Source organism: Rheinheimera sp. UJ51, from assembly GCF_020819615.1.
In the GTDB taxonomy this organism is placed as follows: domain Bacteria; phylum Pseudomonadota; class Gammaproteobacteria; order Enterobacterales; family Alteromonadaceae; genus Alishewanella; species Alishewanella maricola.
On the sequence record NZ_JAJHOG010000001.1, the window covers coordinates 346,030 to 403,700 of the forward strand.

Here is a 57,671-nt window from a genome sequence, read left to right on the forward strand (position 1 = left end):
TGATCAAATAACCAACCGTGCCGCCCTGATGGTAGTATTCCATCAATGTTGCGCGCTGTTGGTTTAAACGTAACAGTGAGTTACCTTTAGTTGGATCCACATACATACCCGCTAATTCACCAGCACCTGCGCTGTTAAATGCAGCAACTGAGCTTTGGATTTTAGACTGTGGTGCACGACCCAGTGGCTGGATTTGGTCAGTATCAACGTTACGGATCAAATAATCAGTCGCTGTGGTTAAGTGGAAAGAACCCAAACGAGTTACACGTTGTGTAGAAGTACCACCGGCTAACTCAACCACTTCAGCGTCAAATTTTGAAATTTTAGCTGATTCAGTCATTTCAGTTAACATAGCCACCCACAGGTCTTCCATCTGATCTAAGGTTGGAAGTTCAGTTGCTGCAGCGATTTCACGTAATGGTACATCACGGCCAGGATATTCGGCGCTGATGATTGAACTGCTGATGGTACCCAGTGTTTTGTTGGCTGTTTGACGAACCACACCGAATACTTCACCCATAGTACCTAAAGCGCTTTGTAACTCTTGTTGCTTTTGGGCGATAAGGATGTCGTTTTGAGCATATTCTTGCTGTAAACGTTTACCACGAGCTTCTTGATCAGCTAAGGCTTTTTTCGCCGCATTTAATAATGCTTGCTTATCAGCACGCTCAGCTAAGAATGCACGCTCACGCTCTTGGTTAACGCGGCCTTCAACTGTACGTTGCTGTTGAATTTGTTGCAGTAATTGGTCTAACTTTTCGGTATTTGCTACCGCGTTGAAAGCTACTGACGCAGAAAGTGTAACTGCCGCAGCAACAACTAAACTTTTAATTGCCATTTTCATCTATTCTTACTCCGCTGCGAAAAGTGGTACACGATCCATTTCAAGCGTGGCTTCACGACGAGCCATCTTGATGAAATTACCTACTGAAGGTAAATAGGAAGCGTCTAATGAAACCCACTCGCCAGTGCTCTTATTGAACACCCAACCAGCGCTGCCATCTAAAGCGATTGCCATTAAAGATAAACGGCCTAAGTGAACGTAATCAACCGTAATTTCGCTACCGCCAGTGGTTAACGTGCCTTGGAAAGCCGCTAACTCGCTACCGTAACCCATTTCAATTTCATAGGCTTCAAGGATTTGACGGAATTGCTCTGAACGTTGTACGTCTGAGCGAGCCATCAATTCACGTAACCGCTCAATACGCTCTAAACGACGTTCAGTACGCAGTGGAATATCGGCTTTGATGAATTGCTCTAAAGAATCGATCATGCGGAACATGAGCGGAACTGTACCTTGGTTAGTCTTTTCAAGACCGTCAATCTGGCGTTGCACAGAGTTGATTTGACGTTGTTGGTCAGCAACTAAGGTAGCTAAGAAATCGTTGTATACTTTTAAGTTGTCTGTTTGGTCAACAACTACACGGTACTCACCTAACAATTCTTGAGCTTGCTCATAAATTGTGTTGATTTTCTCTTGTGACTGAACAGCAGCACGTTGAATTTGATTATTTGCTTGATGAAGATCTTTTAAGTCTGTTGCTGCAGCTGAACCAGCCAGCGCGAAGCTGCCTGCCAACGCAGAGGCCACAAGACTCATATGAGTTTTTTTATTAAACATAGTTCCCAACCAATGATTGCTGATTAACGTAACCTGATGTTGTAAGGGTCGCCGTTGATAACGACAGCAGACCCTCGTTTTAGAGGGTAAACCAACCGCATCATTACAGGTAAAAAGTAAGATGTCAACTGACAGACGCCCCTGAAACACCTGTATTTATGCGGGTTTTGTATGGTTTAACACCATTTTCTGAGTACCGATAAACTCATTATTAATTTTTTTTAACTCTTATTAATAACTCTGCTTATTTTATATGCGGCACTAATTTGCCTGCCGTATACAAATCTACCATCGCATCTAGAGATAATGGCTTAATTTTACTACCTTGGCCAGCACAGCCAAATGCCTCATAACGTGCAATACAGATATCAGACATCGCCTTCACAGATTCTTGTAAATACTTACGAGGATCAAATTCTGCAGGATGCTTTGCCATATAACGACGAATAGCACCCGTAGAGGCTAAGCGCAAATCAGTATCGATGTTAATTTTACGCACACCGAATTTGATTCCCTGCTGGATCTGTTCAACCGGAACGCCATAGGTTTCAGGAATAGCACCGCCATATTCATTGATAATCTCCAACCAGTCTTGCGGCACTGAAGAAGAGCCATGCATAACAAGGTGGGTATTTGGAATACGTTGGTGGATCGCTTTAATTCGGTCAATCGCCAGAATGTCGTCTGTTGGTGGCCGGCTAAACTTATAGGCACCATGAGAAGTACCACAAGCAATGGCTAAGGCATCAACATGTGTTTCGCGAACAAACTGTGCGGCTTCTTCCGGATCAGTAAGCATTTGATCGTGCGTTAGTTTACCCACTGCACCAATGCCATCCTCTTCACCCGCGTCGCCAGTTTCAAGCGAGCCCAAACAACCTAACTCGCCCTCAACCGATACACCACAAGCATGCGCTATTTCAACAACTTTGCGTGTTATATTCACATTGTAAGCATAGTCAGTTGGGGTTTTACCGTCTTCCGCTAGCGAGCCATCCATCATGACTGATGAAAAACCTAACTGAATTGAGCGTTGGCAAATACCTAATGAGGTACCGTGATCTTGATGCATTACAACCGGCACATGTGGAAACTCTTCCACCGCAGCTAAAATTAAGTGACGCAAGAAAGGTGCGCCAGCATATTTCCGCGCGCCTGCCGATGCTTGCACGATAACCGGACTGTCGGTTTTCTCAGCTGCCAGCATAATAGCGCGCATTTGCTCCAGATTATTCACGTTAAATGCCGGGATGCCGTAACCAAATTCGGCGGCGTGATCCAGCATTTGCCGTAATGATATCAGTGCCATGAGTTCCTCTCTTTTTTTGTTAGGTACAGTAGTAAGATTTTAGTTTAGTTATTTTAAGATTTTTTTGCACGTTCTTCTAAAATGGCGACCGCTGGTAAGGTTTTACCTTCTAAAAACTCCAAAAAGGCACCACCACCGGTTGAGATATAAGAAATATCTGCCGCTACACCATATTTATCAATTGCGGCTAAGGTATCTCCCCCACCTGCAATAGAAAACGCTGAGCTTTCTGCAATAGCGCGAGCTAAAGCTTCAGTACCTGCGCCAAACTGCGCAAATTCGAACACCCCAACAGGACCATTCCAGACTATCGTGCCGGCTTGTTTTAGTATAGCGGTAAGTTCTGCAATGCTGTCTGGTCCGATATCAAAGATCATGTCATCGTTGTTAACTGTAGCAACCGGTTTTAAAACCGCTACTGTATCAGCACTAAAGGCGCTACCCACCACGACATCTGTGGGTACAGGAATGTTGCCACCGCGCGCTTTTGCTTGAGCCATCAAGCGCTGCGCTTCTGGTATTAAATCATTTTCGCATAACGATTTACCGACATTATGGCCATTGGCGGCAATAAAGGTATTGGCAATACCGCCACCGACAATCAGTTGGTCCACAATATTGGATAACGATTCCAGTACCGTGAGTTTAGTTGACACTTTAGAACCACCGACAATAGCCACCAATGGCCGTTTCGGATTTTTCAGTGCTGCGGCTAAGGCATCTAATTCAGCGGTGAGCAAAGGGCCCGCACAGGCAACAGGTGCATACTTAGCCACACCGTGAGTAGACGCCTGTGCGCGGTGCGCAGTACCAAAAGCGTCCATCACAAAAACATCACATAATGCCGCTAACTTTTTTGCCAGCTCGTCATTGTTTTTGCCTTCGCCTTTATTAAAGCGCACGTTTTCAAAAACCACCACTTCACCAGCGTTAACCTCGATCCCCTCAAGATAATCGGCGACTAACCGCACAGGGACAGTGAGTGCTTTTGCTAAATAATCAGCCACGGGTTGCATCGATGAGGCGCTGTCAAAGACGCCTTCTTCAGGTCGGCCTAAATGCGACATCACCATCACTTTTGCACCCTTGCTTAATGCTAACTCTATGGTTGGCATTGCCGCTCTTAAGCGCGCATCTGAGGTAACAACCCCCTCACTAACAGGGACATTTAAATCTTCGCGGATTAAAACTCTTTTACCGCTAAGATCCAGTTCGGACATGCGAATTACTGACATTTTATTCTCCATTGCAAAAAGCTTACCCTGCCATAGCTCTGGCGGTATCCAACATACGATTGGCAAAACCCCACTCGTTATCGCACCAAACTAGACACTTAACTAAACGTTTATGACTAACCCGCGTTTGCGAGCCATCAACAATACAGGAATGTGGATCATGATTAAAATCGACAGAAACTAAAGGCTCTTCAGTATAATCGAGGATACCGCGCAATGCTTGTTGGCTGGCTTCGCGTAACACCCGGTTGATATCATGAATACTGACATCATGATCTAAGGTAACGCTTAAATCCATTGCCGTGACATTTAACGTAGGTACCCGCACCGCAATGGCCTCAAAACGGCCAGCTAAGTGTGGCATAATGCGTTCGATACCCAAGGCTAATTTGGTATCCACCGGTATAATCGATTGACTGGCCGCTCGCGTGCGGCGGAGATCAGGATGATAAGCGTCGATGACTTGTTGATCATTCATCGAGGCATGAATCGTCGTGATGGTACCGCTTTCCACACCAAAATGCTGATCGAGCACCTGAATCACCGGCACGATACAATTGGTGGTACAAGAACCGGCTGAAATAACTTGCATGCTCGGTTCGAGTAAATGCTGATTAATACCGTAAATAATAGTGGCATCAATGTCCGCTGCCGCGGGATGTGAAAATAACACTTGCTTGGCACCCGCATCGAGATGCCACTGTGCGTGCTCTCGGGTAGAAAAAATGCCGGTACACTCCAGTACCACATCCACTGCTAATTCGCGCCAAGGTAATTCCAACGGATCGGCCTGAGCAAATAACGCAATATTATCGCCAGCCACCGTTATCCCCCCCGCAAACGATTGCACAGCATAACCAAATCGACCATGCGAGCTGTCATACTTTAATAAATGTGCGACACCGGCTGCGTCGGCCAATTCATTAATCGCGACAACTTGGAATTGCTGTTGCCAGCCATTTTCATAAATGGCACGTAAGATATTGCGTCCAATACGGCCAAAGCCGTTTATTGCCAGTTTTATTGCCATAAACGTAACTGCAAGAACCTTATCTGCGGGTAATACTGTGCACCTAACGCGCCGTGCAAATATGAAATGAAGCAGGGTGATGATGCAAAACATCACCACCATACCTCATGCATCCTTGCCGGCGTAACGAGGCCTTGTTGGCCCCATTAGCGTTGATATGAACAGCACAGACTCAACATGAGCCGTTATAAAAGCTTAACTTAGCTCAGTAATTGCTGAGCTGCCTCAAGTACTTTTTCGGTAGTAATACCAAAGTGAGCAAATAATTGCTCTGCCGGGGCTGACTCACCAAAAGAGTTCATACCAATGATGGCACCGTTCAAACCCACATACTTATACCATGTATCTGTAATGCCCGCTTCTACCGCAACACGTTTGGTTACGGCTTTTGGCAAAACGGCTTCACGATATGCGGCATCTTGTTGCTCAAACACATCGGTAGAGGGCATGGAAACAACACGTACCGCTTTACCGTCAGCTTGTAATTGTTTTGCTGCTTGCATAGCCAGTTCCACTTCTGAACCTGTGGCAATAAAAATCAGCTCAGGTGCATCAGCGCTATCTAATAGCACATAACCACCGCGTTTAATCGCGTCTAATTGCTCAGCATTACGGGTTTGTTGCACCAAGTTTTGACGCGTAAAAATCAGGCTGCTTGGCCCTTCAGTTCGCTCAATAGCTTGTTGCCAAGCCACCGCTGATTCAACTTGGTCACAAGGACGCCAATTCATTAAATTAGGGGTAACACGTAAACTGGCTAGTTGCTCTACCGGTTGGTGTGTTGGACCATCTTCACCTAAACCAATGGAATCGTGCGTGTAAACAAAAATAACCCGTTGCTTCATTAATGCGGCCATGCGCACAGCATTGCGTGCATATTCCATAAACATTAAGAAGGTCGCACCATAAGGTACAAAGCCGCCATGTAAGGCAATACCATTCATCATGGCTGACATGCCAAACTCACGCACGCCGTAATAAACATAATTACCGCTGGCATCCTTGGCAGTCAGCGGCTTACTGCCCGACCAAATAGTTAGGTTAGAACCGGCTAAATCGGCCGAACCGCCCATAAACTCAGGCAATAAAGGGCCAAAATTATTTAGCGCATTTTGCGATGCTTTACGCGTGGCAATCGTTGCCGGGTTAGCTTGTAGCTTAGCAATATAGGCTTGGCTTTGCTCTGCCCAATTCGCCGGTAATGCTCCACTGCTGCGCCGTAAAAACTCCGCGGCTAAAGCGGGGTGAGCCGCTTGATAGCTAGCAAACAGTTGTTGCCACTTTGCTTCTGCTTGTTGGCCAGTGGTTTTCGCATCCCAATCTGCATAAATATCTGCTGGAATATCAAAAGGCGCATGGGGCCATTGTAAAAAGGCGCGAGCAGCGGCAATTTCGGCATCGCCCAGCGGTGCGCCATGACAATCATGGCTACCACCTTTATTAGGCGAGCCATAACCAATCACCGTTTTACAACAAATCAAGGTGGGTTTATCGGTAACCGCACGCGCTTGCTCAATGGCTGATTTTACTGCTTCAGGATCATGACCATCGACATTCGGCACAACGTGCCAGCCGTAGGCCTCAAAGCGCGCTGGAGTATTATCGGTAAACCAGCCTTCAACGTGGCCATCAATAGAAATACCGTTATCATCCCAAAAGGCTATCAGCTTACCTAAACCTAAAGTACCCGCTAAAGAACAGGCTTCATGCGAAATGCCTTCCATTAAGCAGCCATCGCCTAAGAACACGTAAGTAAAGTGATCAACGATATCAAAACCTGGCTGATTAAATTGTGCGGCTAAGGCTTTTTCTGCTAAAGCCATACCTACGGCGTTGGTAATCCCCTGCCCTAATGGACCCGTAGTGGTTTCTACACCAGGGGCATAACCGTATTCTGGGTGACCCGGGGTTTTAGAGTGTAATTGACGAAATTGTTTTAGATCGTCAATGCTTAACTGATAACCACTAAGATGTAATAAAGAATAAATCAGCATTGAGCCATGGCCGTTTGATAACACAAAGCGATCACGATCAGCCCAATTTGGATTGGTTGGGTTATGCTTCAAGTAATCCCGCCAGAGTACTTCGGCAATATCTGCCATGCCCATGGGTGCACCTGGGTGGCCCGATTTAGCTTGTTGTACCGCATCCATGCTGAGTGCACGGATAGCATTAGCAAGTTGTTTACGAGATGGCATGTTTACTCCTGAAAATTGGGCGCAAGGCAGGTTAAGCGCCTAGCTTGCTGCTTAAATTGCCACTATTTTCACTCAGCTGCCGGCAGATGGCAAATGTTAATCTTGCTAGATGCCTTTATTTCCTTGGCATCTGATCTAAAAACAGCGAGTGGCGTAATTGACGGAAAGAAAGACGTCTGGGCGTCAAATATTACTGGTAATCAGCCGCGGTTTTCACTAAAATTAGCGGCTATTTTTTTGGCGCCCATCACTTTGCAACCTGCACTGGCATAGCTTGCCGGTACAACCTTTTGCAAATAGGCGTAATTTTAGACAGGCGCTTTGGCGCATTCCGCATTAACCAACGTGGTGGAAAACAACTAATGGCACAACATATTTTCACGTCTGAGTCAGTTTCTGAAGGACATCCGGATAAAATTGCCGATCAGATTTCAGACGCAGTGCTGGATGCAATATTACAACAAGACAGTAAAGCACGTGTTGCGTGTGAAACCTTCGTTAAAACCGGTATGGTACTTGTGGGTGGTGAAATCACTACTTCAGCTTGGGTTGATATCGAAGAGCTCGTTCGCAAAACCGTGCGTGAAATCGGTTATACCCACTCAGACATGGGCTTTGATGCTGACTCTTGTGCAGTGTTAAACGCAATTGGTAAACAATCTCCTGACATTAACCAAGGTGTTGACCGTGCCGATCCAAGCGAGCAAGGCGCAGGTGACCAAGGTTTAATGTTTGGCTATGCAAGCAACGAAACCGATGTTTTGATGCCTGCTCCTATTACTTATTCTCACCGTTTAGTACAGCGTCAGGCGCAAGTACGTAAAGACGGTACTTTACCGTGGTTACGTCCCGATGCAAAATCGCAGTTAAGCTTTATTTATGAAGACGGTAAGCCCATCGGTATCGATGCAGTGGTATTGTCAACGCAGCATTGTGACACGATTAGCACCGCTGATTTACGTGAAGCCGTAATGGAAACCATTATTAAACCGGTATTACCGGCTGAATGGCTCACCAGCAAAACCAAATATTTTATTAACCCTACTGGCCGTTTCGTCATTGGCGGCCCAATGGGCGACTGTGGTTTAACCGGTCGTAAAATCATCGTTGACTCTTACGGTGGTATGGCACGTCACGGTGGTGGGGCTTTCTCAGGTAAAGATCCATCAAAAGTTGACCGCTCAGCGGCCTACGCTGCACGTTATGTCGCGAAAAACTTAGTGGCTGCCGGCTTGGCCGAGCGTCTTGAATTACAAGTGTCTTATGCCATCGGCGTAGCTGAGCCAACTTCTATCAGCTTAGAAACCTTCGGCACCAGCAAACTGAGTGAAGATGAGTTAATCAAACTGGTGCGTGAACATTTCGATCTTCGCCCACATGGTTTGATTGAAATGCTGCAACTGGAAAGACCGATTTATCTGCCTACTGCCGCTTATGGTCACTTCGGCCGCAACGAGTTCCCGTGGGAACAAACCGATAAAGCCGAGTTACTGCGTCAGTACGCAAAATAAGCAGTTGTTGTATAAAAACTAAAAAAAGGAGAGCTGAGCTCTCCTTTTTTCTTTTTTTAATGGCCGTTCAGCTGATTTGCCGCTTACCTGACGCCAAGTTTTGTGTATGATTATTGATTAGTTGTACCTTCCAGGGTCTTTCACTGAAACAGTGAGTACACAATAAAAAAATAAAAAAGGATATGTTATGTCTGAACAAACCGCAGCCAATAACAATGGCTGGATGAATCGTGCGCTCAATACGATTGAGGTGGTGGGTAATAAATTGCCCGATCCTGCCGTATTATTTGCATTGTTAATGGTGATTGTTTGGGTAACCTCGTGGTTACTGTCTGGCGTGAGCTTTGATGAACTGGACCCTCGCTCTGGTCAACAAATTGCCATAGTCAACTTGCTTTCGGGTGAAGCGTTAACGAACTTCACCTCCAATATTGTCAATACCTTTGTCACCTTCCCGCCGCTGGGTGTGGTACTGGTTGCGATGCTAGGTTTAGGCGTTGCCGAATATACCGGTTTTATTAATGCTGGCCTACGCTCAATTTTATCCGTTACCCCGAAAATGCTACTGACCCCAGTTCTTGTTGCGGTAGGTGTACTCAGCCACGTTGCAGTTGATGCAGGCTATGTGCTCGTGGTACCGCTTGGCGCAGTGATATTCTATGCTGCAGGTCGTCATCCATTAGCCGGTATTGCTGCCGCCTTCGCGGGTGTATCCGGCGGCTTCTCTGCCACCTTTTTTGTGCCTTCAAGCTTAGATCCATTACTGGCCGGCTTAACGCAAACCTCAGCACAAATTCTTGACCCCAGCGTCACCATCAACCCGCTTAACAACTATATCTTTACCACCGCTTCAACCTTTTTGATTGTTGCCATTGGTTGGGTGCTGACGGATAAAGTGATTGAACCTCGGTTGAAAAGTACTAAAGTTGATGGTGATACGTCACAAATGGTGACAATGGAAGCCTTAACGCCTAATGAGTCTCGTGGTTTACGAGCCGCAGGCTTATCGATGTTAGCGGTTATCGCCTTACTTGCCCTGAGTATCGTGGTGCCAGAGCAAACGCCATGGGCAGCAAAACCAGAAGAGGTATTAGCCGGTGTAAACCCATTGCTTACTGCCGCCGCACCACTGATGAAATCGATTGTGACTATTATATTTGTCTTCTTCTTAGTGCCAGGTATTGTGTATGGCTATGTGTCTGGCTCGGTAAAAAATCACCGTGATGTGGTCAAAGGTATGAGCCATGCCATGAGTGGTATGGGCTATTATATTGTGATGGCGTTTTTCTGCGCCTTGTTTTTATATGCTTTTAACCAGTCTAATCTGGGTGTGTTACTCGCGTTAAAAGGCGCCAATGCGTTAAAAGCCATGGGCTTGCCTTTGGGTATGACGCTGGTTGGTATCGTGTTCTTGTCGGGTTTTGTTAACTTAGTCGTGGGGTCAGCTTCGGCTAAATGGGCTCTGATTGGCGCGATTATGGTGCCCATGCTGATGGAATTGGGTATTTCACCTGACTTAACCCAAGCGGCTTATCGTGTGGGTGATTCCTCAACTAATATTATTACGCCACTGCTACCCTACTTCCCGCTGATCGTGGTGTTTTGCCAGAAATACGTGAAAAATAGCGGTATCGGCACCCTAGTGGCGCTTATGCTGCCCTTCTCGGTCGTGATGCTGGTGCTTTGGACGGCCTTCTTACTGGGCTTCTGGGCGTTAGATATTCCGCTGGGCCTCGGTTCAACTTACGAGTACGTGCCAGTGCGCTAAGTTGTTTAACGCCACTTTGCAAAACCGCTGCTCGCAGCGGTTTTTTATTTTGAACCCGCAGCTCAGGCTGCTAACATTAACGCTTTTAGCATCGGAACCGCCGGCATGCGTATACCTCGTATTTATACTCCTCAAACTTTAAGTGTTAATCAAACACTGCTTCTTGATGATGACGCAGCAAATCACGTGTCTCGCGTGTTACGCATGCAAACGGGCCAAGCCATACAACTCTTTAATGGCGATGGCTTTAATTACGACAGCCACATTGTTGATGTCAGCAAAAAGCAGGTGCAGGTACAGGTTGTGGCACAACAGGCTAACCCGGTTGAGTCACCGCTATCTATTCACTTAGGTCAGGGTATTTCACGCGGCGATCGCATGGACTTTGCCATTCAAAAAGCCGTAGAGTTAGGTGTGACTGAGATTACCCCCCTGTTTACCGAACGTTGTGGCGTAAAACTGGATGGTGAACGTTTGGCTAAACGTAACGAGCAATGGCAAAAAATTGCCATAAGTGCCTGTGAACAAAGTGGTCGCAGTGTTGTGCCAAGGGTACATTCGGCGATTTCTTTAGTGCAATGGCTGGCCCAACAAACAAAAGAATTAAAACTCACCTTGGATCCGCGCGCCAGCGCCACCATTAAAACATTAAGTCCAGCGCAAACAATTCGGCTGGTTATTGGCCCGGAAGGCGGCTTTACGGATGCCGAAGTTATCGCTACGGCCCAAGCTCAGTTTACGGGTATTCAGCTCGGACCGCGCATTTTACGAACAGAAACGGCTGCACTAACCGCCATTAGTGCCTTGCAATTGCAATTTGGCGATCTTGCCTAAGGTTAAATGTTATGACGATAAAACTGGGTATCGTGATGGACCCCATCAGCCAAATCAACATCAATAAAGATTCCAGCTTTGCCATGCTGCTGCAGGCGCAAAATCGTGGTTATGAAATTCATTATATGGAAATGGCCGACTTGTATTTATTACAAGGTCAAGCGCGTGCCCGCACGGTTACGCTGCGGGTACAACAAGATCAACAAAGCTGGTATCAATTTGGTACTGAACAAGATATCGCCTTGAGCGAACTTGACGTGATCCTGATGCGTAAAGATCCCCCGTTTGATACTGAATATATTTATGCTACCTACATGCTAGAGCGAGCAGAAGACTTGGGGACCTTAATCGTCAACAAGCCACAAAGTCTGCGTGATGCCAATGAAAAACTCTATACCAGCTGGTTTAGTCAGTTTACGCCTAAAACCTTAGTTAGCCGTGATCCCGCGCGGTTAAAAGCCTTTTATAAAGCTGAGCAAGATATTATTTTGAAGCCGTTGGATGGTATGGGCGGCGCATCGATCTTCCGCTTACAACCGGGCGATCCGAATATCAGTGTTATCATTGAAACGCTCACTGAACATGGCAGTCGTTACGCTATGGCCCAACGTTTTATTCCAGAAATTACCCAAGGTGATAAACGAATATTGGTGATCGATGGTGAACCTGTGCCATACTGCTTAGCAAGGATCCCTGCTTCAGGGGAAACACGCGGCAATCTGGCTGCGGGTGGTCGAGGTGAAGCTCGAGCCTTGTCTGAAACCGATTGGCAAATCGCTAAAGCCATCGGTCCAACACTAAAAGCCAAAGGGTTAATCTTCGTCGGCCTAGATGTTATCGGCGATAAATTAACTGAAATCAATGTCACCAGTCCAACCTGTATTCGGGAAATCGAAGCCGCTTTCCCGATCAGTATTACCGGCATGTTGTTTGACGCCATTGAACAGCGCCTGGCAGCACGCTTAACGCCGTAATGATATCGCGGAGGTTGTATGCAAGGATTTCAGAACCATTTTCTCATCGCTATGCCTGCCTTGGACGATCCGATGTTCAAACGCAGTGTAACCTATGTTTGTGAGCACAATGATGAAGGCGCTATGGGTATTGTTATCAATCACCCTCTCCCGGTCAGCGTGGCTGATTTATTAAAACAACTCGAAATAACCTTTGATGCCGACAGCCCGGTGGCCAGTAGCCAAGTTTGTGCTGGCGGGCCGGTACAGAGTGATCGTGGCTTTGTATTGCATACCGCTAAACCGGGCTATCATAGCAGTATGCCATTGGAAAACGGCTTAATGGTCACTACCTCAAAAGATATTTTGATGGATTTAACCACCGCCGCTGCGCCAGAGAAGTTTATTTTGGCGCTGGGCTATGCCGGTTGGACCGCCGGCCAGTTAGAGCAAGAAATTGCAGATAATAGCTGGCTAGTAGTGCCTGCCGATAATCATATCATTTTTGATTTGATCCATGCTGAAAAATGGCAATCCGCAACCGCGGCCATTGGCATTAAACCTTGGCAATTAACCAACGAGGCTGGCCACGCTTAATGCAACATCGCACCATTTTATGTTTTGATTATGGCACCAAAAGTATCGGGGTCGCTGTCGGTTCAGAATTAACCGGCAGTGCTACCTTACTTCCTGCTTTAAAAGCGCGTGATGGCATTCCGGAATGGGAGCAGATTGAGCGCTTAATAAAAGACTGGCAACCGCAGTTATTGTTAGTCGGTTTACCGCTTAATATGGACGGTACTGAGCAAGACTTTACCGTGCGAACACGTAAATTCGCCAACCGCCTCCATGGCCGCTTTGGTTTAGCCGTTGTGCTTCATGATGAGCGCTTATCCACCGCAGATGCGCGCAGTAGACTATTTGCAGAAGGCGGTTACCGTAATCTGAGTAAAGACAAAGTAGACAGCTTATCGGCACAAATCATTTTTGAGGGCTGGCATGAACAACAACACTAAGCCTGACTTGCCACAAGGCTATTATCAACACTACAAAGGGCGTTATTACCAAGTTGTTGACTTGGCTATGCATAGCGAAACCGCCGAATGGCTGGTGATCTATCGTGCGCTGTACGGCGATTTTGGCCTGTGGGCTCGCCCCGCCACCATGTTTAGTGAAAACGTTGATATTGCTGGCGAACTGATCCCGCGCTTCAGTTATGTTGGCTCAACCTTACCCAAAGCACTAAGCTCACTGGCAAATACCCCTTAACGATGTACAGCAGCGACGCTAATAATCGTCGCTGTTACCCATACTACAACGCGCGCTAACCTTGTTGCCGATACCACTCACCCAGAATTAAGCTTGCGGCCACACTCACATTAAGCGATTCCACTTTACCGGTGCCGGGTATTTGCAGCGCGATATCGGCGTTTTTCGCGACATGTTGCGATACACCAAACATTTCTTCACCAAACACAATCACCACTTTGGCCGGTAATGGCGTGTTATATAACGAGTTGCCGCCATGGCTAGAGGTGGTAATAAGCGTATAACCCGCCTCTTTACAAAGCTTCAGCGCCAGTGGCAGATTGTCGCAACTTAAACCATCCACAAATTCACCGCCGCCTTCAGCGGTGCGTAGCGCCGCGCCCGATTGTAATAACTCAGGCTGCTTCATAATAATGCCGCCCACGCCAAAATGGGCACAGCTGCGGGTAATGGCGCCTAAATTATGCGGATTACCTACACCATCTAACGCCAGCAAACAATCTTGTTTGCGGCCTTTCTGTTGTAAATAGTCAGCAAGTTTTTGCTGCGTTTTACGTTTTACCAGCAGCACTATGCCACCGTGATGGCCACTGCCGGCTACTTTTTCAAGCTCGGCATCATCAACAATATGGTAGGCTTTTTTCGCTGCGGCTAAATACTTCATTACATCGGCGAACTTCGGGGCAAGTTGCTGCGAAATATACAACCTAATCACGGCTGCTGGCCGCTGAGCAAATAATACCCGACACGCGTTTTCACCGTACACTTTACTTTCATCGCTTTGCACGGTTTTTGGCGGTTTGTTGGTACGCACTTTCGCCGCATCTGGCTGACGTTTTGCTTTATTGCTGGCAAATTTATCGGTTTTGGCCCAAGGCTTTTGCAATGGATCAGTTGGCTTAGTGCCTCTTGGCTTTTGTGCTGACATAACAATTCCTGCATGTGCCTAATGGCATCAGTTTACTAGACAGAATTTTAACAGCTGCAGCACAACAATACTTGTGTTTTATCGAGGAAAATCCAGCTGGGCATACGCTATCAGTTCACTGCAAAGCGTTAAAGCAAAGGCATTAAGCCGCTGTATTAACTTTCTTTGTCGGCTAACGCCTGATCCCAAAATGGAGGCTGACCAAAATAGTCACTAAAAAAAGATATAAAGGCCCGCACCTTAGGCGCTAACTGCCTTGAGCTTGGATACACTGCCCAAATCGCAGTATCAGAAATTAACGGGTAATCAGGCAGCACCCTCACTAATTCACCGCGTAATAAATGTTGATAAGCACTCCAAGTTGAATTGATGGAAATACCCAAGCCGTTGACACAGGCATCACGCAAGGCCTCACCATTATCGGTATTAAAATTGCCTTTAGCTTTAATACTGATCTGACGCTCGGCCGCCTGAAAATGCCAGCGGTCTAATCCCATTAAGGTTAAGCAATTATGGTTGGCTAAATCCTCAGGCTTCTCAAGTGCTGCTGCCTGCGCTAAATACGCAGGTGCAGCACAAAGTACGCGCTGATCGGTGGCCAGTTTACGGGCAATTAAACTGGAGTCCTTTAACTCGGAATTTCGTACTGCGATATCAAAACCCCCTTCTACTAAGTCAACAATGTTATCGGATAACTTTAAATCGATTTTCAGTTGTGGGTAGTTTTGCATAAAAAGCGTTAACCCTGGCAGTAAATGCATACGCCCAAACGAAGCCGGTGCCGCTATACGCAAGGTGCCACTGGGTAACACACTGCCCGCACCTACCGCGGCTTTAGCCGCTTCAACGCTGGCTAACACATCTTCCGCATGCTGTAAAAAAGCTTGCCCTTCTTCGGTTAACGCCACTTTACGTGTGGTTCGGTGCAATAAGCGCACGCCTAAACTTTCTTCAAGCTTACTGATATGGGCACTGGCCACAGCTGGTGATAACCCCAACTCGCTCCCCGCCAAACTAATATTATTAAGCGCCGCAACACGGACAAATAAGGTTAAATGCTCAAGATTCATTATCAATTAAAACTAAAAAGTCATTCATTATTTATAGGCATTATCAACATCATTAGCAAGCAATATACTTACTGTGTTGGCGAAATAGCCGTTAAATCTGGAGAATAACCTATGAAAGCGATGCAATTATATCAATTCGGTGGCCCTGAGGTATTTGAACTGTCAGAGGTGGCCATACCGCAACTGCGCGCCGGCCATGTGTTAGTGAATATTAAAGCGACCAGCGTCAATACCGTGGATACCATGATCCGCCAGATGGGGCCCGAGTTACCTTTATCACCCGCCGCGCCTGCAATTTTAGGCATGGATTTTGCCGGTGTTATTAGTGCGGTGGGTGAAGGTGTCACCGATTATCAGGTTGGCGATGAAGTGTATGGCTGTGCCGGTGGTTTAGCCGATTTACCCGGCGCTTTAGCCGAGTATATGCTGGCAGATGCCAACCTTATTGCGTTAAAACCGAAAAACTTAACTATGGAGCAAGCTGCCGCGCTGCCGTTAGTGGGCATAACTGCTTATGAAGGTTTAATGCGCGCAGGGGTTGGCAAAGATCAAAAAGTATTAGTGCATGGTGGCTCTGGCGGTGTAGGTCATATCGCTGTGCAATTAGCTAAGCATTTTGGCGCTAAAGTGTTTGCTACCGGCGGTGGCGATAAGCAAACGGCATTGATTGCTAAGTTAGGGGCGACTGCCATTAATTATAAAACCGAAACCGTCGCAGATTATGTGGCTCAACATACTCAAGGTGCAGGCTTTGATATTGTGTTTGACTCGGTCGGTGGAACCAATATGTTAAAGTCGTTTGAAGCTGCCGCTTTAAATGGTCACGTTGCCTCAACCGTAGCCATGGTGGAATTGGATCTGTCCTTGGCGCATTTTAAAGGCTTGTCGTTACATGTGGTGTTTATGCTGATCCCGATGCTGCATCATTTTAAACGCGCGCAGCATGCGACTATCTTAAAACAACTGGCCACACTAGCTGAAGCTGGTGAATTGACGCCCGTACTCGATACCGAGACATTCACCTTAAGCCAAGCGGGTGCTGCACACGCTCGCCTCGCTAGCGGTCAGGCGATGGGAAAAATTGTCATCAGCATCTAGCAGTTATGCTTTGTTACGTACGCTAGCCAACAAAACGGGCTAAGCGTACGTGTTCTGCCAACTTAAACAAGGATATTGGGGATGAAAAACATCTTAATCACCGGTGCGACCGACGGCATTGGTTTAGCCACCGCAAAGCAATTGGTATTGCTTGGGCATAACCTGCTAATACATGGTCGCAGCGCTGAAAAATTAGCTCACACCCAAGCATTGCTGCAATCCATAGCACCACAAAGTACTATTTCCAGTTATTGTGCTGATCTCTCGAATGTCGCGGCAACGCAACAATTGGTTGCAGGGATTAAACATCACCACTCGACCTTAGATATCATTATTAATAATGCAGGGGTGTTCAAAACCGCAACGCCGCTAACCTCAGACGGTTTTGATATGCGGTTTGTCGTCAATACCTTTGCCCCCTATTTCATTACTCACCAATTACTACCTTTGCTGGCCGATACTGGCCGGGTGATTAATTTATCCTCTGCAGCACAGGCTTCGATTAATATCAACGCTATGCTTGGCCAGGCTAACCTTGCGGACGCATTTCAAGCTTACGCACAAAGTAAACTGGCCTTAACCATCTGGTCTACCGAATTAGCTAAAAGCCTAAAACCCAGCCAAGTGATGTTGGCCATCAATCCCGGCTCATTATTGGCCAGTAAAATGGTAAAAGAAGGTTTTGGTGTTGCTGGTCATGATCTAAGTATTGGTGCCGACATTTTAACTCGGGCAGCTTTATCTGCAGAGTTTGCCAATGCTTCTGGCCTATACTATGACAATGATAATCAGCAATTTACCGCACCGCATGTCGATGCAAATCAGCCGAAAATAGTGCACCGTTTAATGCATGCTTTGCATGAAATACTTACCACACACTATCACGTTAAGGCGCCCGTTACCGCGGTCAAGCCAGTTTTTTAACGAGGAAACATCATGCTGAAACTTCCATTACTGCTTTGCTCTAGCTTGATTCTCAGTCACTTATGCTGGGGTCTTAATGCCAAAACCACAGTGGCAAATATTGATGTTGTGGCGGTTGAAGACATTAGCTGGGGTTATTTAAATCCCGCCCGAGCAGCCAAAGGCCCTAGTGCCGCAGATTTGTGGGGCGATCGCACGCAGAATACGCCGTCAGGCATTTTATTAAAATTCCCAGCGGGTTTTAGCTCGCCGCCACATATTCATAATATTTCGTATCGCGGTGTCGTGATTAAAGGCCAGTTGCATAACGATGATCCTAGTGCGGCAACGATGTGGCTCCCCGCAGGCGCCTATTGGACACAGCCTGCTGGTGAGGCTCATATTACCGCAGCAAACCAACAGATAAATATGGCTTATATTGAAATCAACAGCGGGCCTTATCTGGTGCAACCGACTACGCTGGCATTTGATAATGGCGAACGCCCCATTAATGTTGATCCCTCTAATCTGGTTTGGTTAGATGCCACTGAGTCTTCTCGACTTTCTGGAACCCCAGCTAAAATGGCTTACCTGTGGGAAGAAAATACAGCTTCAGAAGCTCATGGGAGATTACTAAAATTACCCGCCAATTTCAGTGGTAATATCAAAACGCAGGCTGCCAGCTTTAAAGCTGTGGTAATCGCAGGATCAGTTCAGTTAACTGCACCCACTGCCACAAAAGCTTTATTACCGGGCAGCTACTTTGGCACTGACAGCGCGCAGACCTTTGCCATTAATGGTCACCCAACTGAACAGACGTTGCTATACATTAATGCTGAACAGCCTTACCAAGTGGCGATAAACTAGGTAGCAATCTCGCCTCAAAAAATGGGGCGAGCTGCACTTCAACAACTCAGTTATGGATAATTGCCGAACACCATACTAAGCACCCGTTAACATGATAGCTAGCATGCGGTATTACTTGTTTTTTTAGGCTAACGCAGTATCCTTGGCGCCTTAAATAGCAACGCAAGGCTCTTTTTTATGCTCAGTTATCGTCATAGCTACCATGCGGGTAATCACGCCGATGTGGTAAAACATCTTACCGAGGTAGCCATCTTAGAGTACCTGCTAAAAAAAGATAAACCGCTGTGTTATCACGATACGCATGCCGGTGCGGGCCTGTATAGTTTGCAAAGCGAACACGCGCTAAAAACCGCTGAATACCAAGGCGGTATTGCTAAACTTTGGCAATACCCAGCGCAAAGCTCCTTGTTAAAACGCTATATTGCGCTAATTAACCAACTTAACCCCGATGGCGAACTGGCTTTTTATCCGGGCTCACCCAAAATTGCCGCGTTAATGCTGCGCAGTGACGATCATATTCAAGCCACTGAGCTGCATCCTACCGACTTTCCGGTGCTGAAAAGCCAGTTTGTGCGCCGCCGTTATACGCGTATTGAAAATACCGATGCTTATGCCGGCTTTAAAGCCATGCTGCCGCCCTTGGTCAAGCGCGGTTTAGTGTTAATTGACCCCCCTTATGAGTTAAAAACTGAATATCAAGACTTGGTTACAGGCTTACAAGAAGCCTATAAACGCTTTCCGCAAGCGACCTATGCTATTTGGTACCCGGTGATTGAACGTAGCGCGGTAGAGGCCTTTATAAATAGCCTTGTTGCTACTGGCATTAAAAATCAGTTACGTATTGAGTTTAATTTACATGCCGATAGCCAGGGGCATGGCATGACGGGCAGTGGTATGTTGGTGATTAATCCGCCTTACACCTTAGCCGAGGACATGCAAGCGGCGTTAAACGAAGTGCAACAACAGATCGGTGAAGCGGCCAGCCGCTTTAGAATTACTCAACTGGTTGGAGAATAAGTATGCGCAGTTTTTTAGTGTTATGTGCACTGTTAATCAGCTTCAATAGCTTTGGTTTTGGGCGCACGGGGCATGCGCTGATCTGTAATATGAGCTTACAATTACTGTCGGTACAAACCCAACAGCACGTGGCGAGCTTAGTTGCCGCCTCACCCCATACCGAATTCGCCAGTGCTTGCGCCTGGCAAGATGAAGTGCGCAGTGAAGAGGAATATCGTTGGAGTGCGCCCCATCACTACGTGAATATGCCGCGCCCAGAACAAGAAATTAAGCATGAACACTGCCCTGAACAAGGCTGTATTTTATCGGCCATCGCCGATATGCAGCAGCGTTTAACCGCAGATGCGACTGACTGGCAAGCTTTGTTATTTTTAGCGCATTATCTGGGTGATTTACATCAGCCACTGCATGTCAGTTATGCCGATGATCTTGGCGGCAATCGCACTGCTGTATATTTTTATAACCCAGAAACGCCGGCTAATTTACACGGCATTTGGGATAGCAGCATGCTGCACAAGCTAGGTTATGACGAAGATTACCAGAGACAAGAATGGTTATTTTTGCAAATTAACCCAGAAAACACCGCGCTGTGGCAACAAGGCAGCGTGTTAGATTGGGCAAATGAATCAGCACGGTTAACCTTTGATATTTATCAGCATTATCGGCCAGGCATGTTAATTGACGACAGCTATTTAGCGCAGTATCAAGCGACGTTAGAGCAGCGTTTACAACAAGCTGCAGTGCGATTGGCGCTTTTGCTAGAACAGCTGCTCGGTCAATAAGGTTTTCGCCTTAAAGCAACCAAACGGTTATTTGATCCACCCTTTGCTAATTTGCCGGAACAACTCTGTTCCGGCGCGCTCTAGCCATTCAAAGGCTAACATTTCCTTACTGATCACCACCGCACCGGCTTGTTGCATGCGGCTAAGCGCCAACTGTTTGTTTTCAGGCGTACGCGAGCCGACTGCTTCGCTAACCAAATACACTTGATAGCCGGCAGCAAGTAAGTCCAGCACCGTTTGCAACACACAAACATGGGCTTCAGTGCCAAGCACCACGACTTGTGGCCGTTGCTGTGCGGCAACAGCCGCAACAATCTCGGGTTCACGCATAGCACTAAAATGAATTTTTTCATGCACGGCGCCACTAGGAAGTAACTCGAGCAATGAGGGGATAGTATGACCTAAGCCAGCAGGATACTGTTCTGTCGCCATTACCGGCACGTCACATAAGCTGGCAATTTGTAACACCCAAGCGGCAGCCTGACTCAGCTGCGCCTGATCAGCAATTGCTGGAGCCAATTTGCTTTGGATATCAATCAGCAAAACCTGACTCTGTTGTACCTGCAATAACATAAAGACTCCTTTACTAAACCTTTTAGCTAAAACACCCTTGCCGAATCATCCGTTTTATTGCCCACGCCACAACGCATGGCATAGGGTCTCATGTTTTTCGCGACTTAACAAAATACGGGCTAATACCAAGTCGGCACTGCCGTTCTCGCCCGTCACACCAATTTGGGCTTCGAAGTGCAGTTCCGGTTCAAGCTCTTGGTTGACCGTATCTAGCCAATCCGCTCCTGGCACCACCAAATCGACATAGCCGCGTGCTTCATAATGCTGTTGATAAAACTGATAGTCTTCAGCAGATAGGTTATCGGCTGCTAATTCTTCAAATATATCAAAGGCATGGTCACATAATTCATCTAAAGACCACATTTCCAATTCTTGCATAGATCCCCCACATAATTTGCCGCAGTATACCAAGGCTTTGCGGCGAAAGCTTGCCTGCTGCTACAATAGCGTTTTTGCTATCTTGGTTTAACTATGTACCTGTGCCCACTGTGTCAACAAGCTTTAGTTCTGAATAATAAACAGTATCAGTGTGTCAATCGACATAGTTTTGATCAGGCTAAAGAAGGCTACGTTAACCTGTTGCCAGTACAGCAAAAAAACTCGCAAGATCCGGGTGATAATAAAGAGATGATGCAAGCCCGCCGCGCATTCTTGCAAGCCGATTGGTATCGGCCAATGGCCGAGCAAGTTGGCGCCCTGTTACAACCTCTTCAAGCCGCTAAATTGTTGGATCTAGGGTGCGGCGAAGGCTATTACAGCCATCTGTTACAGCAACAATTAACTCTCGAAGAACAGCATGGTATCGATATTTCAAAAAGCGCCATTCGCTCGGCAGCAAAACAGTATCCACAGGTTCATTTTGCGGTCGCTAGTGCCTATAGCTTGCCTTTTGCCGCCGGCTATTTTGATGCTATAGTGCGTATTTATGCACCCTCTTTAGCTAGTGAGCTGAGCCGTGTGCTCAAAGTGGGTGGTCACTTACTTACCGTTACCCCCGCCCCTGAGCATTTACTGCAACTTAAACAAGCGATTTATAGCGAAGTGAGGTTGCACAGTGATGCCGTTACTGAAATAACACATTTTCAGCATGTTACAAGAGAACGGTTGAGTTTTCAGCTAACGCAGTTAACGGCAACCGATTTAATGCAGTTGATCACAATGGTGCCATTAGGCTGGAAGTTCAGTGCTGCAGTTAAAGCAGAATTACTGGCGCAAGCGCCAGCAATTCAATGTGATTTCTATTTAGATTTATATCAGAAAGTCGCGGCGGCTTAACAGTTAGCCGCTTTTTTTGTACTGTTTTTCTCAGGAAGTTTGCAACCTGCCAGTAAACTGGCTTTGTCTTCTTTTTGCATTGCCGTAAACATGGTAGACCAAAAATGCGTGCTTAATTCCGCAACCACATTCGATTCCGCATTTAATAAAATCACCAAACCCAACTCACGATCTTTAGAATACGCTAACTCGGCACGAAAGCCTTGAACCCAACCACCGTGATACACCAGTTGCTCTTGACCAAACTGATAAACGCGCCAGCCCAGGGCATAATGGGCATCGGTAATATGCTCACGCCACTGACGACGGCGCAGATCGCGAACCGTGCGTACCCGCTTGTTGGTCATATACTGCAGTTGTTCGCTATTTAGCACCTCGGGGTTATAACCTAATTGCGCAATTAACCAATAGCCTAAATCGATAGCACTGGCATTGACCCCTGCGGCCGGTGCAAAACGATAGTAACTTTCGCTAACGGTACGTGGATACCATTTACCTTTAGCTTTCACATGCGGAATGGCGCGATTTTCAGTATCTAAAAACCCCTGATAGCCCACCGATGCCGTTGGCATATGCAGCGGTTCAAAAATATTCTGCCGTAACAAACTGGCATAATCTTGCGAGGTCGATTGCTGCATAATGGGTTCAATTAAACTGAACAAGACATTTTGATAGCCATAACACTGGCCGGGTGTACACAGCGGATCTAACTTTTGAAATTGCGGTAAAATACGTTCAGGCTGAAAATTAGCCTCAATCAGGTTGTCATAAGCATTGGCAATCACCCCAGTGCTTTGCGACAGCAAATGTTCTACTTTTAATTTATTATTAAACGAGCGCGTTTTAAACGAAAAATCAGGCAAATAGCGATTGACCGGATCATCCCATTTAAAGTGACCTTGCGATGCGAGAATACTGGCTAAACCGCCGGCGAAGGTTTTAGAAACAGAAGCAATCCGAAATACGGTAAAGGCATCAACCGGTAGCTTGCTACCCACTTCACGTACACCAAAACCTTTGGCACGAATAATCTTATTTTTATAGACAATAGCATAGGCAGCACCAGGCACTTGCTGTTGCTGTACTTGTTCTTGGAAGAACTGGTCGAATTCTTTTAATTGTTCTGGCGAGGGCTCGGCAAAAGCTGCAAAGCTAGCACCTAAACATAACAAACCGCATAACGCTTTTAGCAAAATAACCTCATCTACTACTGATCTACCGCTATAAGGCAAATCAAGGGTTAGTCTTGGTTAATCATAGCAGCTAAACCCCAGTGTACTCTAGGGTTAGTTCTGCGTTACCTGCTATTTTTGTTTTGTCGGTTAAGGCGCTAACCCTTTATTTTCAAGCCTAAGTACAAGCCGGTGTATTTTATTAACAAATGCACAAATTATAATGCCAATAGCAGCAAACGGCCCCAAATCACCCACAACACCACACAGCCTAAGACAAATAACCGAAAACGTGGACGCAAGGTATTGCTACCAATATGCACCACGGTATGTGCGATACGTAACAGCACAAAGGCCGTGCCCAGCAACAAAAAGGTTAAATCGGCCAAACCAAACTGCAGTATAAATAACACACTAAACAGATACAGCATGGGCATCTGAAATTGATTATCGAAATTACGGCCGGTCGCTATGACTTGTTGATCCGCGCCACGTAAATCCATGGTTTGAAAAGCGGCCATGTTAATTTGTTTGTTACGGGCCGCTTTAAAACGTCGCCGTCCCATCAGAACCATGACCACGCTGGTCAGCACTACTTGCGCAAAAACGGTCAATAATAGCCACTTTTCCATCTTTTATTTCCTTAAATCAACGATATTGTTGCTGGGCAGTATGCCTGTTTTAAGGTAAAACAACCATTAAAGGTCATAAGACTAATGTAAATTTAAACTACGCAAGCCAGTAGACACTGCGGTATCATAAGGGCGCACTGGCAAATGCTGTGGCTATGCTGAGCAAACAGCTTATGAAAACGATGCAGTAAAAGCTTGTTTAGAGTATGAGGTGTTAATGGATAAATTAAATGCGCTGATGCTCGTTCGCGCTTTGGCCGCTGAAAAAGAAGGATTACCCCTGCTAAAACAATTAGTGGGTTGGGTAAACGAGTCACGCTTTAGCTTTGAGCGTAAAAAACGCGCTAAAAAATTATTAGAAACACTGCAACAAAATCTCGCTGAAAGCGAAATGATTGCCAATAACTTGTTCAGTTGGCTGTGCAGTGTGCACATCTATCCGGCATTAGTCAGCCTTGGCGTATTCTCGCGTCGCGGTTTTTTTCGCGAATTATCAAGCCGTCTCTATGAAAAAGTGAACCCAGCACCGCGCGATCTGAGCGAATTAAAAGATGTGCTGGCCGAAGTCTTTAAAAACATTGTTATTGATGATGAAGAGCATGTTGATGGCACTGGCTTGTTTACTGAGTTCAGCAGCTTTTTTCTAAGCGTAGTTAGCAAAGAAAAGCTAACGGCATTTGAAGAGCACATGCATGAAGATGCCTTGTGCGCACTGGAAATGCTCAGTGTCTGGATCGCTGCAGAAGAGATGGAACCGGATCTGATGCGATTGGATAAGCGGCTCAACAACATTGATTCCGCATTTATTGCGCTGCATCGTGAACTGAATATGTTAGTGGGTCATTATCGGCAAAAACAACCGGATGTGGAATTACCGCTCTACGACTGTGCACATTACATCGTGATGGTTGAGCAATGCTATGAGCAAATAGACCGCTTAAGACGCCGTGCGGCAGCAGCAGGCAGCACGGTGGCAGTGTCTCATCTGTTAGAACGCTTAGAGCAAACGCTAAGCCGGATAGAACAATTAGTGATATTGATCACCGGTCAGGATCGCGCCGAGCTGCACCGACATACTTTAGAGTTAACCGAGCAGTTACTGTATACCAGCCGCGAGAAAAAAAGCGTGCGTGCGCTCTGGCGCAGCAGTACTCAGCTGTTATCGAAAAGCATCAGCGTGAACAAAAGCAGTCATGGTGAACATTACATCACCCGCGATAAAAGCCAATTTTTTGGTTTAGTGGCCTCAGCCGCAGGTGCAGGCGTGATTATTGCCGTGATGGCACTGATTAAAATTCATATCCAAGCACTGGGGTTATCCCCTTTCTCTACCGCTGCGCTGGCCAGTTTAAATTATGGCTTAGGTTTTGTGCTCATTCATATGTTAGGCCTGACTGTCGCCACCAAGCAGCCAGCTATGACTGCGGCCAGTTTTGCCGCTGAAGTTGAAAAAGGTGAAAACGGCCGGGCAGCCCATAAAAAACTGGCAACCCTACTGATTGACGTAAATCGATCGCAGTGGGCTGCAGTATGGGGTAACGTCAGTATTGCCGTGATAACCGCTTCAATTATTGCCTTGAGCTTTTGGTATTGGCAAGATCGCCCCATTTTAGATGCTGCGGCGGTGTCTTATCAGTTAGATGCCATCTCGCCTTGGCATGGCTCACTGTTTTTTGCGGCTATTGCGGGGGTTTGGTTATTCTGCTCGGGTATTATTGCCGGTTTTTTTGAAAACCGCGCCAATTACCTTGAATTAAATTTACGGCTATACCAACACCCCTTACTAAAAAGGCTGTTACCGCAGCGCGCGCGTAAAGCTTTTGCCGAATATTGGCATGAAAACTATGGCGCCTTGGCCGGTAATTTCTTTTTTGGTGTGTTATTGGGCATGACCAGCTACTTAGGCTACTTGCTTGATCTACCGCTGGATATTCGGCATGTCGCCTTTGCTTCAGCCAATTTAGGCTACAGCACAGTCGATGGCGATTTGGGGCTCTTCGGCTTTTTGTTTTATCTAGTGATGGTGTTATTAATTGGTTTTGTTAATTTGTGGGTGAGCTTTACTCTCGCCCTAACCGTGGCACTGCGCGCCCGCGGCACGCAAATTGGTAAGTTTTCGTTGTTACTAAAAAGTGTGATCGATCAAATCAAACAAAACCCGTTGAATTTATTCTTTCCGATAGTGCAACCCGCTAAACCAACACAAAACAATAAAAAATCAGATGACAGCGCCGTTAAGCGCACAGAAAAACCCCAAGAAAGGGTTAAAACTGCGGATCGTTAACACCATACCAACGCCCTGCTGCCGGTCAATTTAAGCCGCAGCAGGCAAGAAAATTCAGCTAGTCACAAAGCGCAGCTAGCTGATTTTCTGCGGTAAGTTGCTATACTGCGCCGTCAGCATTTTTAGGGTACCGTAATGGCTCAATTGTATTTTTATTATTCGGCAATGAATGCCGGTAAATCCACTTCTTTACTACAAAGTGCCTATAACTATCAAGAACGCGGCATGACAGTGGCCATTTTTACCGCCGCTTTAGATAATCGCTTTGGTTTAGGTAAAGTCAGTTCGCGCATTGGTTTGGCCATGGATGCGCACATTTTTGATCACCAATTCGACTTTTTCACTACACTGCAACAACAAAAAGCCGCAGGCCGTTTAGATTGTGTATTGATTGATGAAGCGCAGTTTTTATCAAAAACACAAGTACGGCAACTCACCGACGTAGTAGATGAGCTAAATGTGCCAGTATTGGCCTTTGGCTTGCGTACTGATTTCTTGGGGGAAACCTTTGCTGGAAGTCAGGCACTTTTAGCCTGGGCGGATAAATTGATTGAATTAAAAACCATTTGTCATTGTGGCCGCAAAGCGAATTTCGTGGTGCGCTTAGATGAACATGGCCAGGCTGCGACAGCGGGCTCGCAAGTACAAATTGGCGGTAATGAAAGCTATGTTTCGATGTGTCGTCAGCACTTTAAAGCGCTGGTATGGCAAAAACCAGAAACGGCTGAATAGCCTCAGCTACAAAGAACATGCAGCTTAGGCTTTTAGGTCAATACGCTGGTGAATGTTATGCCAGTTTTCAGGAAACTTGCCTTGCAGTACATAGGAGAAAGCAATTAACTCGGCGATAATCAGATACAAGGCCTTAGGGATCTGATCGCCTAATTGTAATTGGCTTAACAGCCGAGATAACTCGGCATCTTCATGTATTAATACACCGTGCTCACGCGCTAGGGCAATAATATCTGCCGCTAACTGGCCATGCCCTTTGGCAATAATAATGGGCGCGCCAGCACCGTCATATTTAAGCGCGGTAGCGCTTTGCTCTGGCTGATCACTCATAGCGACCTCTGCTTGGCTTAACCTTGTTTTTGTTGATGCAAATTGACCAGTAATTCAGCTTCAGCCCTAGGTAACTCGCATTCACGAATGATTTCTTCGAGATCCGCGCCCAGCTCCACCATCTTCATCGCTCGGCTATAAATTTTACTCTCTGGATCGCTTAGCGCAATCACTTGATGCTGTTCGTGTAGCTCAGCTAATTGGTTTTTTAAGCGCTGTTGCGACTCTTGTAAATTGAGTACGCGCTGACCAACACCGATTACACCTGAGCGCAGCTCTTCTAGCTCGGCCTGCGCTGTAGCCGCATGTTGCTGGCTGCTCTCTAGCTGAGCACTCAGTAAAGCCACTTTACGCTCAACTTGCGCCAAACGCTTACGCAGCCATAAGGCCATTAGCAGCACACTGACTATGACTAGGCCTAACAACGGCCAAACTAACCAAACGGGTATGTTCATCAAAGGCTGTTAATCTCGTCCCATTCTTCATCGTTCAGCATTTTATTCAAATCAACCAAAATGAGTAACTCGCCTTCGCGATTAGCCACACCTTGAATAAAACGCGCACTTTCATCGGTACCGACATTCGGGGCACTATCCACCTCAGACTGTTTTAAATAAACCACTTCGGCGACACTGTCGACCAAAATACCAATCACTTGCTTTTCTGCTTCGATAATCACCACACGGGTATTATCGGTGACTTCGGCTGGCGGTAAACCAAATCGAGCCCGCGTATCAATAACGGTAACAACGTTTCCGCGCAAATTAATGATGCCCAGTACATACTCTGGTGAGCCAGGAACCGGTGCGATCTCACTATAACGCAACACCTCTTGCACCTGCATCACATTGATGCCGTAAGTTTCTTCCTGCAAACGGAAGGTTACCCATTGCAACACTTCGTCGACAACCTGTTTTTTATCTGCCGACTGGGAAACTTTATTACTCATCTACAGCTCCTTGTGCTCTAATTCTGCGGGCGTTGATATCGAGGCCTTGGTTAAGCAAAGCGATTAACTCGTCAACTTCAAGTAAGACACACATATGTTCTTTGATCAATCCGGCCATCCACGGGCGTTTGCCTTCGTGTTCACGCCATTTCACTTCTTCAGGCTCTAAGCTAATGGTATCAATCAGGCTTTCACAACACAGCCCCCAATTACTCGACCCTAACATAATGAGATAATTATAGTTTAACTCTTGCGCCAAGGTTTCGTTATATTTTTCTGGCATAACCCAACGTGCTGTGTCGACCACATTGATTTTTTGTTCACGATACAACATCACGCCACGAAACCAATTGGGTTTACCAAACAAACTGGTGATAGTACTAAGCTCGTGAATACCACCAAGCTCAGTCAAAGGTACCGCGACTTTTAAACCGGCCACATTAAAAAATAACGCTTGAAAACGGCCTTGCCGATAGGCTTTCGCCGTTGTATCGGTGGCAGCGGTAACGGTATTTGTCGCTAAACGCTGTGCTATGGGGATTGCTCTATTACTGGTGAGCTCAGCGGGCTGCACGGCCAATTTAGCCGGCGCTAAAACGGGTTCAACCGGCGTTTTTACACTAACCGAAGGGGCGGCTGGTACAGCAACGGGCTTCGCAGTAACGGCTTGCGCCAATAAGGTGTTTAATTCAGTACGTTGTTTTTCCGCAACAGCGCGACCGGCTAACTCTGCGCTCTCATCATCTTCGGTTAATAACGAATCTAAATAGCTTTGAATCACTTTTTGACTGGCAATTAACTGGCTCATGTTAAGCCTCCGGCGCTAATTGCAGTAAATAAGTCAGCAACGTATTGTAGGCAAATACACCACGGGCATTGCTGGCAAACATATGCGGGGGCGTTTGTGCTAACGACGCATCGCGAAACTTCGTATCTATTGGCACCACAGAAGACCACACTTGATCCTGATACGTCTCTTTTAACGCTTTAAAAGCTTCTAGCGAGGCTCGGGTGCGTTTGTCGTACATAGTGGCAATAATAGTATAGGCTAAAGCTTGTTTAGAGCCGCGCATTAACGCCATGGTGGCAATCATTCGCTCTAAACCTTTCAGTGCCAAAAACTCGGTTTGTACCGGTATTAACACGCGCTGACAAGCCGCCAGCGCATTGACCATTAAAACCCCCATCACCGGGGGGCAATCAATCAGTACATAGTCGTAATCGGCGGCAATTAACTGTAAGGCTTTTTTCAGTAGTAAGCCCATCCCCCCTTTATTGCCCATGGCACGATCGAGGGTCGCTAACGACATGGATGCGGGCAGAATATCTAAACCTTCAGCCTGAGTCGGGCACAGCGATTGTAAGATTTCTTCACGGGTAATCTGTTCACCGCGCATAAAAATATCAAACACGCTCACTTCCAGCTCTTCGGCATCAATACCAAAATAATAGGTTAAAGAAGCATGGGGATCGGTATCCACCAACAGCACACGATGACCGCGCTCGGCCAATAAGCCACCCAGCGTCACTGTGGTGGTGGTTTTACCTACTCCACCTTTTTGATTTGCGACTGTCCAAATAACCACTATTCAGGATCCTGTCCTTGCGGCACGGCGTCGGGATTTTCCTGACGCGTTGTAATACGTATCCCGCCCCCAGGTAAAGCAATAACTTGAATAGAACCATCTTCTTGAGTGACTTGTCGCAGTTGCTGCTCTAGGGCGGCATCTGCTTCTGGGCTTGGCTGTTCGGGCCGATAGCCATAACGAGAAATGGCAATCACCACTTTACGATTTTCAGCACGGCCGCTGGCGGTACTGTTATCGGCACTGGGATAATACTGACCGAAGCCTTCAATCGCCATGCGATGCGACGGCGTACCAGAGTCTTCTAATAAGCGTAGCACTGAAGTGGCACGAGCAACGGATAATTCCCAATTAGATGAAAACACTTCATTGCGGATAGGGATATTATCAGTATAGCCTCTAACTCTTAAAAAATTATTGATTGGATTAATAATTTTACCAATTTCTTTTAACAAGGTACGGGCTGACTCTGTTGCAGTGGCGCTGCCTGACGCAAATAACAACCCGCTGTTTAGCTCGATCACCAACCAATCTTCATCTTGCCGAAGCTTAGCGACCCCTTGTTCAATTAAATTACTGAGCGCCTGTGTCAGTTCTTGCTCTATCGATTGTAAGGCGCTGCCTAAGAAGCGTTGTCTGACATCAGATAACGTCGCGGAGTCGGCAACCAGTTCAGGCCCTTGCGCCGGTTCGAGGGACGTGCCGTACAACGGAAAATCGCTCTGTTTATTGCTTAACGGTAATAAAGTCTCACCGGTGGCGGCGGTTTGGTTTTTGGCCGTTTTATCAAATACTTTGGTTATAGAATCGGTGAGTACGCTAAACTCTTCGTTTTTGACTAAAGATAACGCATAAAGCACAACAAATAAGGCGAACATTAAAGTCATGTAGTCAGCATAGGACACCAGCCAACGATCAAGATCTTCACGTTCAGTTTGTTGCTGAGAACCTCGATGCCGATACATAACTTAACCTGGTCGATAGGCGGCAAGTTTCCGCTCAATAGTCCGTGGATTTTGCCCTTGGGCAATAGACACTAGGCCTTCAATAATCAACTCGTGATAAAGACTTTGTTGCTGCACTAAGTTTTTTAATTTGTTCCCTAAAGGGATAAACACCAAGTTCGCAAAACCAACGCCATAAATGGTGGCCACAAAGGCAGTGGCGATGCCCAAACCGAGCCTATCAGGATCACTGATATGACTCATCGCTTGAATAAGCCCCAATACCGCGCCAATAATACCGATAGTCGGGCTGTAGCCTCCCATCGCTTCAAAAATACGCGCGCCGCGCAGTAAACGTTCGCGAGCTAAACTTAATTCAGCATCTAAGGTGCTTTGTAAGGTTTCGGCTTCTGCACCATCTACTAATAAGTTTAAACCACGATGCAAAAACGGATCAGATTCTTCTAACGCTGCCGATTCTAATGACAAAAAGCCATTCGCGCGCGCTGAATTTCCCCACTCAACAATCCGGTTCATGGTTTGTTGTACTGGCAGTGCGCGGGGTAAAAACGCCCATGGCAACATAGATAAGCCCAAGCGAAATTGTTGAAATGGGGTTTGCAACATCACTGCACCCAGCGTGCCACCAAATACAATAATAAACGCCGGTAAATGCATTAAGGTACTAAGGGTGCCGCCTTCTAAAACAAAGCCGCCAGCCACCGCCACTACCGCCAGTATAAAGCCAATAAAAGCCAACTTATCCATGCTTAAGTTCCGTCAATATTCTTGCGGCCACATCAGCTAAAGGCACTTCCGCATCCATTAATCCTGCTGCTGCAATCGCTTGCGGCATCCCATAGACAACACAACTGGCTTCATCTTGCGCCCAAATGGTTGCGCCCTGCTGTTTCAGCATGCGCGCACCTTCGCGACCATCAGAACCCATACCGGTTAATACAATCGCCAGCACTTTTTGCTGAAACACCCGTGCAGCAGTAGCAAAGGTGACATCCACGCTGGGTTTAAAATTAATCCGCGGCGAATCATCATCTTTAATTTTTAAACGCGCTTGGTTTTCATTGCCATCCACCAGCATTTGTTTGCCACCTGGCGCTAAATAGGCCACACCTGGGCGCAACAGTTCATTGTCTTCGGCTTCTTTAATTTCAATTTTGGCCAACGAGTTTAATCGCTGCGCAAAAGCGCCGGTAAAGGCCGCCGGCATATGTTGAATTAAGATAATCGGTAACGGGAAGTTAGCGGGTAGCGCCGTTAAAATACGTTGTAAGGCCACGGGGCCGCCGGTAGAAGTACCTATGGCCACCAGCTTATATTCTTTACCACTACTTTGTGCCACGGCAGAGCTGCGTGGGGTTAACGCCGGCCGCTGCAAGGCACTGCGTGCCCCGAGGGTGCGACTGGCATCAGCCAATGGCCGTGTCGTGACATCGGCAGTGCGCGTGGTGGGCATAGCGGCTTTTGCTAGCGGAGAGTGTGCAAAAGTACTGCGACCTAAGGGTCGACGTCTTGCAACCGCTTTAACGCGATCGCGTAACACATCGATAGCTTCTTGCTTATCGCGGGCAATATCTTCAAATTTTTTCGGTAAGAAATCGACAGCCCCCGCTTCCAGCGCATCTAAGGTCGCTTTAGCGCCATCATGTGTCAGCGAGGAAAACATTAAAATAGGAATGCGCTGGGTTTTCAGTATTTCGCGAACCGCAGAAATGCCGTCTAATACCGGCATCTCGATATCCATGGTGATCACATCGGGTTTTAACGCTAATGCTTTCTCTATGGCTTCCTGCCCATTATTGGCGGTATCAATCACCTCTAACTCAGGATCAGCCGATAACATTTCGGTTAACCGACGGCGGAAAAAACTCGAGTCATCAACGATTAATACCCTAATAGCCATGCAATACTCACTTACCCACGTAGCGTTTTAAAGCGCTCGAATTTTATTTTTGATTTTTTAGCGTAATGCTTAAGCAGGTTTGGCACGTCTAAAATCAAGGCGATACCGCCATCGGAAGTTATGGTAGCGCCGGCCATGCCGGGTGTACCTTGTAATAACGCATCTAGCGCTTTGATCACCACTTCTTCTTGGCCAATCAGTTGATCAACCACAAAACCCACTTGCTGCTGGCCGATTTGCACGATCACGACATGACCTTGTTCGCGGCGTAACTTTTTATCAGAGCCTTTGACCAACCAATGCTCGAGGTAAAACAAGGGAATGGCTCTGTTGCGCACCACGATGGTTAACTGGCCATCGACAATATTGGTTTTCGCCAGATCCAGATGGAAGATTTCATTGACACCGGCTAAAGGTAAAGCGAAGGTTTGTTTGCCTACTACCACCATTAAGGTTGGCAAAATAGCTAAAGTTAACGGCACCTTGATTTCTAACGTGGTGCCTTCACCCAATTTCGAACTAATATGCACGGTACCGTTCAGTTGAGTGATCTTGGTTTTCACCACATCCATGCCGACACCGCGACCCGATATATCCGAAATCTGCTCTTTAGTTGAAAAGCCGGGGGCAAAAATCAAATTAAAGGCATCGGTATCCGACATTCTAGCGGCCGCATCGGTATCAATAACACCGCGTTTAATGGCAATGCCTTTGAGTTTCTCTGGATCCATACCGGCGCCATCATCTTGAATGGTCAACAGAATATGATCCCCGGCTTGGGTCGCCGCTAATTTCACAATACCGGTCCGAGCCTTACCTGCAGCTGCACGAACATCAGGCATTTCAATACCGTGGTCAACCGAGTTGCGCACCAAATGCACTAACGGATCGGCTAAGGCTTCCACCAAGTTTTTATCTAAATCGGTTTCTTCACCTTCAAGGATCAGATCGATATCTTTTTTCAAAGAGCGCGCTAAATCACGCACGACGCGAGGGAAACGGCCGAATACTTTCTTAATGGGCTGCATGCGCGTTTTCATCACCGCGCCTTGAATATCCGCAGTGACCACGTCAAGGTTGGCAATCGCCTTAGTCATTTCTTCGTTTTGCGTTGAACTCGATAAGCTCACCAAACGATTGCGCACCAACACTAACTCGCCAACCATATTCATAATTTGATCTAGGCGTTTAGTATCGACTCGTACCGTTGTTTCAGCGGCAGGTGCAGCCGGCGGTGCGCCTTTATCCGCTGGCGTCGCCACAACTGGCGCAGCCGTTGCGGCAGGCGTTTGCGCTGTGGTTACCGGTGTAGGCGCAGCCGGACGCTCAGTGGTTTTAGCCGCTGGCGGTGTTACTGGTGCTTTGCCTTTGCCATGCAATTGATCTAATAAGGCTTCAAATTCGTCGTCGGTGATTTCGTCATCTTTTGGCGCGGCGGCTTTTGGCTTGACGGGTTCAGCTTCTGCAGGGGCTTTGGCTGGCGTGTCGGTGTTAAAACTGCCTTTACCATGTAACTGGTCTAGCAGGTTTTCAAATTCGTCATCGGTAATGTCATCAGACATATCAGCGCCAAGCTCAGCACTGCTTGTTGCGGTAGGCGCACTATCACGACCAGGAGCACCGCTACCGTGCAGCTCATCAAGCATACTCTCGAATTCGGCTTCAGAAATACTGTCGATATCACCCGCATCTTCAATTTCGGCAGCCGCTTGAGCCGTTGCGGCTGGCGGCGCTGGCACTGCGGGTGCCTCTGCGACCGGATCTACAGCGGCAGGTTCACTGTAGTGATGGAGTGCCGATAATAAATCAGCCGCCGCTGGCGTTAACGGTTGGCGCGCTTTAACTTCGGTAAACATGCTGTTGACCGAATCAAGCGCTTGCAAGATCACGTCCATTAATTCTGGCGTTACCGAGCGCTTGCCTGTACGTAAAATATCAAATACGTTTTCTGCACCATGGCAGACATCAACTAATTCGGTTAGCGATAAAAAACCGGCGCCGCCTTTAACCGTATGAAAACCACGGAAAATCGCATTAAGTAGCGGCGCGTCATCTGGGTTATTTTCTAACTCAACTAACTGTTCTTGCAGCAACTCCAAAATTTCACCGGCTTCTACCAGAAAATCCTGAAGAATATCTTCGTCCATATCAAAGCTCATCTGCAGACACCTCAGTTAAAACCCTAAGCTAGACAGTAAGTCGTCGACATCGTCCTGACCATTTACTACATCTGCACGCTCAGCGGCATCAATAATCGGGCCTTCGGCAGCAACCAACGTTTTAGTTTTACTTTTTACGGGTTGTTGTTCCAGAAATTGCGAACTGGATTTACCAAAAGCAGTAACAAGACCGATGAGGCTTTCTTCAACTTCTCGCACCAATTCAATCACGCGGCGAAGAATCTGCCCAGTAAGATCTTGAAAATCTTGCGCCATCAAGACGTCAGTTAACAAGCTGTTTAGACGTAATGATTCGCTCGAGGTCTTTTGTAAAAAACCATCAATATCATGACAAAGCACTTTAAATTCAGCTAAGGGCAAATCGCGCTGCATCAATTTTTGCCATTGCGGCATTAATTGCCCAAGTTGTTTAGTGATCTCATCGGCAATCGGTAAACAAGACTCAACGGCATCCATGGTGCGGTTAGCGGCTTGCTCTGTCATATCAATAACATGGTTTAAACGCTTTTTCGCATCAGGAATATCTTCTTGCAGGATATTGCTTAGTGCAGGATCAATTTGGAAGTTTTTTAAGGAATCGTGCAGTTGCCGGGTAATTTTTCCGACCTCAGCAAATAGCTCGGACGAGCCAGGCGTACCCAGCTGTTGGACCAGTTGATTAGCAACTTCTTGCTCGCCAATCTCCAGCAGCTGAACCAGTTCTTTTGCTTGTTCAAGCGTAATTAATGGGACCGTAGTCGCAGGCATGGCTTTACTCCTTGGCAAGAAACGGTTTACCCGATCCGCTCAAATACTTTCGCCAGCTTTTCCTGTAAGGTTGCAGCAGTAAAAGGTTTGACGATATAACCATTTACGCCAGCTTGTGCTGCCGCGATGATTTGTTCTTTTTTAGCTTCAGCCGTTACCATCATCACCGGAATGTGTTTGAGCTTAGCATCGGCACGAATTGCTCTTAGCAAATCGATACCCTGCATACCCGGCATATTCCAATCGGTGACCACGAAGTCAAAATCTCCGCCTTGTAACATAGGTAAGGCCGTGCTGCCATCATCTGCTTCTGAAATATTGGTAAAGCCTAGATCGCGCAACAGGTTTTTGATGATGCGTCTCATAGTAGAAAAATCATCTACCACAAGAATTTTCATGTTTTTATTCAAAGTCCCCTCCGAAGAGAAAGTCATCCCGATAATATGGATGCATTACAACCAAGCCTGCATTCGGCCTTTTAAACGCACCAATGCCTGACTATGAATCTGACTGATACGAGACTCGCTGACATCCAGCACCGCCCCGATCTCTTTTAAGTTTAGTTCTTCATTATAATACAGCGACAGCACTAACGCTTCTCGCTCTGGTAAACTGTTGATGGTTTTAGCAAGTGCATCGTTAAAGGCGCTGTTAGCTTGATGCTGATATAACTGGTCGGTATCGCTGTCATCAGCAGTGACCAACACGTCTTCTGAAATGCCGAGGTCTTCAATACCAATAATACGACCCGAGCTAACATCACTAAGCATATGATGATATTCATCTAATGATATAGCAAGTTTTTCTGCAACTTCATAATCTTTTACGTCGCGGCCCAACTCAGCTTCTAGCTCGGCGATGGTATCGGCAATTAAACGGGAATTACGATGCACCGAACGCGGCGTCCAATCGCCTCGACGAATTTCGTCTAACATGGCGCCGCGAATACGAATGCCAGCAAAGGTTTCAAAACTCGCCCCTTTGCTACCATCGAAATTTTTCGCCGCTTCAATTAAGCCGATCATGCCAGATTGAATTAAGTCATCGACTTGCACACTGGCCGGCAAACGGGCCAATAAGTAATAGGCAATACGTTTGACCAGCGGAGCTTGTCGCTCCACTAACTGTTGCATGTGGTCTACGCCACCATAAGCGGCAAGCTTACTGTTCACAGATCCCCCTAATCAGACTGTGGCTGTACTAATTGCTCCAGAAAAAACTCCAGATGCCCAGATGCACTGCCTGGCAACGGCCATTTCACGGCTTTAAGCGCTAAGGTTTTAATTGCCATGCTCGCCGGTGTTGTTGGGAAGGCTTCAATAAAAGCTTTCTGTTTGCGCGCAGCTTTGCGCACGTTTTCATCCTGTGGCACGGTGGCCACTAATTCTAAACTGACATCAAGAAATCGATCGGTAACACGTGTCAGTTTAGCAAATAATTCTTGGCCTTCTTTGAGGCTGCGCACCATATTGGCTACAATTTTAAATTTATCGACGCCGTGGTCGCGACTTAATATCTTCATTAAAGCATAAGCATCGGTAATGGAAGAGGGTTCATCACATACGACCATTAATACATCTTGCGAGGCACGAGAGAAACTGAGCACCATATCGGAGATACCCGCAGCAGTGTCAACTAATAACACATCAATCGGCGTGTGTAATTCACTGAAGGCACGAATTAAACTAGCATGTTCTACCGGAGAAAGCTCCGTCATATTTTGACTACCGGAGGTGGCAGGTACAATTTTGATACCGTAAGGCCCCTCTACCAAAATATCGTCTAAGGTAGCCGATCCAGCAAGGACATGGGATAAATTTTTATCGACGCGCAAGCCCAACATCACGTCGCAATTGGCTAAACCGAGATCGGCATCGAGTACTAAAACCTTTTTCCCCAGCTGGGCCAGCGCCATAGCCAGATTCAATGTGACGTTGGTTTTACCCACGCCACCTTTACCGCCGGTTATGGAAATCACTTTTACCATCTGTTTCTTCATTTTTCTAAGGCCACTGGCTTGATCATCGGCTAATACATCTTTAGGCATATGCAGCTGCTACCTGCGTTGTGTCGTCTTGATACCATTGATGGCGGTTACCACTGTGTTGCTGACGTAACTGTTCCGCTTCTTTTACTAAATCGGCCGCGTCAGCAATGCGAATATCTTCTGGCACGCGTTGACCATGTGTTAGGTAACTGACCGGCAAGGCATTTTGTAATGCCACATTGATCACTTCACCTAAACTTAAACATTCATCCAATTTGGTGAAAATACAACCTGATAAGCCAATGCGTTTAAATTGTTGCACACTTTCTTGCATCACGCGCGCCTGCGCTGTGGCTGACAATACCAGATAACTTTTTATTTTAACACGAGAATTATGAACCAATGACGCAAGTTTCTCGGCTAAACGCACATCACGTTGGCTCATGCCGGCAGTATCAATTAAAACCAGTTTACGCTGTTGCAGCTGATTCAACAATATCGCCAGCTCTTCGCTATCTTTCGCCTGTTTAACTGGGCAACCGATAATGCGGCCAAATGTCGCCAGTTGTTCAAAAGCACCGATCCGAAAACAATCGGTGGTAATTAAAGCCACTTGATCAACGCCATGTCGTTTAGCAAAACCCGCGGCAAGCTTGGCCACTGTGGTGGTTTTCCCGACGCCAGTTGGGCCGACCAAAGCAATAACACCACCTCGGCGCAAAATATCATCGTTAGTAGTATTTAACTGCCCTGTCAGTAATTCTAGCGCAGTATCCCATGCATCGGCGGCATTTAAATCATCTGGCATAAAACAGGCTAACTGATCAGCGATTGGTTCAGACAAACCCATCTGTTGCAAATTTTCAATCACCAGTGCCCGCACGGGCTCGCGCCGAGCTAAATCTTGCCACATTAAACCCGAGACTTGATGCTGCAATAATTGGCGCATCGACAGCATCTCAGTTTGCATTTGTGCGAACTGTTGCTGCATTAATTTTGCTTGGGCTTGCTGGGCTTGACTAATTTCTTGCCACTGTGCCGGCTGAGCTTGGGTATTGCCAGAATTTTGACGTTCAAATTGTGGGGCTTTTTGTAACGCGGGCTCAGCAACCTTTTGCTTAGTTAATGGCGCAGCGGGTGCTTGCGGCTCACGACCTTGTTGCTTAATCATTTGTCTGGCTAGCAAGGCGCGTAATGAATCAGCGGGATCCGCTTCTGGCTCGTCATCAACACTGACACTAAAGCGTGGTTCAGCGCGTGCACTGGCACTTGCTACCGTTTCTGCAGTGCTAGAAGCCTGTGCTGGCGAGGCTTGGCGCGGTGTTGCCGCCGGGGCTTCTGCATCAATCGCAGCAACAATTTCAACACCGCCAGCGACTTTCTTGTTGGATAAAATAATTGCATCGGCGCCGAGGAACTCTTTGACTTCTGCCAGGGCGCTGCGCATATCTTTGGCAACAAAGCGTTTAATTTTCATGAGTTACTCCTAGTTCTGCTGACCGATTACACTAACGATTCGAATTTGTTTGTCATCGGGGATCTCTTGATATGACAACACTCGTAGTCCTGGAATAGTGTATTTCACGAATCGTGCCATGACTGAGCGTAAAATTCCTGACGTCAGCATAATGGCACTTTCACCGGTCAATTCTTGGTTCTGATGCGCTTCTTGTAATGACTGCTGAATACGATCCGCTAAACCGGGTTCAATACCTGCGCCATCGTTGCCTGCCGCTTGCATGGATTGATGCAACATTTGTTCAAGCTCTGGCGCAAAAGTAATCACCGGGATCTCAGGTTTACTGCCCACCACTTCTTGCACAATAAGCCGGCGCAAGGAAATACGACAGGCGGCGGTTAACACATCGACATCCTGACTTTTCGCGCCATATTCCACCAAAGTTTGTACAATAGTGCGCATATCACGAATTGGCACGCCCTCGTGTAATAAGTTTTGCAACACTTTGACTACGGTTGTCAGTGGCAGTGTTTCAGGGACTAAGCCTTCCACTAGCTTCGGTGAGTGCTTGGCCAGCATATCTAACAAATTCTGTACTTCCTCATGGCCTAATAAACTGGCGGCATGGTTCGTTAAAATTTGGCTAAGATGCGTGGCAACAACGGTGGCCGCATCGACCACGGTATAACCCAGTGTTTGGGCATGTTCACGCTGATCTTTACTGATCCACACCGCATCCAAGCCAAATGCCGGATCTTTGGTGGCAATACCTTTTACCGTACCAAACACTTGGCCTGGGTTAATGGCTAACTCATTATCGTGGCGTAATTCACCCTCACCATTGGTTACGCCCATTAAGGCCACCCGATAGCTGTTCGGCTCTAAATCAAGGTTGTCGCGAATATGGACTGGCGGCACCAAAAAGCCCAACTCTTGTGATAGCTTTTTACGTACGCCTTTAATCCGATTTAACAACTCGCCGCCCTGGGCTTTATCCACCAAGGGGATCAAACGATAACCCACCTCTAAACCAATGGTATCAACGCCATGCACATCGTCCCAACCGATCTCTTTCACGGTTTGTGCTTCAGGCTTAGGTTGGCCAGCCGTGGCTGCACGCGGTTGCAAGGCAGTTGCTTTTTCGGTGGCCAGTTTTTTGATATACCAGGCTACGCCGCCCAATAACGCTGCTAAGGATAAGAATGAGAAGTGTGGCATGCCGGGCACAATGCCCATTAACGTCATTACGCCAGCGGCCACAAACAACACATGGGTGTTATCGCCCAACTGACTGGTCATTTGCTTGCCCAGATCGCCTTCTTTGTTTTGACGGGTGACGATAATGGCAGTACCAATCGATAACAATAAACCCGGGATCTGCGCGACCAAGCCATCACCAATGGTCAGCAAAGTATAAATTTCCATTGCATCGCCAAAGCTCAGATCGTGCTGCATCATGCCGATAAACAAGCCACCAATCAGGTTGATCACCAAAATAACGATACCGGCGATAGCATCACCTTTTACGAATTTACTGGCACCGTCCATCGAGCCATAAAAGTCGGCTTCGTTGGTGACATCTTCACGGCGTGCTTTGGCCTCTTCTTGGGTAATTAAACCGGCATTTAAATCGGCATCAATGGCCATTTGCTTACCAGGCATCGCATCTAAGGTAAAACGCGCAGACACTTCAGCGATACGACCGGCACCTTTGGTCACCACCACAAAGTTGATAATAATTAAGATCAGGAAGACCACGATACCCACGGCATAGTTACCGCCGATCACGACTGAGCCAAAGGCTTCAATGACTTTACCAGCGGCATCGCCACCGTTATGCCCTTCCAGCAACACCACACGGGTACTGGCCACGTTAAGCGCTAAACGTAAGATGGTCGCAATTAAGATCACACTGGGAAAAATACCGAAATCTAACGGCCGTTTGGTATAGATGGTGACCAGCAACACCACCAGCGCCAGCGCGATATTAAAAGAGAATAAGACATCCAGCATAAAAGGTGGCAACGGTAATACCACCATTGCCAATGCCGCCAAAATTAAGATTGGCGTGCCGACACCCTTAAGGTGTTGAAGCTGGGATCGATCAAATTTACTGAGAAGCTGGCTCAACTGCATGGATAACCTGACAATTTAATGACGGAACAACAGGCTAAAGCAATAAACGTTCCAGTATCAGGTGAGGTTATTGAAAAGCGGCTAAATGGGCGATAAAACCGTGCCGATACTTCTCGGCACGCTGCGGTCATTCGTGTTTAGTGTTTAAATTCATCAGGGATGGGTAGCTCTTTGGCGAGGTTTTTCGGCCGACTGCCCTTGCCTTTGCGATACATCCGTAATTGGAAGACATAAGCGAGCACTTGCGCTACAGCCGCGAACAATTGTTCGGGGATCGGGTGATCAAGTTTGGTGGTGTAATAAATCGAACGGGCTAGCGCCGGGGATTCAATCACTGGGATTTTATGACCATTGGCAATTTTTCGAATATGCATGGCGATATCATCGACGCCCTTGGCAACCACCACCGGTGCGCGGAACTTGCCTTGATCATACTTCAGCGCTACCGCATAGTGCGTTGGGTTGGTAACGATAACATCCGCAGTGGGGACTTGCTGCATCATCCGCTTCATCGACATCTGCATTTGTGTGCGACGGATCCGCGCCTTGATCTCTGGGCTACCTTCCGAGTTTTTATGCTCGTCTTTAATTTCTTGCAGCGACATTTTTAGTTGCCGCACATGATTCCACTTTTGATAAGGCGCATCAACTAAGGCAATTAGTGAGGTACTGGCACAGAGCCCTAAAAATAACCAACCTAAAAAATACAACGCCGATTCAATATTATTGGGTTCGCTCATCAGCGATAACGCCATAATATCCATAAAAAACAGCTTTAATAAGAAAAAAGCAACCCCCACCACCACGGCCACTTTTAAGAAGCTTTTACCCAGCTCGACCAGCGCTTGTAAGCCGAACATGCGATTTAAACCTTTCATCGGGTCCATTTTACTGGCTTTGGGGCCTGCAGCTTGCCAACTCAGGTTAAAGCCCCCTAATAAGGTATTACCTAAAAACGCGGCAATAAGGATCAACGTAAACATGCCCATTAAAGGCGCGATCAGCTCACCACCCGCCTCTCCCCACGCCGTAAACATCGAATTCGTTTCAAAAATATCTTTTTCATCCAGCCTTAACATACGCTGGCCAATGGTGAGTACTGCCATCGCTAACATCTTGCCAAACACCAATAATGCTGCGGCGCTGCCAATTAGCACAAAAGCCGTGCCAAGGTCTTTTGAGCGGGCGATTTGGCCCTTTTCTGCTGCGTCTTGCAGCTTCTTGGGCGTGGGCTGTTCGGTTTTTTCTGCGCCGGAATCTTCTGCCATGTCAGCCTCCTAGCAACTAATCAGCCGACAGCTGTAATCAATTACATGCTGCCACTGTTTATCGTAATGGAATAAAAAGGTATCGAGCGTTAACCATAAAATCAGCAAGCCTGACAGCATGGTCACAGGGAAACCAATTGAGAAGATATTCAGTTGCGGTGCAGCACGGGTCATAATGCCAAACGATAAATTGACCATCAGCATGGCGACAATCGGTGCTAAGGCAATTGCCAGCGAAGTGGCAAACATCCAACCGCCAAACTCAATAATGGTCCAGTAGTGCGTCACATCCCACCATTGACCGTTAATTGGCAAGGTATCGAAGCTAAACACTAACATCTGGATCATAATCAGATGGCCATCGAACACAAAAAATAACAAGGTGGCTAAAATCAGATAAAACTGACCGATAGCCGGTACCGTCATGCCGCTGGCCGGATCGGCCATTGAGGCAAAGGCTAAACCGGTTTGCGTGGCCAGTAATTGCCCCGCCAACACAAAGGTATTAATAAACATCAACGAAATAAAACCAAGGGCAAAGCCAATGGTGATTTGCAACAGCACTTCTAATACCATGGCAAAAGAAATTAACTCTGGGTAAACCGTTTTTGGCAACATTGGCATCATCACTAGCGTGATCATCACCACTAAACCGGTTTTGATCCGCGTGGGGATAGTGCGTACGCCCAAGCCAGCCATAATCATTAACATGCCAGTGACTCGGCACAGCGGCAGCAGAAAATCAGCAATAGCTTGTAACAGCGTTGCCATCAAAATTTCCATTAGCCAACTACCGTTGGAATGCTTTGATATAAGTCGACGGTATATTCCATGATCACCCTTACCAACCAATGCCCGCCGAACATCAACGCTAATAAAGTGACAATTAAACGCGGTAAAAAACTTAACGTTTGTTCGTTTATCGAGGTCGCTGCTTGGAAGATCGCCACAATTAAACCGACAAACAATGACGGCAAAATGATGGCACTAACCAGTAAGATCACGATAAACAGTGAATCACGCAACACATCAACAAAGACCTCTGGACTCATGTGCCTACTCCATAACTGGTGGCCAAGGTGCCCATCACTAAAATCCAGCCATCGACCAACACAAACATCATTAACTTAAAGGGTAAGGAGATAATCATGGGTGACAACATCATCATACCCATCGCCATCAAGACGCTGGCCACCACAAGGTCGATAATCAAGAACGGGATAAACAACATAAAGCCAATTTGAAACGCGGTTTTCAATTCACTGGTGACAAAAGCCGGGATAACAATAGTCATCGGATAATCTTGCGGCTGCACAGCCACATCTAAGCCCGCAATTTGTGCAAAGGTATCCAAATCTTTTACCCGCGTTTGATGCAGCATAAAGGCTTTTAACGGCACAATGGCCGCATCAAGTGCCTGCATCGGATCCAGGGTTTCAGCAAGGTAAGGTTGGATGGCTTGCTCATTGATGTTTTTAAATACCGGCGCCATGATAAAAAACGTCAAAAACAGCGTAATGCCAATAAGTACCTGGTTAGACGGGGTTTGCTGTAAACCGATTGCTTGGCGCAAGATGGCCAGCACTACGATGATCCGAGTAAAGCTGGTCATCATGATCACCATCGCCGGCACAAAGCTGAGCGCGGTCATAATGGCCAGTACTTGCAGCGTGACACTGTAAGATTGTGAGCCATCAGAATTGGTCGTCACAGTCAGTGCCGATAAACTGCCATTATCGGCCAACAGCTCAGGACTTAGCAAAGCTAACAACAACAGAAACAACAATCGCGACATGGAAAAATCTATTTTTTCAGGAATGATTGTAACTGTGTATGAAAGTCTGATGCCAACTTTTCTTCAGGAAGCGGATTTTCTAATTCAAACAGCAAATTAATGTTATGTGGTGTGACGCCAATAACACGTTGTTTGCCTTGCATTTCAATAACTAAGATACGTTCACGCTGCCCTAATGGCAGGGAAGAAATCACTTTAATATGTTTAGTACCAGGTAGCCGTAACGACAGTTTTTTAAACAACCAACCCAAACCAATCACTAAAACAACCACCAGCGCCAGAGAAATGACGATTTTCATCAAGGTCATCGAGCTCGGTGTTGCTGCGCTGCTATTCTCGGCCGCTTTAAGCCGAGCAGTACGATCGCTTGCTGTGTTATTGTCAGCCACTGGCGTTGCTAACGGCGCGCTGGTGTCTTTTACTAAGGGGTTAGGCTCGTCCGTAACCACTTCAGCGGGTACCGGCTCAGTCAGCTCTGGCTGATTGACCGCAGGCTCAACCGAAGCCGCAGCGCGCTGCTGCGGTGAGTCTGTTGCAGGCGGCGCAGTAGCTAATGCCTGCAGCGGCAGCCACAGGCAATAGGTTAAGGCGAAAAGTAAGCTACTATTGCGCATTAGCGTAACTTCTTAATCCGCTCAATTTGGCTAATCACATCCGTTAATCGGATACCAAATTTGTCGTTAACCACCACGACTTCACCATGCGCAATCAGGGTACCATTGACTAATACATCTAAAGGCTCACCGGCGATCCGATCTAACTCCACCACTGAACCTTGGTTCAGTTGCAGTAAATTACGAATACTGATTTTAGCGCGTCCTACTTCCATCGAAATAGTCACGGGAATATCTAAAATGGTATCGAGCTTACGCTTATCTAGCGCACTGCCTTTCTCGTCTTTTAATTCTTCAAGATCGACCTTTTTTGCATCGCCACCTTCAGCCTCAGCCATCGCTGCTGCCCATTCGTCCATTGTGTCTTGATCTTCAGCCATCGTTGTTACCTTCTTTCCCGCTCACCGATATTTAAATCGGCCTCTAATTCTGAAATATCTGCATCATTGTCTAAGCGACGGCCACCTTTGGTGAACACTTGTAGCTCAGACTTAACCGATTCAGGTCGCTTAATCTTCTCGGAAATCTTCAAGGCGACATTATCGCGAGAACGCCCCAGCTTCGCACGATACGTCGGTAAATCTTCTATCAGCACGGTAATATGCTCTGGTATGTCTACTGGAATAATATCGCCAGCTTTTAATTCCATGATTTGTCGCAGCGTTAAGTCAACTTCCAGCATTTTGGTGCTGAGATCGACTTTGACGTCCATAATTTCATCTCGCAAGGCTCTAGACCAGCGTAAATCGGTGTCTTCTTTATCGCTTTGCACACCGGCATCCAGCAACTCACGTATCGGCTCTAGCATCGAATAAGGCAGAGCAACGTGGAAATCGCCACCGCCGCCATCTAATTCGATATGAAATGAGCTGATCACCACGACTTCTGTGGGGCTGACGATATTCGCCATCGCGGGGTTCACTTCCGAGTCCAGATATTCAAACGACACATCCATGACCGGCGCCCAAGCTTCTTTGTAATCTTCGAAGATGAGTTTTAGCAACATCTGAATGATGCGACGCTCGGTAGGCGTAAATTCGCGCCCTTCAATTTTGGCATGATAGCGGCCATCACCACCAAAAAAGTTATCTACCAAGATAAACACCAGCCGTGCTTCCATGGTAATCAGGCCCGTGCCTTTTAATGGACGGAAACGCACCATGTTTAAACTGGTGGGCACAAACAAGGTGTGCACATATTCGCCGAATTTAATCATTTGCACGCCGTTAATCGACACTTCGGCAGTGCGGCGCATCATATTAAACAAGCTGATGCGCATGTGCCGAGCAAAACGCTCGTTTACCATCTCAAGCGTAGGCATCCGACCACGGACGATACGATCCTGCGAAGAGAAGTCGAATTGAGTAGACTGACGCCCTTCTGTGGCTTCAATCCCCTCGACATCTTCTTCTTCTACGTCATCGACGCCATGTAATAGCGCATCAATTTCATCTTGGGACAATAAATCGGACACGGTTGCTCACTCTTATTGCATAACAAAACCGGTAAATAGCACTTCGGCTATTACCACAGAACCCACCACATCCAGCATGGCGTTTTGTAAATCAATTAACGCTTTGTTTTTTAATTCTTCTTTGCCCGTAGCTGAAATCAACTCGTCAGCATTAGCTGAACTAAAGGTGGCTAATAAGGCGCTTTCAATTAACGGAATATTCTTGAGCGCCAGCGCTTGGTTTGCTGAGCCGCGCACCATTAATTGCACCCGAATTTGCACTAAGCGATCTCGCGATAAACCGGCTACATTAAATACGAATGGCCGCGGCAATTGCACATAAAGCGCAGTACCCTGCACCACCGGTGTGCCGTCGCCAGCCGCGCCCCCTTCAGCAGTCACTTCAGCACTGGCAGCGGGTGTATCTGAACCCATAAAGAAAAAATAACCGCCACCGGCACCCGCTAATACCACCACGAGCGCAATCAGCATCATCAGCTTTTTCTTTTTGGCTCCCTGATCAACAATCTCTAACTCATTATCTGCCATTCTGTATGGCTCCCTTTGCCGTCAAAAAACTGACTAAATAACTGTTATTATGCTCACCTGTCACGGCTGTTGTAAACGAAAAGCCGTGATAACGGTGAAATCGACTGACTTTCAGCCGCCGAACGGCTTAACTATCTAAGCCTGCTTAGGCATAGTAATCCACGATACGATCGCTATGTTGCACCTCGACACTGCGCTCTTGCACTGGGCCATCAATATCATCAAACAGCGCTGAACCTTGGCCCTGGCCTTGCTGCGAGCCAGAATCAGCAGATTGCCGGTCTTGCCGCGATTGCTGTTGCACCTGACCTTCGCCTAATTGAATGCCCTGTTGTTGCAATAATTCACGTAATCTTGGCATTTGTTGTTCTAGTAGCTCTTTCGCATGGGCTTGTTGCACTATAAACTGCACTGAAGCTTGTTCTTGCTGTAAGTTAACGCGAATTTGCATTTGCCCCAATTCGGCTGGATCTAAACGAATATCGGCCACCTGAATATTTTGTCTTACCATAATTTGCACGCGTTCCCGTAACTGACCAGCCGCATCTTGCTGTAATTGTAACTGCTGCATGCTGGTGGGTAAGGTTGCAGCAGGGGCTTTGCTTTGATTAGCGCGCGTTTGTTGTTCTAAAGCGCCAGCGAAACCCTCAGCGCGCAGCATATTATTAGCTAATTCACTCGCTGTCGGTGTGCTACTGCTGGCGGCTGGCACGTTATTGGCTTGTTGCGCCAAACTCACTTCGAGGTTTACTGCGGCAAACTGGCGAGCATCTTGACGTTGCTGACCTGATTGCTCATGTTGTTGCTCGCTGTTGGCGGCATTTTTGGCCACATGCTCAAGGGTGTTTAACTTGGTGTTTGCGGCACTCTCCGCACTGGCCGTAGGCACTTTAGTCAGCTCGGCTGTCGGCGCAGTGACCATAATAGGCTCAGCTTGATCTTCCGTCACATTATTTAGCGCAGCCGATTGTAACGGCGCACTTTGCATAGACGCGGTTGCTGCGCTCTGAGCGCTTGAAGGTAGCGCAGCCGAATTCGCTGCTGCCACGCTCGCTTGCGGCGTCTCTACCTGACGGGTTTTGCTATTTAGACTGTTACTGACGGCAATTTGTGCCTCTAAATCGGCTAACGCCTGCTCGGTTTGCTCCGCTTCAGCGGTCAAAATGTCGGCGTTACTGTCATTTTGCTGAGCCGCAGTGGTCAGTGAACTGACGGGTTGATTCGCTATGGTGTTGGCAGGGTTGCTCTGACTGGCCATCTTATTTATAGCGACGGTTTGCGCTTGATTACTGGCCGCGGACTTAATAGCAACCGCTTGCTCTGGCAACGTACTACCCGCGGTTTCTAACTCAAGATCAACTGAACTCAGCTCAGCAGTTTGTATTGTCGGTGCTGTTTGTACGCTTTGTGCATTTTGTTGTTTAGCCGTTACAGGCGTTGCAACCGCTTGCTCAGTTGATGCGGTGACTAAAGACTTCGCAGCGCCCTGCTGTGCTTGCGACACTTGGTTTAATGCTGCATCGTTTGCAGTGCTCTCACCACCCGCGGCCTTTAACGCTTTAGCCGCTTGCTCATCCAGCACCGCTTTGCTCTCTGCCTTTATTGCTGAAGGCGCTAACGAAGCCAGTGCCGCGGCTTTATCGGCCGTTTTCTCCGGCGCAACATCACTTAAGTTTGAGTCAATAACTTCGGCCAGCGCCGCAGCATCGGTTATCGGGATAATCGGTGTTAGGCGATCAGTCACTGGGCTGTCATTTAGCGTAAATTGTGTGGCACTGGTTTTTTGCTTTAAAGCTAACAAGGCAGCTGCTTGCCCTTGTTCCTGTGCAGCGTCAGTCAGCGGTTTTTCGCTTAATGTTGTTGCGGTCGCTGAGGTATTACCCGCTGAAGCGTTCAGCACATCCGTGTCAGCAACCTTGCTTGTTAGCGCCGTTGCAGAAGACGGTTCAGTCGTATGTGCCTGCGCCGTTAATTTACCCGCAGCCAGTTGTGCGGCACTAAACGCGTCTAGCGCAAGGTCGCCAGCCGGTATTTCGGCACTGAGCAGCTGCGCATCAAACTGGTTAAAAAGGCTATCTTCAGGTGCTGGCACAGGGCCAATAGTTTGAAAGTCCGGTATGGGTTGAATTTGAAAAAACTCAGCAGGATCGCGGGTACGATAACGTAACTGTGCGCTGGTATCTGTCGATTGTTTAATTAAGCCCAACCATTGGCCAGCAATATCTAATTCTGCGGCAAGCTCAGCGGATGCTTCAGTATTGTCAGCTAACGAGGGATCCGTAACCATTTTAGGCTCGGTAACAAAGGCACGATGATCAGCCGTTGTGACTAAAGGCTTCGCGGTGCTTGCTTGCGTTTGTTCGGTGCTCTCGGCGCTTACAGTGTTAGCAGTGTTAGCCACTGGTGCTTTAATCGCTTGGCGCGAATTGGCGGCAACATTTTGCCCTGCAGTACTCTTTTGTTGCTTATCTTGCAACAATTGTTGAAACACGCCGGCTTGCTGCGCACTGGCTGGATCATTAAATTGCCCAGCCGCAGCCTGCTCGCCAGAGGGCGTGCTGTCTAAGCCGTTAAACATTAGGGAAAACTGTAAGCCTTGAGTCATGTGTTACTCCGCCTGCATCTAAGCTGCTGTGTAAGCCTATTTATATGCAAATACCATACAAAAACCGCGCCACTTTTAACTGTTTGCAATGATTTAGTACTGCTCTGTCTGTTTAGTACGTTGATAAAAACGTTGCGCCGCATATTCATCGGCCAGTTTTTGTTGTTGTTTTTCTGCTAGTTGAAATTCTTTTTGTCGAGCTTGTTCAACCAAGATCTCTAAAGCTTTACGCTTGGTCTGCATTTTTAACCAGGTTTGCCGCCGCTGCTCTGCCGCGTTACGACTTTGCTGTACCACACGACCTTGCTGAGTTAATGCCTGATCTAACTTACTGATAAAGCTTACATACTGATTATATTGGCGACCACCGAGGCCGGCACTGCCTTGCTGCAAGCTTTGCTGAATATATTCGGTGCGATAATCGGCTAGGCCTTGATATTTTTGCTCCGCCTGCACAAACGCTTGCTGTGCTCGTACAAATTGCGCCTGCAAGGTTTCCTCACGCTCTTTTTGTACTTTAATTAATAACGTTAAGCGTTCATTGGCCATTAGTTAGCTCGCTTCGGTTGAGGTGCCAACTGACTGAGCAGCGTCAGACACTCGTCATATTGCACAATTTCTTTCATGCCTTGCTGTAAAAAGGTATTGATGCGCGGCAACATGTTGATGGCTAAATCTAACTGTGGATCACTGCCTCGCACATAAGCGCCAATGGCAATTAAATCTTTGCTTTGCTGATAACTGGCATATAACTGTTTAATACTGCGCGCCATCAATTGGTGCTGCTCGCTGGTTACCGCAGGCATGACTCGACTGATCGATTTTTCAATATCAATTGCCGGAAAATGCCCGGCATCGGCAAGGCTGCGCGACAACACAATGTGGCCATCTAAAATAGCGCGTGACGCATCAGCGATCGGATCTTGTAGATCATCACCTTCTGATAACACGGTATAAAAAGCGGTTATTGAGCCTTGATTGCCCGAGCCATTACCGGCACGTTCAACCAGCGCCGGTAATTTGGCGAACACCGAAGGGGGATAGCCCTTTGTGGCGGGTGGCTCACCAACGGCCAGGGCAATTTCGCGCTGCGCTTGGGCATAACGCGTAATAGAGTCAATCAGCAGTAATACATCAAGGCCTTGATCACGAAAATATTCAGCAACTTGCACCGCCGTTTCACAGCCTTTTAAACGCATTAACGGTGACACATCGGCCGGTGCGGCGACTACGACAGAGCGTTTCTTACCCTCGTCACCTAAAATTTCATCGATAAATTCCTTTACCTCGCGTCCCCGCTCACCCACTAAGCCCACCACAATAACATCTGCAGCCGTGCCGCGCGTCATCATGCCCAGCAGCACACTTTTACCAACGCCGGAGCCGGCAAATAAGCCCATACGCTGCCCCTTGCCAACGGTTAAAATGGCGTTTATAGAGCGGATCCCGACATCCAGTGGCTGTTTAATTGGCCGCCGATGTAGCGGATTTATCGATTTACCTTTACCTGTGGCATATTGTGTTGCTGTAATTGGCCCTTTACCATCCAGCGGTTGGCCCACACCATCAATCACCCGCCCCAGCAATGCCATGCTGAGCGGCACACCTTTGTGCTGCAACAGCGGCGTGACCCGAGCGCCTGGTACCACGCCGTCAATATCATCTTGCGGCATTAAATACACGCGCTCTTGGGCAAAACCCACCACTTCCGCCATAATTTGGCCGCGAGCACTGTCGACTAAACAGGCTTGGCCAATAGCCGCGCTGCAGCCCACGGCTTCCAGCGTTAAGCCGACCACCCGCACTAAGCGGCCAGAAACCATCGGCCGGCTCTGATGAATATACTGATGTTGCTGCTTAACACGGTTAAGCAAGCTGACAGGTTCAGTCATAAAATCCCTGTGTTGTGCTGCATAAGCAGCATTGTCAGATAAAAAGCGGTTTACTCTGGAGAGGGCTGATGCAGGAAGTGTTCCAAGCTGCTTTGTAAACGTTGCGTCAAACTTCTGTCGACACTGGATTTTTCGGCTTCTACCAAGCAACCGCCTTGTTCTACCAACGGCTCAGCACGTAATTGCCATTGGCGTTGCTGCAGATCGTCTGCTGAATAATGTTCGCGAATAATGGCTAAATCATCTGGATGCAGTTTAATCAGCAGTTGACCCGCTTGCATCGGTAAGGCCGCGGTGGCTTCTTGCATGGCTTGCAAAATCACCTGAGGATTAGTTTTGACTTCAACGCCGATCACGGCTTTGGCCATAGCTAAAGCTAACTCGGTTAATGCCTGCTCGACTTGCTGATTTAAATCGGCCAGCGGTTGCTGTAATTGTTCGATTAAAGCCGTTAATTGCGCCAATTTTTCATCAATATCGGGCTGCGCCGCGGCGAGGCCTTGTTTTTTGCCTTCAGCGACACCTTGCGTTAAGCCATCTTGTTGCCCTTGTTCACGGCCTTCGTTGTAACCCTTACTAAAGCCTTCGTCTTTACCCTCGGCAAAGCCTTCATCATAAGCCGATTGCCGCAGTTGCTCCATGTCAGCCGCAGTCAGCGGTTTAAAGCTTTCTTCTTCGTCGGCAGGGTCAGGCGTAGTCGTGTGGCTTGGGCGTCGTAAATTCAGCGCATTGGTATGCCCTGGCAGCATTTCGGTATCTGCCGTCATATCGGGGGTATCCCAAGTTTGCAGCAGATCAGAAACCTCTTCGTCAGGCGAAAAAGGTTTTTTATATCGAAACGCATCTTTACTCATCTAGCCCTCGCGCTTAAACGAATTCTTCGCCACCGCCGCCGCCTAACATAATTTCACCGGCATCAGACAAGCGTCGTGCCACCGATAAAATCTCTTTTTGCGCCGTTTCAACTTCACTGACCCGCACGGGGCCCATCGCTTCTAAATCGTCTTGTAGTAATTCAGCGGCGCGTTTCGACATGTTCTTCAAGATTTTCTCTTTCAGATTCTCATCGGTGCCTTTTAAGGCTCTCATTAATACATCTTGTTGTACTTCACGCAGAATGGCTTGGATACCACGGTCATCAACGTCAATCAGGTTTTCAAATACAAACATCAGATCTTGAATTTGTTGCGCCATTTCTTCGTCATGCTCACGAATAGAATCCATCAGCTGACCTTCTAAATTGGTATCTAGGTAGTTCAAGATATCGGCCGCTGCTTTTAAGCCGCCCATTTTCGCGGTTTGTGCACCCGCTTGACCGGCAAATTGTTTCTCCATAATTTCATTCAACTCCTGCAACGCGGCCGGTTGAACTTCTTCAAGGTTAGCAATACGCATGGTTAAGTCTAACCGAACTTTTTCTGAAAACTGCGATAAAATTTCGGCCGATTGCTCCGGCTCTAAATAAGATAAAACGATAGTTTGAATTTGCGGGTGCTCGTTGCGAATAATATTGGCAACCTGCTTCGAATCCATCCACTTTAACGAGTCTAGGCCACGGGCACCGCCACCTAATACAATTTGATCAATCAGGTTAGCGGCTTTCTCTTCGCCTAACGCCGCCGTTAATGCCCGTTTGATAAACTCTTCGCTTTGGAAACCTATGGTACTAAAGTTTTGGATTTGTTCGATAAAGCGCCGATGTACCGCCGTGATCTTAGCTTGATTCAAATCGGTGGTTTGCGCCATCGCCATCCCCACCCGCTGCACCTGCTTCGGCTCTAAGTGCTTAAGAATTTGCGCGGCATCTTCTTCTGACAAACTCAGCAGTAAGATAGCGGCCTTTTCAACGCCATCTAACTTACTGACGTCAAAGATTTTAACTTCTTTTTTCTCACTCATCTTCAGCCAACCAATTCTTCACTACTAATGAGGACAGTTCCGGCTCGTTCGCCACTAAGGCACGCACCGCTCTTAATAAATCTTCGTCGCCATGCAGATCCGGTAACATCAAGGTGCCATCTGGCGCAAAACCGACAGATTTTTCATCAAACTGGGCAACCGCCAAGTCATCTTCGTTACCCAGATCTAAACCACTGGTCATGGCATCTTCATCATAAGCATCGACTGTTTCTGCCGGGTTCATCAGTTTCTTCAGCATTGGCAGCACGATACCCAGTAACAATACAATGATAACCAAGCCACCCATGACCAACTTAACCACTTGCAAGAACCAATCTTGCTGATAAATAGGCACATCGGCTAATACTTCAACTTGCTCACGGACGAAAGGTACCGAAATCACTTCGATAGTATCACCGCGCTGTACATCAAAGCCAACGCCACCTTGTAATAAACGGCGAATATTCTCTAGCTCTGCCTGTGCCATCGGGGTGGCGGGGCCAAGGGTACCATCTTCTTGGGGTACGCCTTGTTTATAATCGACCGCCACCGACACACTTAAGCGACGGATCACGCCACTTTGCTGGCTAGTATGGCTAATGGTGGTATCAAGCTCAAAGTTGCGAGTAGACTCACGACTATTGCGACCAGGGATCACCGCTTGCGACGCCCCGGTAGCTTGCTCAGGAATAGCCGAAGGCATTGGGGGTTGATTAGACAACGCACCAGGAATACCGCCACTGCCGCCGCCAACGCTGTTTTCTTCAATCACCATTTCGCTGCGAATGGCCGGTAAATCTGGGTTATAGCGCTTTTGGGTTTGCTCAACAGCGGTAAAGTCCATCATTAAGTCGACTTGCGCAGTGTAATTTCCCATGCCCAGTACCGGTAATAAGATGGAGTCAACTTTCTGACGATACTCATCTTCACGGCTACGTTGAATTTCTAATTCACGACGATTGCGGGCTGAGCTGCCATCTTGTGAACCGCTATTCAGTAAGCGACCATTTTGATCGGTTACGGTCACGCGGCTTGGCTCTAAGCTTTGCACGGCAGAGGCCACTAAATCGACAATCGCATCGACTTCACTGTCGCGGATCACACGGCCGCCGCGCGCAGTCACTAATACCGTGGCGGAAGGTAAGGCTTGTTGCCGAGCAAACACGTTTTCTTTAGGAATAGCCAGTAGTACCCGCGCTCTGGCAATGCTTTGTAATTCTTCAATGGTTCTGGCCAGTTGTTGCTCACGGCTGTGCTTTAACCGTTCCATTTCTAAACGCTGACTGACTCCAAAACCGCTGTCTTGTAATAAAAACTCGGTACCTAATGACGGCTCTTGGTTTAAACCGGCACGAGACAAGCCTAAGCGCACATCTTGTAAGGTATCTTCCGGTACTAAAATAACGTTACCTTCCAATTTGTATTTAACTTTTTGCGCGTCTAAATGATCCAGTGTTTGAATAAGCTCTTGCGTGTTGTAAGTACCCAGTGGCCGCATCTCAGGGGTTTTCGCCCAGAGAATGATCAAGATGGCAATACCCAAACAAATGGTTAATGCCACGATCAACGTGACCTGTCTTAACAAATCACCACTGTTGCCCAGCGCACTCAAAAAGCCCGCCTTGCTTTGCGGTTGATTGTCATTGCTGAAATCGGTGTTGGTTAACGCCAGTTCCGTTGATTGATTATCTGCCACCATACTTCTCCTGCTTGCGCTACCCGTCTAATTAGACCGGCATCGACATAATTTCTTTATAGGCTTCGACCACTTTATTACGAACTTGCACGGTCGCTTCGAAAGCCAAAGAGGATTTTTGCGCGGCAATCATGGCTTGCGCCAAGGACACTTTAGGATCGCCCATTTCAACTGCGGTCGCCATGCCACGGCTTTGCTGCTGTAACTCATTGACACTGCCTAGCGCGTTTTTAAACAAGGTGGAAAAATCTGACTGGCTGCTGTTTGTCGGCTGCACCGCCATGCTTGGATCGGCTTCGAAGGGCAAAGCACGTGCTTGGGTTGCCATGCTTTGCATTTGGGCATATAACGCCTGACCTTTAATTTCCATAATGCTGCCTGTCAAAATTTTGTTATTTACGAGGATATAACAGACTAAGCAGAAGTTGTGCCAACTCGCCAAACATAGGGAAAACAGGGGTTATAACCAGACAGCCTTACGCTGCATCGGCATTCGTTGCCAAGCAGCGTAAGGCTTTGTAGTGAAATGACGTATGAGGCTCGCTTAAGCCGGAATATCAATACCTGACTCGCGCATCCGCGCTAATTTGTAACGCAAGGTGCGATCACTGATACCCAGCTTTTCGGCCACGTCTTTGCGCTTAAAAGCACAAGCCTGTAGCGTGGCGAGAATAAGCTTATGCTCTTGCTCATGAATTTCAGTTTTAAAATCGGTGGTATCAGCCGTGGTCGCACTAAGACCTTGCACGCGTGGCACAGCACTTTGCCCCAGTGAACCCGGCACTTCTAATAAAATATCAGCCGCCGCAATCTCAATGCCGCCTTGTAAAATTAAAGCACGCTGGATCACATTATCGAGCTCGCGCACATTACCTGGCCAGCTGTGCTGGGTTAAACGCTGCTGAGCCGCTTTACTCAACTGGCAAGTTGGCCGTTGTTGTTTATGGCAATGCCGGCGCAATAAATGCTCCGCCAACGGCACAATATCTTCCGGGCGCTGCGCTAATGCAGGCCAACTTAACGGAAAGACATTTAAACGATAATACAAATCTTCACGAAACAGGCCATCGGCTACCGCTTGAGCAAGCTCACGATTACTGGTGGCTAAAATGCGCACATCTAACTTAATGGTTTTACGACTGCCCAGCCGCTCCACTTCGCGCTCTTGTAGCACACGTAAGAGTTTAACCTGCAAATTCATCGGCATTTCAGTAATTTCATCCAGCAGGATAGTACCGCCTTGTGCTTGTTCAAATTTACCCGGACACGCCGCCACCGCGCCGGTAAAGGCGCCCTTTTCGTAGCCAAATAAGGTGGATTCCAACATATTATCGGGGATCGCTGCGCAGTTAATGGCGATAAAAGGCTCAGCAGCACGGGCTGATTGTTGATGAATATAACGCGCCAGCACCTCTTTTCCCGAGCCACTAGGCCCTAAGATCATCACACTGGCTTCAGAATGCGCCACCCGCTCGGCCAATTGTAACAGGGCTTTGCTCTGCTCAGCCGCGGCAATCGGCGTGAAACTGTCTGTTGTCTCAGCGACCACATAACGCGCTACCGTACTGACCAACACCTCAGGTGAAAACGGTTTCGATAAATAATCAATCGCCCCTAAACGAATCGCCTCAACCGCATCTTGCACGGTGGCATAGGCCGTCATCATCAGCACAGGTAATTGCGGATGTTGTTCGCGTAAGGTTTTTAACAAGGTTAGACCCGATACCGAGCCCATTTGCACGTCACTGATCACCAGTTGCACACTTTGTTTTTTTAATAGCAGCAAGGCTTCTTCGGCACTGGCGGCACTGAGCACCTGATAATTGGCCAAACTCAGTGTATCGATTAAGGCTTCGCGTAAACCCGCATCATCTTCCACAATTAATATTTTCAGATCTGACATGGCTTTACTCCTTAGTCTTAGTCGCTGAGGCACTATGATGAATAGGCAAGCTGATCTCAAAACAGGCGCCACTTAACGCTCCCTCTGGCCTTGCTGCTAACTCAACATAATGAATACTGCCCTGATGGCTATGGACCACCGCCTGTACAACCGCTAAACCTAAACCACTGCCACCGGCTTTATTGCTAAAAAACGGCTCAAACATCTGCGCTTGCACGGCTGGCGGAATACCCGGGCCATTATCACTAAATTGCCAGGTTAACTGCCCCGCTTTGCCAATTTGCTGCGCTAAGCACAATTGTGCGTTATCGCCTGCAGCTTGTAAGCTGTTGTGCAAGAGGTTTAATAAGGCTTCTACTAGGCTGTTTTTATTACCCAGTAAAGATACTTGCGGTGTGGTTAAACTGATTTTAAGGGTGGCATGATGATGGCTTAGCAATGCTTCGCTGCGCAGTTCCAGCTCGTCCATCAATTGTTGCAATGTCATGCTGGCCACGGCTTGGGCCGTACCTGAGCGCGCAAATAACAGCATATCGTTCACTTGCTGCTCCAAATCGTGCAAGCGCGCTAGTAACTTATCTTGAAATTGTTCACGCGATTGATGGGGCAATTTGGGGCTACGCAAATTTTCAGCGTATAGCATGGCAGAAGATAAAGGGGTGCGAATTTGATGCGCGAGCGTCGCCATCATTTTACC

General features: G+C 47.4%; 59 protein-coding genes (2 of these 59 only partly in view). 15 read left to right on the forward strand and 44 right to left on the reverse strand.

Translation table 11 applies throughout. The features are described 5' to 3' along the window. The 6 genes from LMJ53_RS01525 to tkt all read right to left on the reverse strand — a co-directional run. Positions 1-844, reverse strand: the 5' portion of a protein-coding gene (locus LMJ53_RS01525) for a MotA/TolQ/ExbB proton channel family protein (RefSeq protein ID WP_229584465.1). 524 nt of this gene lie to the left of the window's left edge; the window shows 844 of its 1,368 coding nt (coding positions 1-844); its start codon is at positions 842-844; its stop codon lies off the left edge, out of view. Between the two features lie 6 nt (positions 845-850). Beyond that, a complete protein-coding gene (locus LMJ53_RS01530; RefSeq protein WP_229584466.1) occupies positions 851-1,621 on the reverse strand; it encodes a DUF3450 domain-containing protein in 771 nt (256 codons plus the stop codon). A gap of 244 nt (positions 1,622-1,865) precedes the next feature. Next, positions 1,866-2,930, reverse strand: a complete 1,065-nt coding sequence (gene fba, locus LMJ53_RS01535) for a class II fructose-bisphosphate aldolase (protein ID WP_229584467.1) — start codon at positions 2,928-2,930, stop codon at positions 1,866-1,868. Between the two features lie 53 nt (positions 2,931-2,983). Continuing rightward, positions 2,984-4,165 (reverse strand): phosphoglycerate kinase, encoded by a 1,182-nt coding sequence (locus LMJ53_RS01540; RefSeq protein ID WP_229584468.1) that lies wholly within the window; start codon positions 4,163-4,165, stop codon positions 2,984-2,986. 22 nt (positions 4,166-4,187) lie between these two features. Continuing rightward, positions 4,188-5,195 carry an erythrose-4-phosphate dehydrogenase gene (gene epd / locus LMJ53_RS01545; protein ID WP_229584469.1) on the reverse strand — a complete coding sequence of 336 codons (1,008 nt, stop codon included), beginning with the start codon at positions 5,193-5,195 and terminating at the stop codon, positions 4,188-4,190. Between the two features lie 200 nt (positions 5,196-5,395). Further along, a complete protein-coding gene (gene tkt, locus LMJ53_RS01550) occupies positions 5,396-7,393 on the reverse strand; it encodes a transketolase (RefSeq protein WP_229584470.1) in 1,998 nt (665 codons plus the stop codon). 362 nt (positions 7,394-7,755) lie between these two features. On the opposite strand from tkt, the gene metK reads away from it, so the two are divergent. The 7 genes from metK (at position 7,756) to LMJ53_RS01585 (ending at position 13,728) form a co-directional block, all read left to right on the forward strand. Next, a complete protein-coding gene (gene metK / locus LMJ53_RS01555) occupies positions 7,756-8,904 on the forward strand; it encodes a methionine adenosyltransferase (protein ID WP_229584471.1) in 1,149 nt (382 codons plus the stop codon). A gap of 187 nt (positions 8,905-9,091) precedes the next feature. After that, the gene (locus LMJ53_RS01560; RefSeq protein ID WP_229584472.1) at positions 9,092-10,672 is read left to right on the forward strand and encodes an AbgT family transporter; all 1,581 of its coding nucleotides are present in this window, start codon (positions 9,092-9,094) and stop codon (positions 10,670-10,672) included. 105 nt (positions 10,673-10,777) lie between these two features. Then, the gene (gene rsmE, locus LMJ53_RS01565) at positions 10,778-11,506 is read left to right on the forward strand and encodes a 16S rRNA (uracil(1498)-N(3))-methyltransferase (RefSeq protein ID WP_229584473.1); all 729 of its coding nucleotides are present in this window, start codon (positions 10,778-10,780) and stop codon (positions 11,504-11,506) included. 11 nt (positions 11,507-11,517) lie between these two features. Beyond that, on the forward strand, positions 11,518-12,480 hold the full coding sequence (gene gshB, locus LMJ53_RS01570) for a glutathione synthase (protein WP_229584474.1): 963 nt from the start codon (positions 11,518-11,520) through the stop codon (positions 12,478-12,480). A gap of 18 nt (positions 12,481-12,498) precedes the next feature. Continuing rightward, positions 12,499-13,056, forward strand: a complete 558-nt coding sequence (locus tag LMJ53_RS01575) for a YqgE/AlgH family protein (protein WP_226751864.1) — start codon at positions 12,499-12,501, stop codon at positions 13,054-13,056. Continuing rightward, the gene (gene ruvX, locus LMJ53_RS01580) at positions 13,056-13,475 is read left to right on the forward strand and encodes a Holliday junction resolvase RuvX (RefSeq protein ID WP_229584583.1); all 420 of its coding nucleotides are present in this window, start codon (positions 13,056-13,058) and stop codon (positions 13,473-13,475) included. Before LMJ53_RS01575 ends, ruvX begins: the two co-directional genes overlap by 1 nt. Continuing rightward, positions 13,459-13,728: a DUF1653 domain-containing protein gene (locus LMJ53_RS01585; protein ID WP_226751862.1), complete on the forward strand. Its 270-nt coding sequence runs from the start codon at positions 13,459-13,461 to the stop codon at positions 13,726-13,728. The genes ruvX and LMJ53_RS01585 overlap by 17 nt, the downstream gene beginning before the upstream one ends. 55 nt (positions 13,729-13,783) lie before the next feature. Here LMJ53_RS01585 and LMJ53_RS01590 read toward each other — a convergent pair whose 3' ends face one another. Together LMJ53_RS01590 and LMJ53_RS01595 are read right to left on the reverse strand one after the other, a co-directional pair. Then, a complete protein-coding gene (locus LMJ53_RS01590; protein WP_229584475.1) occupies positions 13,784-14,656 on the reverse strand; it encodes a tRNA/rRNA methyltransferase in 873 nt (290 codons plus the stop codon). Positions 14,657-14,811: 155 nt separating this feature from the next. Beyond that, positions 14,812-15,726, reverse strand: coding sequence for a LysR family transcriptional regulator (locus LMJ53_RS01595; protein WP_229584476.1), 915 nt, complete (start codon positions 15,724-15,726; stop codon positions 14,812-14,814). A 111-nt stretch (positions 15,727-15,837) separates the two neighbouring features. On the opposite strand from LMJ53_RS01595, the gene LMJ53_RS01600 reads away from it, so the two are divergent. The 5 genes from LMJ53_RS01600 (at position 15,838) to LMJ53_RS01620 (ending at position 20,393) form a co-directional block, all read left to right on the forward strand. Then, on the forward strand, positions 15,838-16,824 hold the full coding sequence (locus tag LMJ53_RS01600; protein WP_229584477.1) for a zinc-dependent alcohol dehydrogenase family protein: 987 nt from the start codon (positions 15,838-15,840) through the stop codon (positions 16,822-16,824). 81 nt (positions 16,825-16,905) lie between these two features. Then, positions 16,906-17,748: an SDR family NAD(P)-dependent oxidoreductase gene (locus tag LMJ53_RS01605; RefSeq protein WP_229584478.1), complete on the forward strand. Its 843-nt coding sequence runs from the start codon at positions 16,906-16,908 to the stop codon at positions 17,746-17,748. 12 nt (positions 17,749-17,760) lie between these two features. Then, positions 17,761-18,594 carry a DUF4437 domain-containing protein gene (locus LMJ53_RS01610; protein ID WP_229584479.1) on the forward strand — a complete coding sequence of 278 codons (834 nt, stop codon included), beginning with the start codon at positions 17,761-17,763 and terminating at the stop codon, positions 18,592-18,594. Positions 18,595-18,771: 177 nt separating this feature from the next. Then, positions 18,772-19,611, forward strand: a complete 840-nt coding sequence (locus LMJ53_RS01615) for a 23S rRNA (adenine(2030)-N(6))-methyltransferase RlmJ (protein ID WP_229584480.1) — start codon at positions 18,772-18,774, stop codon at positions 19,609-19,611. A 2-nt stretch (positions 19,612-19,613) separates the two neighbouring features. Next, positions 19,614-20,393, forward strand: coding sequence for a S1/P1 nuclease (locus LMJ53_RS01620; RefSeq protein ID WP_229584481.1), 780 nt, complete (start codon positions 19,614-19,616; stop codon positions 20,391-20,393). Between the two features lie 27 nt (positions 20,394-20,420). On the opposite strand, the gene LMJ53_RS01625 is transcribed toward LMJ53_RS01620, so the two are convergent. Next, positions 20,421-20,966 (reverse strand): hydrolase, encoded by a 546-nt coding sequence (locus LMJ53_RS01625; RefSeq protein WP_229584482.1) that lies wholly within the window; start codon positions 20,964-20,966, stop codon positions 20,421-20,423. A 54-nt stretch (positions 20,967-21,020) separates the two neighbouring features. Continuing rightward, a complete protein-coding gene (locus tag LMJ53_RS01630) occupies positions 21,021-21,344 on the reverse strand; it encodes a DUF440 family protein (RefSeq protein ID WP_226751857.1) in 324 nt (107 codons plus the stop codon). 93 nt (positions 21,345-21,437) lie between these two features. Between LMJ53_RS01630 and rlmA the strand changes: the two genes are divergently transcribed. Continuing rightward, the gene (rlmA, locus tag LMJ53_RS01635; protein ID WP_229584483.1) at positions 21,438-22,241 is read left to right on the forward strand and encodes a 23S rRNA (guanine(745)-N(1))-methyltransferase; all 804 of its coding nucleotides are present in this window, start codon (positions 21,438-21,440) and stop codon (positions 22,239-22,241) included. On the opposite strand, the gene LMJ53_RS01640 is transcribed toward rlmA, so the two are convergent. After that, entirely contained in the window at positions 22,238-23,434 is a 1,197-nt protein-coding gene (locus LMJ53_RS01640; protein ID WP_229584484.1) for a serine hydrolase domain-containing protein, read from the reverse strand. The two genes, rlmA and LMJ53_RS01640, sit on opposite strands and share 4 nt — an antisense overlap. 197 nt (positions 23,435-23,631) lie before the next feature. After that, complete coding sequence (locus LMJ53_RS01645; protein ID WP_226751854.1) at positions 23,632-24,045, reverse strand: MAPEG family protein; 414 nt, start codon at positions 24,043-24,045, stop codon at positions 23,632-23,634. A gap of 217 nt (positions 24,046-24,262) precedes the next feature. Here LMJ53_RS01645 and LMJ53_RS01650 point away from each other — a divergent pair, with 217 nt between their 5' ends. Beyond that, on the forward strand, positions 24,263-26,329 hold the full coding sequence (locus LMJ53_RS01650; RefSeq protein ID WP_229584485.1) for a site-specific recombinase: 2,067 nt from the start codon (positions 24,263-24,265) through the stop codon (positions 26,327-26,329). A 135-nt stretch (positions 26,330-26,464) separates the two neighbouring features. Continuing rightward, positions 26,465-27,061: a thymidine kinase gene (locus tag LMJ53_RS01655; RefSeq protein WP_226751852.1), complete on the forward strand. Its 597-nt coding sequence runs from the start codon at positions 26,465-26,467 to the stop codon at positions 27,059-27,061. Positions 27,062-27,085: 24 nt separating this feature from the next. On the opposite strand, the gene LMJ53_RS01660 is transcribed toward LMJ53_RS01655, so the two are convergent. The 32 genes from LMJ53_RS01660 to LMJ53_RS01815 all read right to left on the reverse strand — a co-directional run. Beyond that, positions 27,086-27,391, reverse strand: a complete 306-nt coding sequence (locus tag LMJ53_RS01660; protein ID WP_226751851.1) for an EscU/YscU/HrcU family type III secretion system export apparatus switch protein — start codon at positions 27,389-27,391, stop codon at positions 27,086-27,088. A gap of 17 nt (positions 27,392-27,408) precedes the next feature. Then, complete coding sequence (locus tag LMJ53_RS01665) at positions 27,409-27,846, reverse strand: DUF2802 domain-containing protein (RefSeq protein WP_229584486.1); 438 nt, start codon at positions 27,844-27,846, stop codon at positions 27,409-27,411. Further along, positions 27,846-28,340: a chemotaxis protein CheW gene (locus LMJ53_RS01670; RefSeq protein ID WP_229584487.1), complete on the reverse strand. Its 495-nt coding sequence runs from the start codon at positions 28,338-28,340 to the stop codon at positions 27,846-27,848. Before LMJ53_RS01670 ends, LMJ53_RS01665 begins: the two co-directional genes overlap by 1 nt. After that, on the reverse strand, positions 28,333-29,148 hold the full coding sequence (locus LMJ53_RS01675) for a chemotaxis protein CheW (protein WP_229584488.1): 816 nt from the start codon (positions 29,146-29,148) through the stop codon (positions 28,333-28,335). The genes LMJ53_RS01670 and LMJ53_RS01675 overlap by 8 nt, the downstream gene beginning before the upstream one ends. A 1-nt stretch (position 29,149) precedes the next feature. Beyond that, positions 29,150-29,926, reverse strand: a complete 777-nt coding sequence (locus LMJ53_RS01680) for a ParA family protein (protein ID WP_229584489.1) — start codon at positions 29,924-29,926, stop codon at positions 29,150-29,152. After that, positions 29,926-30,891: an OmpA family protein gene (locus LMJ53_RS01685; protein ID WP_229584490.1), complete on the reverse strand. Its 966-nt coding sequence runs from the start codon at positions 30,889-30,891 to the stop codon at positions 29,926-29,928. The genes LMJ53_RS01680 and LMJ53_RS01685 overlap by 1 nt, the downstream gene beginning before the upstream one ends. A 3-nt stretch (positions 30,892-30,894) precedes the next feature. Beyond that, complete coding sequence (locus LMJ53_RS01690; protein ID WP_229584491.1) at positions 30,895-31,638, reverse strand: flagellar motor protein; 744 nt, start codon at positions 31,636-31,638, stop codon at positions 30,895-30,897. Beyond that, positions 31,631-32,791 carry a protein-glutamate methylesterase/protein-glutamine glutaminase gene (locus LMJ53_RS01695; protein WP_229584492.1) on the reverse strand — a complete coding sequence of 387 codons (1,161 nt, stop codon included), beginning with the start codon at positions 32,789-32,791 and terminating at the stop codon, positions 31,631-31,633. The genes LMJ53_RS01690 and LMJ53_RS01695 overlap by 8 nt, the downstream gene beginning before the upstream one ends. A gap of 11 nt (positions 32,792-32,802) precedes the next feature. Next, entirely contained in the window at positions 32,803-34,950 is a 2,148-nt protein-coding gene (locus LMJ53_RS01700) for a chemotaxis protein CheA (RefSeq protein ID WP_229584493.1), read from the reverse strand. A gap of 15 nt (positions 34,951-34,965) precedes the next feature. Continuing rightward, positions 34,966-35,718: a protein phosphatase CheZ gene (locus tag LMJ53_RS01705; RefSeq protein WP_229584494.1), complete on the reverse strand. Its 753-nt coding sequence runs from the start codon at positions 35,716-35,718 to the stop codon at positions 34,966-34,968. A 26-nt stretch (positions 35,719-35,744) separates the two neighbouring features. Next, positions 35,745-36,128, reverse strand: coding sequence for a chemotaxis response regulator CheY (gene cheY, locus LMJ53_RS01710; RefSeq protein ID WP_226751841.1), 384 nt, complete (start codon positions 36,126-36,128; stop codon positions 35,745-35,747). Positions 36,129-36,170: 42 nt separating this feature from the next. After that, a complete protein-coding gene (locus tag LMJ53_RS01715; RefSeq protein ID WP_229584584.1) occupies positions 36,171-36,851 on the reverse strand; it encodes an RNA polymerase sigma factor FliA in 681 nt (226 codons plus the stop codon). 47 nt (positions 36,852-36,898) lie between these two features. Next, positions 36,899-37,717 carry a MinD/ParA family protein gene (locus LMJ53_RS01720; RefSeq protein WP_229584585.1) on the reverse strand — a complete coding sequence of 273 codons (819 nt, stop codon included), beginning with the start codon at positions 37,715-37,717 and terminating at the stop codon, positions 36,899-36,901. A gap of 40 nt (positions 37,718-37,757) precedes the next feature. Then, positions 37,758-39,182 carry a flagellar biosynthesis protein FlhF gene (gene flhF / locus LMJ53_RS01725; protein WP_229584495.1) on the reverse strand — a complete coding sequence of 475 codons (1,425 nt, stop codon included), beginning with the start codon at positions 39,180-39,182 and terminating at the stop codon, positions 37,758-37,760. Positions 39,183-39,191: 9 nt separating this feature from the next. After that, the gene (gene flhA / locus LMJ53_RS01730; RefSeq protein WP_229584496.1) at positions 39,192-41,300 is read right to left on the reverse strand and encodes a flagellar biosynthesis protein FlhA; all 2,109 of its coding nucleotides are present in this window, start codon (positions 41,298-41,300) and stop codon (positions 39,192-39,194) included. A 137-nt stretch (positions 41,301-41,437) separates the two neighbouring features. Further along, complete coding sequence (gene flhB / locus LMJ53_RS01735) at positions 41,438-42,568, reverse strand: flagellar biosynthesis protein FlhB (protein ID WP_229584497.1); 1,131 nt, start codon at positions 42,566-42,568, stop codon at positions 41,438-41,440. Positions 42,569-42,577: 9 nt separating this feature from the next. Then, on the reverse strand, positions 42,578-43,339 hold the full coding sequence (fliR, locus tag LMJ53_RS01740) for a flagellar biosynthetic protein FliR (RefSeq protein ID WP_229584498.1): 762 nt from the start codon (positions 43,337-43,339) through the stop codon (positions 42,578-42,580). A gap of 11 nt (positions 43,340-43,350) precedes the next feature. Beyond that, positions 43,351-43,620 (reverse strand): flagellar biosynthesis protein FliQ, encoded by a 270-nt coding sequence (fliQ, locus tag LMJ53_RS01745; protein WP_229584499.1) that lies wholly within the window; start codon positions 43,618-43,620, stop codon positions 43,351-43,353. Beyond that, positions 43,617-44,363: a flagellar type III secretion system pore protein FliP gene (fliP, locus tag LMJ53_RS01750; protein WP_229584500.1), complete on the reverse strand. Its 747-nt coding sequence runs from the start codon at positions 44,361-44,363 to the stop codon at positions 43,617-43,619. The genes fliQ and fliP overlap by 4 nt, the downstream gene beginning before the upstream one ends. Before the next feature lie 8 nt (positions 44,364-44,371). Further along, a complete protein-coding gene (gene fliO, locus LMJ53_RS01755) occupies positions 44,372-44,977 on the reverse strand; it encodes a flagellar biosynthetic protein FliO (RefSeq protein ID WP_229584501.1) in 606 nt (201 codons plus the stop codon). Beyond that, positions 44,977-45,357: a flagellar motor switch protein FliN gene (gene fliN, locus LMJ53_RS01760; protein WP_229584502.1), complete on the reverse strand. Its 381-nt coding sequence runs from the start codon at positions 45,355-45,357 to the stop codon at positions 44,977-44,979. Before fliN ends, fliO begins: the two co-directional genes overlap by 1 nt. A gap of 5 nt (positions 45,358-45,362) precedes the next feature. After that, positions 45,363-46,451 (reverse strand): flagellar motor switch protein FliM, encoded by a 1,089-nt coding sequence (gene fliM / locus LMJ53_RS01765; RefSeq protein WP_229584503.1) that lies wholly within the window; start codon positions 46,449-46,451, stop codon positions 45,363-45,365. Between the two features lie 12 nt (positions 46,452-46,463). Further along, complete coding sequence (fliL, locus tag LMJ53_RS01770) at positions 46,464-46,979, reverse strand: flagellar basal body-associated protein FliL (RefSeq protein WP_229584504.1); 516 nt, start codon at positions 46,977-46,979, stop codon at positions 46,464-46,466. Positions 46,980-47,124: 145 nt separating this feature from the next. Continuing rightward, positions 47,125-49,584: a flagellar hook-length control protein FliK gene (locus tag LMJ53_RS01775; protein WP_229584505.1), complete on the reverse strand. Its 2,460-nt coding sequence runs from the start codon at positions 49,582-49,584 to the stop codon at positions 47,125-47,127. 93 nt (positions 49,585-49,677) lie between these two features. Further along, positions 49,678-50,133 carry a flagellar export protein FliJ gene (fliJ, locus tag LMJ53_RS01780; protein ID WP_229584506.1) on the reverse strand — a complete coding sequence of 152 codons (456 nt, stop codon included), beginning with the start codon at positions 50,131-50,133 and terminating at the stop codon, positions 49,678-49,680. Continuing rightward, entirely contained in the window at positions 50,133-51,476 is a 1,344-nt protein-coding gene (fliI, locus tag LMJ53_RS01785; protein WP_229584507.1) for a flagellar protein export ATPase FliI, read from the reverse strand. The genes fliJ and fliI overlap by 1 nt, the downstream gene beginning before the upstream one ends. A 50-nt stretch (positions 51,477-51,526) precedes the next feature. Continuing rightward, positions 51,527-52,330, reverse strand: a complete 804-nt coding sequence (fliH, locus tag LMJ53_RS01790) for a flagellar assembly protein FliH (RefSeq protein ID WP_229584508.1) — start codon at positions 52,328-52,330, stop codon at positions 51,527-51,529. Positions 52,331-52,343: 13 nt separating this feature from the next. Continuing rightward, entirely contained in the window at positions 52,344-53,375 is a 1,032-nt protein-coding gene (gene fliG, locus LMJ53_RS01795; protein ID WP_229584509.1) for a flagellar motor switch protein FliG, read from the reverse strand. Beyond that, the gene (fliF, locus tag LMJ53_RS01800; protein WP_229584510.1) at positions 53,368-55,074 is read right to left on the reverse strand and encodes a flagellar basal-body MS-ring/collar protein FliF; all 1,707 of its coding nucleotides are present in this window, start codon (positions 55,072-55,074) and stop codon (positions 53,368-53,370) included. Before fliF ends, fliG begins: the two co-directional genes overlap by 8 nt. 28 nt (positions 55,075-55,102) lie before the next feature. Beyond that, on the reverse strand, positions 55,103-55,441 hold the full coding sequence (gene fliE / locus LMJ53_RS01805) for a flagellar hook-basal body complex protein FliE (protein ID WP_229584511.1): 339 nt from the start codon (positions 55,439-55,441) through the stop codon (positions 55,103-55,105). A gap of 174 nt (positions 55,442-55,615) precedes the next feature. Further along, positions 55,616-56,974: a sigma-54-dependent transcriptional regulator gene (locus tag LMJ53_RS01810; RefSeq protein ID WP_229584512.1), complete on the reverse strand. Its 1,359-nt coding sequence runs from the start codon at positions 56,972-56,974 to the stop codon at positions 55,616-55,618. A gap of 4 nt (positions 56,975-56,978) precedes the next feature. After that, positions 56,979-57,671: the 3' portion of a sensor histidine kinase gene (locus tag LMJ53_RS01815; protein WP_229584513.1), read on the reverse strand. The gene runs 423 nt beyond the window's last position; the window shows 693 of its 1,116 coding nt (coding positions 424-1,116); its start codon lies beyond the right edge, outside the window; it ends in the stop codon at positions 56,979-56,981.

Coding starts and splice junctions, on each gene's coding strand:
- fliQ (WP_229584499.1), bottom strand. CDS start 43,620: ATGAGTCCAGAGGTCTTTGTTGATGTGTTGCGTGATTCACTGTTTATC.
- LMJ53_RS01590 (WP_229584475.1), bottom strand. CDS start 14,656: ATGTCAGCACAAAAGCCAAGAGGCACTAAGCCAACTGATCCATTGCAA.
- tkt (WP_229584470.1), bottom strand. CDS start 7,393: ATGCCATCTCGTAAACAACTTGCTAATGCTATCCGTGCACTCAGCATG.
- LMJ53_RS01530 (WP_229584466.1), bottom strand. CDS start 1,621: ATGTTTAATAAAAAAACTCATATGAGTCTTGTGGCCTCTGCGTTGGCA.
- LMJ53_RS01655 (WP_226751852.1), top strand. CDS start 26,465: ATGGCTCAATTGTATTTTTATTATTCGGCAATGAATGCCGGTAAATCC.
- fliP (WP_229584500.1), bottom strand. CDS start 44,363: ATGTCGCGATTGTTGTTTCTGTTGTTGTTAGCTTTGCTAAGTCCTGAG.
- fba (WP_229584467.1), bottom strand. CDS start 2,930: ATGGCACTGATATCATTACGGCAAATGCTGGATCACGCCGCCGAATTT.
- metK (WP_229584471.1), top strand. CDS start 7,756: ATGGCACAACATATTTTCACGTCTGAGTCAGTTTCTGAAGGACATCCG.
- flhA (WP_229584496.1), bottom strand. CDS start 41,300: ATGCAGTTGAGCCAGCTTCTCAGTAAATTTGATCGATCCCAGCTTCAA.
- LMJ53_RS01645 (WP_226751854.1), bottom strand. CDS start 24,045: ATGGAAAAGTGGCTATTATTGACCGTTTTTGCGCAAGTAGTGCTGACC.
- fliI (WP_229584507.1), bottom strand. CDS start 51,476: ATGACTGAACCTGTCAGCTTGCTTAACCGTGTTAAGCAGCAACATCAG.
- LMJ53_RS01630 (WP_226751857.1), bottom strand. CDS start 21,344: ATGCAAGAATTGGAAATGTGGTCTTTAGATGAATTATGTGACCATGCC.
- LMJ53_RS01595 (WP_229584476.1), bottom strand. CDS start 15,726: ATGAATCTTGAGCATTTAACCTTATTTGTCCGTGTTGCGGCGCTTAAT.
- rlmA (WP_229584483.1), top strand. CDS start 21,438: ATGTACCTGTGCCCACTGTGTCAACAAGCTTTAGTTCTGAATAATAAA.
- LMJ53_RS01610 (WP_229584479.1), top strand. CDS start 17,761: ATGCTGAAACTTCCATTACTGCTTTGCTCTAGCTTGATTCTCAGTCAC.
- fliH (WP_229584508.1), bottom strand. CDS start 52,330: ATGAGTAAAGATGCGTTTCGATATAAAAAACCTTTTTCGCCTGACGAA.
- LMJ53_RS01705 (WP_229584494.1), bottom strand. CDS start 35,718: ATGCCTGCGACTACGGTCCCATTAATTACGCTTGAACAAGCAAAAGAA.
- LMJ53_RS01560 (WP_229584472.1), top strand. CDS start 9,092: ATGTCTGAACAAACCGCAGCCAATAACAATGGCTGGATGAATCGTGCG.
- flhB (WP_229584497.1), bottom strand. CDS start 42,568: ATGGCAGAAGATTCCGGCGCAGAAAAAACCGAACAGCCCACGCCCAAG.
- LMJ53_RS01615 (WP_229584480.1), top strand. CDS start 18,772: ATGCTCAGTTATCGTCATAGCTACCATGCGGGTAATCACGCCGATGTG.
- fliG (WP_229584509.1), bottom strand. CDS start 53,375: ATGAGTGAGAAAAAAGAAGTTAAAATCTTTGACGTCAGTAAGTTAGAT.
- LMJ53_RS01715 (WP_229584584.1), bottom strand. CDS start 36,851: ATGCAACAGTTAGTGGAGCGACAAGCTCCGCTGGTCAAACGTATTGCC.
- LMJ53_RS01675 (WP_229584488.1), bottom strand. CDS start 29,148: ATGAGCCAGTTAATTGCCAGTCAAAAAGTGATTCAAAGCTATTTAGAT.
- fliN (WP_229584502.1), bottom strand. CDS start 45,357: ATGGCTGAAGATCAAGACACAATGGACGAATGGGCAGCAGCGATGGCT.
- fliO (WP_229584501.1), bottom strand. CDS start 44,977: ATGCGCAATAGTAGCTTACTTTTCGCCTTAACCTATTGCCTGTGGCTG.
- LMJ53_RS01540 (WP_229584468.1), bottom strand. CDS start 4,165: ATGTCAGTAATTCGCATGTCCGAACTGGATCTTAGCGGTAAAAGAGTT.
- LMJ53_RS01810 (WP_229584512.1), bottom strand. CDS start 56,974: ATGTCAGATCTGAAAATATTAATTGTGGAAGATGATGCGGGTTTACGC.
- LMJ53_RS01720 (WP_229584585.1), bottom strand. CDS start 37,717: ATGAAGAAACAGATGGTAAAAGTGATTTCCATAACCGGCGGTAAAGGT.
- LMJ53_RS01695 (WP_229584492.1), bottom strand. CDS start 32,791: ATGGCTATTAGGGTATTAATCGTTGATGACTCGAGTTTTTTCCGCCGT.
- flhF (WP_229584495.1), bottom strand. CDS start 39,182: ATGAAAATTAAACGCTTTGTTGCCAAAGATATGCGCAGCGCCCTGGCA.
- LMJ53_RS01650 (WP_229584485.1), top strand. CDS start 24,263: ATGGATAAATTAAATGCGCTGATGCTCGTTCGCGCTTTGGCCGCTGAA.
- fliE (WP_229584511.1), bottom strand. CDS start 55,441: ATGGAAATTAAAGGTCAGGCGTTATATGCCCAAATGCAAAGCATGGCA.
- LMJ53_RS01690 (WP_229584491.1), bottom strand. CDS start 31,638: ATGGATAAGTTGGCTTTTATTGGCTTTATACTGGCGGTAGTGGCGGTG.
- fliF (WP_229584510.1), bottom strand. CDS start 55,074: ATGGTGGCAGATAATCAATCAACGGAACTGGCGTTAACCAACACCGAT.
- LMJ53_RS01775 (WP_229584505.1), bottom strand. CDS start 49,584: ATGACTCAAGGCTTACAGTTTTCCCTAATGTTTAACGGCTTAGACAGC.
- LMJ53_RS01620 (WP_229584481.1), top strand. CDS start 19,614: ATGCGCAGTTTTTTAGTGTTATGTGCACTGTTAATCAGCTTCAATAGC.
- LMJ53_RS01600 (WP_229584477.1), top strand. CDS start 15,838: ATGAAAGCGATGCAATTATATCAATTCGGTGGCCCTGAGGTATTTGAA.
- fliL (WP_229584504.1), bottom strand. CDS start 46,979: ATGGCAGATAATGAGTTAGAGATTGTTGATCAGGGAGCCAAAAAGAAA.
- rsmE (WP_229584473.1), top strand. CDS start 10,778: ATGCGTATACCTCGTATTTATACTCCTCAAACTTTAAGTGTTAATCAA.
- LMJ53_RS01605 (WP_229584478.1), top strand. CDS start 16,906: ATGAAAAACATCTTAATCACCGGTGCGACCGACGGCATTGGTTTAGCC.
- gshB (WP_229584474.1), top strand. CDS start 11,518: ATGACGATAAAACTGGGTATCGTGATGGACCCCATCAGCCAAATCAAC.
- LMJ53_RS01660 (WP_226751851.1), bottom strand. CDS start 27,391: ATGAGTGATCAGCCAGAGCAAAGCGCTACCGCGCTTAAATATGACGGT.
- LMJ53_RS01665 (WP_229584486.1), bottom strand. CDS start 27,846: ATGAACATACCCGTTTGGTTAGTTTGGCCGTTGTTAGGCCTAGTCATA.
- LMJ53_RS01575 (WP_226751864.1), top strand. CDS start 12,499: ATGCAAGGATTTCAGAACCATTTTCTCATCGCTATGCCTGCCTTGGAC.
- LMJ53_RS01670 (WP_229584487.1), bottom strand. CDS start 28,340: ATGAGTAATAAAGTTTCCCAGTCGGCAGATAAAAAACAGGTTGTCGAC.
- LMJ53_RS01700 (WP_229584493.1), bottom strand. CDS start 34,950: ATGAGCTTTGATATGGACGAAGATATTCTTCAGGATTTTCTGGTAGAA.
- ruvX (WP_229584583.1), top strand. CDS start 13,056: ATGCAACATCGCACCATTTTATGTTTTGATTATGGCACCAAAAGTATC.
- fliJ (WP_229584506.1), bottom strand. CDS start 50,133: ATGGCCAATGAACGCTTAACGTTATTAATTAAAGTACAAAAAGAGCGT.
- fliR (WP_229584498.1), bottom strand. CDS start 43,339: ATGGCAACGCTGTTACAAGCTATTGCTGATTTTCTGCTGCCGCTGTGC.
- LMJ53_RS01585 (WP_226751862.1), top strand. CDS start 13,459: ATGAACAACAACACTAAGCCTGACTTGCCACAAGGCTATTATCAACAC.
- epd (WP_229584469.1), bottom strand. CDS start 5,195: ATGGCAATAAAACTGGCAATAAACGGCTTTGGCCGTATTGGACGCAAT.
- LMJ53_RS01625 (WP_229584482.1), bottom strand. CDS start 20,966: ATGTTATTGCAGGTACAACAGAGTCAGGTTTTGCTGATTGATATCCAA.
- LMJ53_RS01685 (WP_229584490.1), bottom strand. CDS start 30,891: ATGTATCGGCATCGAGGTTCTCAGCAACAAACTGAACGTGAAGATCTT.